42 protein-coding genes, 2 tRNA genes and 2 pseudogenes (2 of these 46 cut by a window edge) are annotated in these 57,671 nt (G+C 69.6%); 28 read left to right on the top strand and 18 right to left on the bottom strand.

Annotation, left to right across the window (positions count from 1 at the left end; genetic code table 11):
- A protein-coding gene (locus tag JSY14_RS07585; protein ID WP_259558154.1) for an IS3 family transposase occupies positions 1–764 on the bottom strand; the annotation gives its coding sequence in 2 pieces (ribosomal slippage) (positions 1–473 and positions 473–764; 1,308 coding nt in all) (it extends 543 nt beyond the left edge of the window).
- Positions 765–878: 114 nt separating this feature from the next.
- Here JSY14_RS07585 and JSY14_RS07580 point away from each other — a divergent pair.
- The 3 genes from JSY14_RS07580 to JSY14_RS07570 all read left to right on the top strand — a co-directional run bounded on the left by JSY14_RS07580 (position 879) and on the right by JSY14_RS07570 (position 4,441).
- A complete protein-coding gene (locus tag JSY14_RS07580; RefSeq protein WP_432803623.1) occupies positions 879–1,766 on the top strand; it encodes an oxidoreductase in 888 nt (295 codons plus the stop codon).
- Positions 1,767–1,873: 107 nt separating this feature from the next.
- Positions 1,874–3,415: an IS1634 family transposase gene (locus JSY14_RS07575; protein ID WP_259558153.1), complete on the top strand. Its 1,542-nt coding sequence runs from the start codon at positions 1,874–1,876 to the stop codon at positions 3,413–3,415.
- Positions 3,416–3,532: 117 nt separating this feature from the next.
- A complete protein-coding gene (locus tag JSY14_RS07570) occupies positions 3,533–4,441 on the top strand; it encodes an NAD(P)/FAD-dependent oxidoreductase (protein WP_259558152.1) in 909 nt (302 codons plus the stop codon).
- Positions 4,442–4,619: 178 nt separating this feature from the next.
- On the opposite strand, the gene rplI is transcribed toward JSY14_RS07570, so the two are convergent.
- From rplI to JSY14_RS07540, 6 genes are all read right to left on the bottom strand, one after another.
- On the bottom strand, positions 4,620–5,087 hold the full coding sequence (gene rplI / locus JSY14_RS07565) for a 50S ribosomal protein L9 (RefSeq protein WP_259558151.1): 468 nt from the start codon (positions 5,085–5,087) through the stop codon (positions 4,620–4,622).
- 22 nt (positions 5,088–5,109) lie between these two features.
- The gene (rpsR, locus tag JSY14_RS07560; RefSeq protein ID WP_259558150.1) at positions 5,110–5,346 is read right to left on the bottom strand and encodes a 30S ribosomal protein S18; all 237 of its coding nucleotides are present in this window, start codon (positions 5,344–5,346) and stop codon (positions 5,110–5,112) included.
- A 98-nt stretch (positions 5,347–5,444) separates the two neighbouring features.
- The gene (locus JSY14_RS07555) at positions 5,445–6,020 is read right to left on the bottom strand and encodes a single-stranded DNA-binding protein (protein WP_259558149.1); all 576 of its coding nucleotides are present in this window, start codon (positions 6,018–6,020) and stop codon (positions 5,445–5,447) included.
- A 119-nt stretch (positions 6,021–6,139) separates the two neighbouring features.
- Positions 6,140–6,430 (bottom strand): 30S ribosomal protein S6, encoded by a 291-nt coding sequence (rpsF, locus tag JSY14_RS07550; RefSeq protein WP_259559625.1) that lies wholly within the window; start codon positions 6,428–6,430, stop codon positions 6,140–6,142.
- A gap of 302 nt (positions 6,431–6,732) precedes the next feature.
- Positions 6,733–9,501 carry a transglycosylase domain-containing protein gene (locus JSY14_RS07545; RefSeq protein WP_259558148.1) on the bottom strand — a complete coding sequence of 923 codons (2,769 nt, stop codon included), beginning with the start codon at positions 9,499–9,501 and terminating at the stop codon, positions 6,733–6,735.
- A gap of 148 nt (positions 9,502–9,649) precedes the next feature.
- The gene (locus JSY14_RS07540) at positions 9,650–11,071 is read right to left on the bottom strand and encodes a CCA tRNA nucleotidyltransferase (RefSeq protein WP_259559622.1); all 1,422 of its coding nucleotides are present in this window, start codon (positions 11,069–11,071) and stop codon (positions 9,650–9,652) included.
- A 142-nt stretch (positions 11,072–11,213) separates the two neighbouring features.
- Between JSY14_RS07540 and JSY14_RS07535 the strand changes: the two genes are divergently transcribed.
- From JSY14_RS07535 to JSY14_RS07510, 6 genes and pseudogenes are all read left to right on the top strand, one after another.
- The gene (locus JSY14_RS07535; RefSeq protein ID WP_259558144.1) at positions 11,214–13,640 is read left to right on the top strand and encodes a DUF6049 family protein; all 2,427 of its coding nucleotides are present in this window, start codon (positions 11,214–11,216) and stop codon (positions 13,638–13,640) included.
- A gap of 33 nt (positions 13,641–13,673) precedes the next feature.
- Positions 13,674–15,461: a murein biosynthesis integral membrane protein MurJ gene (gene murJ / locus JSY14_RS07530; protein WP_259558143.1), complete on the top strand. Its 1,788-nt coding sequence runs from the start codon at positions 13,674–13,676 to the stop codon at positions 15,459–15,461.
- A gap of 103 nt (positions 15,462–15,564) precedes the next feature.
- Positions 15,565–17,892, top strand: a complete 2,328-nt coding sequence (locus tag JSY14_RS07525) for a hypothetical protein (protein WP_259558142.1) — start codon at positions 15,565–15,567, stop codon at positions 17,890–17,892.
- A complete protein-coding gene (locus JSY14_RS07520) occupies positions 17,889–18,431 on the top strand; it encodes a hypothetical protein (RefSeq protein WP_259558141.1) in 543 nt (180 codons plus the stop codon). Before JSY14_RS07525 ends, JSY14_RS07520 begins: the two co-directional genes overlap by 4 nt.
- A 153-nt stretch (positions 18,432–18,584) precedes the next feature.
- Positions 18,585–19,616, top strand: a pseudogene (gene trxB / locus JSY14_RS07515) (thioredoxin-disulfide reductase); the annotation flags it as partial.
- A 283-nt stretch (positions 19,617–19,899) separates the two neighbouring features.
- Positions 19,900–20,385, top strand: a complete 486-nt coding sequence (locus JSY14_RS07510) for a thioredoxin family protein (protein WP_259558140.1) — start codon at positions 19,900–19,902, stop codon at positions 20,383–20,385.
- 2,858 nt (positions 20,386–23,243) lie between these two features.
- Here JSY14_RS07510 and JSY14_RS07505 read toward each other — a convergent pair.
- The 8 genes from JSY14_RS07505 to rpmH form a co-directional block, all read right to left on the bottom strand.
- The gene (locus JSY14_RS07505; RefSeq protein WP_259558139.1) at positions 23,244–25,091 is read right to left on the bottom strand and encodes a ParB/RepB/Spo0J family partition protein; all 1,848 of its coding nucleotides are present in this window, start codon (positions 25,089–25,091) and stop codon (positions 23,244–23,246) included.
- A gap of 74 nt (positions 25,092–25,165) precedes the next feature.
- Positions 25,166–26,026, bottom strand: coding sequence for a ParA family protein (locus JSY14_RS07500; protein ID WP_259559620.1), 861 nt, complete (start codon positions 26,024–26,026; stop codon positions 25,166–25,168).
- A gap of 61 nt (positions 26,027–26,087) precedes the next feature.
- On the bottom strand, positions 26,088–26,759 hold the full coding sequence (gene rsmG, locus JSY14_RS07495; protein WP_259558138.1) for a 16S rRNA (guanine(527)-N(7))-methyltransferase RsmG: 672 nt from the start codon (positions 26,757–26,759) through the stop codon (positions 26,088–26,090).
- Positions 26,760–26,763: 4 nt separating this feature from the next.
- Positions 26,764–27,444: a Jag family protein gene (locus JSY14_RS07490; protein ID WP_432803622.1), complete on the bottom strand. Its 681-nt coding sequence runs from the start codon at positions 27,442–27,444 to the stop codon at positions 26,764–26,766.
- 59 nt (positions 27,445–27,503) lie between these two features.
- A complete protein-coding gene (gene yidC, locus JSY14_RS07485) occupies positions 27,504–28,631 on the bottom strand; it encodes a membrane protein insertase YidC (protein WP_259558137.1) in 1,128 nt (375 codons plus the stop codon).
- A 37-nt stretch (positions 28,632–28,668) separates the two neighbouring features.
- Entirely contained in the window at positions 28,669–29,001 is a 333-nt protein-coding gene (gene yidD, locus JSY14_RS07480; RefSeq protein WP_259558136.1) for a membrane protein insertion efficiency factor YidD, read from the bottom strand.
- A complete protein-coding gene (gene rnpA / locus JSY14_RS07475) occupies positions 28,998–29,351 on the bottom strand; it encodes a ribonuclease P protein component (RefSeq protein WP_259558135.1) in 354 nt (117 codons plus the stop codon). The genes yidD and rnpA overlap by 4 nt, the downstream gene beginning before the upstream one ends.
- Before the next feature lie 28 nt (positions 29,352–29,379).
- Positions 29,380–29,517 (bottom strand): 50S ribosomal protein L34, encoded by a 138-nt coding sequence (gene rpmH / locus JSY14_RS07470; protein ID WP_259558134.1) that lies wholly within the window; start codon positions 29,515–29,517, stop codon positions 29,380–29,382.
- 366 nt (positions 29,518–29,883) lie between these two features.
- On the opposite strand from rpmH, the gene dnaA reads away from it, so the two are divergent.
- The 13 genes from dnaA (at position 29,884) to JSY14_RS07405 (ending at position 48,199) form a co-directional block, all read left to right on the top strand.
- The gene (dnaA, locus tag JSY14_RS07465; protein WP_259558133.1) at positions 29,884–31,581 is read left to right on the top strand and encodes a chromosomal replication initiator protein DnaA; all 1,698 of its coding nucleotides are present in this window, start codon (positions 29,884–29,886) and stop codon (positions 31,579–31,581) included.
- Positions 31,582–32,167: 586 nt separating this feature from the next.
- On the top strand, positions 32,168–33,292 hold the full coding sequence (gene dnaN / locus JSY14_RS07460) for a DNA polymerase III subunit beta (RefSeq protein WP_259558132.1): 1,125 nt from the start codon (positions 32,168–32,170) through the stop codon (positions 33,290–33,292).
- Between the two features lie 14 nt (positions 33,293–33,306).
- Positions 33,307–34,605 carry a DNA replication/repair protein RecF gene (gene recF / locus JSY14_RS07455; RefSeq protein WP_259558131.1) on the top strand — a complete coding sequence of 433 codons (1,299 nt, stop codon included), beginning with the start codon at positions 33,307–33,309 and terminating at the stop codon, positions 34,603–34,605.
- A gap of 245 nt (positions 34,606–34,850) precedes the next feature.
- On the top strand, positions 34,851–35,492 hold the full coding sequence (locus tag JSY14_RS07450; RefSeq protein WP_259558130.1) for a DciA family protein: 642 nt from the start codon (positions 34,851–34,853) through the stop codon (positions 35,490–35,492).
- Positions 35,493–35,952: 460 nt separating this feature from the next.
- Positions 35,953–38,097: a DNA topoisomerase (ATP-hydrolyzing) subunit B gene (gyrB, locus tag JSY14_RS07445; protein ID WP_432803621.1), complete on the top strand. Its 2,145-nt coding sequence runs from the start codon at positions 35,953–35,955 to the stop codon at positions 38,095–38,097.
- Between the two features lie 106 nt (positions 38,098–38,203).
- Positions 38,204–40,984 carry a DNA gyrase subunit A gene (gene gyrA / locus JSY14_RS07440; RefSeq protein WP_259558129.1) on the top strand — a complete coding sequence of 927 codons (2,781 nt, stop codon included), beginning with the start codon at positions 38,204–38,206 and terminating at the stop codon, positions 40,982–40,984.
- A gap of 3 nt (positions 40,985–40,987) precedes the next feature.
- The gene (locus JSY14_RS07435) at positions 40,988–41,551 is read left to right on the top strand and encodes a DUF3566 domain-containing protein (RefSeq protein WP_259558128.1); all 564 of its coding nucleotides are present in this window, start codon (positions 40,988–40,990) and stop codon (positions 41,549–41,551) included.
- A 194-nt stretch (positions 41,552–41,745) separates the two neighbouring features.
- Positions 41,746–41,819 (top strand) — tRNA-Ile (locus JSY14_RS07430).
- A 21-nt stretch (positions 41,820–41,840) separates the two neighbouring features.
- Positions 41,841–42,020, top strand: coding sequence for a DLW-39 family protein (locus tag JSY14_RS07425; RefSeq protein WP_259558126.1), 180 nt, complete (start codon positions 41,841–41,843; stop codon positions 42,018–42,020).
- A gap of 58 nt (positions 42,021–42,078) precedes the next feature.
- Positions 42,079–42,154 (top strand) — tRNA-Ala (locus JSY14_RS07420).
- A 591-nt stretch (positions 42,155–42,745) separates the two neighbouring features.
- Positions 42,746–44,887: a site-specific DNA-methyltransferase gene (locus JSY14_RS07415; RefSeq protein WP_259558125.1), complete on the top strand. Its 2,142-nt coding sequence runs from the start codon at positions 42,746–42,748 to the stop codon at positions 44,885–44,887.
- The gene (locus tag JSY14_RS07410; RefSeq protein ID WP_259558124.1) at positions 44,884–47,469 is read left to right on the top strand and encodes a DEAD/DEAH box helicase; all 2,586 of its coding nucleotides are present in this window, start codon (positions 44,884–44,886) and stop codon (positions 47,467–47,469) included. The genes JSY14_RS07415 and JSY14_RS07410 overlap by 4 nt, the downstream gene beginning before the upstream one ends.
- 1 nt (position 47,470) lies before the next feature.
- Positions 47,471–48,199, top strand: coding sequence for a DUF8453 domain-containing protein (locus tag JSY14_RS07405; protein ID WP_259558123.1), 729 nt, complete (start codon positions 47,471–47,473; stop codon positions 48,197–48,199).
- Here the strand turns inward: JSY14_RS07405 and JSY14_RS12555 are convergent.
- Together JSY14_RS12555 and JSY14_RS07400 are read right to left on the bottom strand one after the other, a co-directional pair.
- The gene (locus JSY14_RS12555; protein ID WP_432803653.1) at positions 48,171–48,647 is read right to left on the bottom strand and encodes a DUF1643 domain-containing protein; all 477 of its coding nucleotides are present in this window, start codon (positions 48,645–48,647) and stop codon (positions 48,171–48,173) included. The genes JSY14_RS07405 and JSY14_RS12555 overlap by 29 nt on opposite strands.
- A gap of 614 nt (positions 48,648–49,261) precedes the next feature.
- Entirely contained in the window at positions 49,262–50,344 is a 1,083-nt protein-coding gene (locus tag JSY14_RS07400; protein ID WP_259558122.1) for an ImmA/IrrE family metallo-endopeptidase, read from the bottom strand.
- A gap of 189 nt (positions 50,345–50,533) precedes the next feature.
- Between JSY14_RS07400 and JSY14_RS07395 the strand changes: the two genes are divergently transcribed.
- From JSY14_RS07395 to JSY14_RS07380, 4 genes are all read left to right on the top strand, one after another.
- Positions 50,534–50,743 (top strand): hypothetical protein, encoded by a 210-nt coding sequence (locus tag JSY14_RS07395; protein WP_259558121.1) that lies wholly within the window; start codon positions 50,534–50,536, stop codon positions 50,741–50,743.
- A gap of 2 nt (positions 50,744–50,745) precedes the next feature.
- Positions 50,746–51,006 (top strand): hypothetical protein, encoded by a 261-nt coding sequence (locus tag JSY14_RS07390; protein WP_259558119.1) that lies wholly within the window; start codon positions 50,746–50,748, stop codon positions 51,004–51,006.
- Positions 51,007–51,556: 550 nt separating this feature from the next.
- On the top strand, positions 51,557–52,618 hold the full coding sequence (locus JSY14_RS07385) for a hypothetical protein (protein WP_259558118.1): 1,062 nt from the start codon (positions 51,557–51,559) through the stop codon (positions 52,616–52,618).
- 83 nt (positions 52,619–52,701) lie between these two features.
- Positions 52,702–53,481, top strand: coding sequence for a hypothetical protein (locus JSY14_RS07380; RefSeq protein ID WP_259558117.1), 780 nt, complete (start codon positions 52,702–52,704; stop codon positions 53,479–53,481).
- Between the two features lie 755 nt (positions 53,482–54,236).
- Here JSY14_RS07380 and JSY14_RS07375 read toward each other — a convergent pair.
- Complete coding sequence (locus JSY14_RS07375; protein ID WP_259558116.1) at positions 54,237–55,295, bottom strand: DUF4352 domain-containing protein; 1,059 nt, start codon at positions 55,293–55,295, stop codon at positions 54,237–54,239.
- A 322-nt stretch (positions 55,296–55,617) separates the two neighbouring features.
- Here JSY14_RS07375 and JSY14_RS07370 point away from each other — a divergent pair, with 322 nt between their 5' ends.
- Complete coding sequence (locus JSY14_RS07370; protein WP_259558115.1) at positions 55,618–56,139, top strand: ferritin; 522 nt, start codon at positions 55,618–55,620, stop codon at positions 56,137–56,139.
- A 121-nt stretch (positions 56,140–56,260) separates the two neighbouring features.
- Positions 56,261–57,671 (top strand): annotated as a pseudogene (gene poxB / locus JSY14_RS07365) (ubiquinone-dependent pyruvate dehydrogenase) (it continues 323 nt past the right edge of the window).

Genomic DNA, 57,671 nt, shown 5'->3' with positions numbered 1-57,671 from the left:
CAGCTGGTTCGGTGCCTCGGCGACGAACCGCCGCTCGACCAAGTCGGCCGGCCGTGGCGTCTCGGCGCCCTCGCTCAGGGTGGTGCGGCGGGTCTTCTCCCGCGCGATCCCGCGCAACCCGTGAGCGCGCATGAGCCGCTCAACGGTGCACCGGGCCACGGCGATGCCCTTGCGGACCAGCTCGGCGTGGACCTTCCGAGCCCCGTAGACGCCCAGGTTGTCGGTGTGCACGGTCTTGATCTCCTCGATCAGCTCAGCGTCCCGCACGGCGCGCGCCGACGGGAGACGGTTCTTCGCGGCGTAGTAGGTGCTCGGGGCGATCTGCACGCCGGCGTCCTTGAGCACGGCGCAGATCGGCTCGACCCCGAGCCGGCGACCCTCAACGACCCGATCGCGGTGGGTGTCGATGTACTCGACCACCACCTCGGTCGGCACTTCGCGGGCTACTTGATCTTGCGGTCGAGCTCCGCGGCCGCGAAAAAAGCCGCGGACGTCTTCAGGATCTCGTTCGCCCGCCGCAGCTCGCGGACCTCGCGCTCGAGCTGGGCGATCCGCGTCGCGTCATCCGTCGTCGTGCCGGGCCGGACCCCACCATCGATCTCGGCCTGGCGGACCCAGGTCCGCAACGCCTCGGGATGAATCCCAAGCTGATCGGCGATCCGCTTGATCGCTCCCGTGGCCGTCGCAGGGTCCTTCCGCGCGTCCATCGCCATCCGCGTCGCGCGGTCCCTCAACTCCTCGCTGTACTTCCGCGGTGCTGCCATGACTCTCATCCTTCCGTGGAATGAGAGCCTCCATCAGACCCGGGCGATTCATCCGTCACCCCCGCGCTGCTGCAGTACTGGCTGGCCCGTGCCGAAGGCGGCTGCGGTCTGATCATGAGCGAGTTCACCCGGGTCAACGACGCCCACGGGAAGGGCGGCAAGGAGCAGCTGGGCCTCAGCCGCGACGACCTGGTGCCCGGGCTGCGGGATGCGATCGAGGCGGTCCACGCGCGCGGGGCGAAGTTCTTCGTGCAGTTGCACCACGCCGGCGTGCAGGGCGTCGCGGAGCTAGACCAGGAGGGCGTCGTCGTCGGCCCTTCGGAGTTCGACAACCCGCTCACCCATGCCCCGTCGCGCGCCCTGACCACGGATGAGGTCATCGCACTGGTGCAGGACTTCATCGCCGCCACCCGCCGCGCCCGCGAGGCGGGCGCTGACGGCATCGAGCTGCACGGTGCCCACGGCTACCTGATCAACGAGTTCCTCTCCCCGCGCACGAACCACCGCACCGATCAGTACGGTGGCGGCTTCGAGGGCCGCACCCGCTTCCTGCGGGAGATCCTCGAGCGCATCCGCGCGGAGGTCGGGCCGGACTATCCGATCACGGTGCGGCTGTCGATCACCGAGTCCTACGACCTGCTGGGCATGCCGGGTGTCGGCATCGAGCAGGAGGAGGGGGTGCGGATCGCCCAGATGTGCGAGCAGGCCGGGGCGGACCTCATCTCCGTCTCCACCGGCACCTACGAGACCGGCATCACCACCATCGAACCGGTGAACACCCCGCGCAACTGGCGCGACCCGCTGATCCGCGCGGTGAAGGACGCCGTCTCGATCCCGGTGATGGGCACCTCCATCGTGCGGGAGGCCGACCAGGCCGAGACCATGCTGCGCGACGGTCTGGTGGACCTGGTCGCGATGGGCCGCTCCTGGCTGGCCGACCCCGCCTGGGGTCGCAAGGCGATCGAGGGCCGCGACGCCGACATCGTCCGCTGCATCGCCTGAGTTGGACCTCTCGGGCCTGGTTTGAGAGATTTCAGTAGCGTTTCTGCTGGTCGTGGGGTTTCCAGGGTGGCTGGATGGGTCACTAATTGGGGGTAGGGTCGGGGGTTGTGAGCCCGTTTTTGAGGAAGGTGACCACGGCGTCTGGCGCGACTGCCGTGCAGGTGGTCGTTAAGGAGGGTCGGCGGAACAAGATCCTTGAGCACCTCGGGTCCGCGCATACCGAGGCTGAGCTCGCTGTTTTGATGAGGGCCGGCCGGGACAAGCTCAATGCTGGTCAGGAGACTCTCGACCTCGGCTTGGAGCAGGATCCCCAGGCAGCTGTGGTGCGGTCCATGCGGTCGCGCTTGCTGCTGGACGTGCTCCAGGCGACCTGGAGAGGGCTTGGTTTCGATGCGCTCGAGGACGAGGCGTTCTTCCAGCTCGTCGCCGCGCGTTTGATCTTCCCGACCTCGATGCTCGACTCCGCTCGCGTGCTGAGCGAGGTGGGGATCGATCCGGTGCATCGTTCAACGATGAAGCGCTGCCTGACCCGGATCCAGCAGTGCAAGTACCGCGACCAGATAGCGAAGAACTGCTTTGAACATGCCTCGACCAGCGGCGATATCTCTCTGGTGCTCTATGACGTCACCACGCTCTACTTCGAGGCCGAGCACGAGGACGAACTGCGGAAGGTCGGCTACTCGAAGGAGCGCCGAGTGGATCCGCAGATCGTGGTCGGGCTGCTGGTGGATCGGGGCGGGTTCCCGCTCGAGATCGGTTGCTTCGAGGGCAACAAGGCCGAGACCACGACGATCGTGCCGATCATCCAGCAGTTCCAGGCCCGCCACGGTCTGGCGGACATGGTCGTCGTCGCTGACGCCGGGATGCTCTCCACCGCGAACCTGACCGCCCTTAACGAAGCGGGACTGCGGTTCATCGTCGGGTCGCGGCAGGTCAAAGCCCCTGGTGACCTTGCACATCACTTCCACTGGAACGGTGACGCGTTCACCGACGGGCAGCTGATCGACACCATCACCCCACGTCACGGCAACACGAAAACCGACACGAAGCAGCACCGCTGGGAGCCGGTCTGGGACCCGACGGAGCATCCCGGGCACTGGCGGGCGGTCTGGGCGTTCTCGAAGAAACGCGCCATCCGGGATGGGCACACGCTGACCGCGCAGGAGAACCGAGCCCGCGCTGTGATCGACGGGGACGTGACCGTGAAGTCGACGCGGTTCGTGAAGACCACAGCGGCCGGTCGCAGCCTCGACGAAGCCTCCCTCAAGCGGGCACGGAGCCTCGTGGGGCTGAAGGGCTACGTCACCAACATCCCCGCGACGGTGATGTCCGCGGCGGAGGTGCTCTCCAGCTATCACGACCTGTGGCAGGTCGAGCAGTCCTTCCGGATGAGCAAGACGGACCTACAGGCCAGGCCCATGTTTCATCGGCAGCGGGACGCGATCGAAGCTCACCTCACGATCGTGTTCACCGCCCTGGCAATGGCCCGTCTCCTGCAGGCCCAGACGGGGTTCAGCATCCGCAAGATCATCCGGACCCTACGGCCGTTGCAGGACGTGACCATCACCCTGGCCGGCCAGGACATCACGGCCAAGGCCGAGCTCACTGACGATGCCCGCACCATCCTCAAGGCCCTCAAGATGACTTGACGCATGGGTCACTAAAGAGGTCCAACTCAGGCCTGGCTGGCCGACCCCGCCTGGGGTCGCAAGGCGATCGAGGGCCGCGACGCCGACATCGTCCGCTGCATCGGCTGCATGTACTGCGTGGAGCAGGTCAGCGGCGGCCGCCCGATCCGCTGCGCGGTCAACCCCCGCTGCGGGCTGGAGACCGAGTTCCCCGCCGACATCCCCACCCGGGATGCGGAGGGCCGGACGGCGATCGTCGTCGGGGGTGGCCCCGCCGGTGCGGAGGCCGCGGAGACCCTCGCCCTGCGCGGCATGACCGTGGACCTGTACGAGGCGACCGACTCACTGGGTGGGCAGATCGTGCCCGGATCGAACCCGCCCGGGAAGGGCGCGATGCGCTGGGTGATCGAGAACTACGAGGTGCGCCTGCGCACCGCGGGCGTCGAGGTGCATCTGAACACCGAGGCCACCGTGGATTCGGTGCGGGAATCCGGCGCCGATGCGGTGGTGCTGGCCACCGGGGCGCTGCCGTCGGCGCCGCGCTCGATCCCCGGCATCGACGGGCCGACGGTCGTCGATGCCGTCGACGTGCTGGAGGGGCGCGTGGAGGTGGGGCCGACCTGTGTGGTCGTCGGCTCCGGCATGACGGGCCTGGAGACGGCCGAGCTGCTGATGACCCAGGGCCACACGGTGTCGGTGCACGAGATGGCCGAGGCGATCGGTGCGGGCGCGTTCCGTGGGAACATCCAATCGGTGGCGATGAAGCTCGAGGCGGGCGGGGTGCCGATGCGCACCGGTCATCGCCTCACCGCGATCACCCCCAGCGAGGCGGTGTTCGACACCGCCGAGGGGGAGGTGCACGAGAACGCCGACACGGTGGTGCTCGCGATGGGGATGCGGCCTCGCCGCGACCTGGCCGAGGCTCTCGACGCGGCCGGGGTGCCGTGCACCGTGGTCGGGGACGCCGCGCAGGTCGGAAAGGTCGCTACCGCTGTGCTCGACGGCTTCCGCACCGGACGGTCCCTGGAGCTGGCGGACGCGCACTGACGGAGGCGCACTGACGGGCGCGGTCGCACAGGACTGAGGAGTCCCCGCGCCCCGCCCCTGCCTCGACGCCGAAGGCCCCGCACCGATGCTCATCGGTGCGGGGCCTTCCGCGATCAGTCGGCGGCGGGGCGACCCGCCGTCCGCGAACCCGGGAGGGTCCGCGAGCTCAGGCCGGGTCTCAGGCCTTGGAGCCCTTGGCCGCGACGACCTGCAGCAGCACATGGGCCACCACGTCCTCGTGCAGGCGCACGGTGATCTTGTGCTCGCCGAGCGCCTTCACCGGGGCGGTGAACTCGACGGTGCGGCGGTCGATGTCCTTGCCGTGCAGCTCCTTGACGCTCTCGGCGATCTCGGCGGTGGTCACGGCGCCGAACAGGCGGCCGTTCTCACCGGCGCGCTCGGAGACGACGACCGGCTTGGACTGCAGCAGGTCGCGCAGGGCCTGCGCCTCCTCCAGGGAGGCGATGGCGCGCTTGGCGCGGGCCGCGACGATCTGGTCGAGCTGACGCTGACCGCCCTTGGTCCACGGGGTGGCCAGGTTGCGGGGCAGCAGGAAGTTGCGGGCGTAGCCGTCCTTGACCTCGACGACATCGCCGGCGGTGCCGAGGCCGGAGACCTCACTGGTGAGGATGAGCTTGGTGGTCATCTGGTGTGGTTCCCTTCCCTGCTCAGCGACCGGAGGTCGAGTAGGGCAGCAGGGCGATCTCGCGGGCGTTCTTCACGGCCTTCGCGATCTGACGCTGCTCCTGGACGGTGACGCCGGTGACGCGGCGCGCACGGATCTTGCCGCGGTCGGAGATGAACTTCCGCAGCAGGGCGGCGTCCTTGTAGTCGACCTTCTCGACACCCGCCGCCTTCAGCGGGTTCTGCTTCTTCTTCGGCTTGCGAAGAACAGGCTTGGCCATCGTGGTGCTCCTGTGTTCTCTCGTGGAGCCCGGGGTTCCAGCCCGGGATGGAATGGATGAGTGGTGTGCGGGTCAGTCCGCGTTCGGATCGAGGCCGATCAGAACGGGGGCTCGTCGTACCCGCCCTGGTTGCCGCCACCGGCCCACGGGTCGGCGTCGGCGGGGTTGCCGCCGTAACCGCCGCCCTGGTTGCCGTAGCCCCCCTGGTTGCCGTAGCCGCCGTTGCCGCCGCCCTGGTTGCCGTAGCCACCCTGGCCGCCACCCTGGCCGCCTCCGCGGGGACCGCCACCGAATCCGCCACCGCCGCCGCGCTGCACCTTGGCGGGCTTCGCGGTCGCGTAGCGGAGGGAGGGGCCGACCTCGTCGACGTCCATCTCGATGACGGTGCGGTTGTTGCCGTCACGATCGGTGAAGGACCGCTGCTTGAGGCGGCCCTGGACGATCACGCGGGCGCCCTTCTCCAGCGACTCGGCCACGTTCTCCGCGGCGTCGCGCCAGATCGAGCAGCGCATGAAGAGGGCCTCGCCGTCCTTCCATTCGTTCGCCTGACGGTCGAACGTGCGGGGGGTGGAGGCGACGGTGAACGACGCCACCGCGACGCCGGACTGCGTGAAACGAAGCTCCGGGTCAGCGGTGAGGTTGCCGACCACGGTGATGACGGTGTCTCCGGCCATGGGTGCTCCTGGTTCGTGCGGAACGGGTGGGTGGGGTCGCGTGCGGTGTCGCAGGCCGACCTCAGGGTCGGCGGGCGACGGGAGGCGCCGTACCGCTCAGCGGCGCGGCGCCGACGGGGTCACTTCTCGTCGACCCGCATCAGCTTGGTGCGCAGGACCGACTCGTTCAGACCGAGCTGACGATCGAGCTCCTGGGCGGTCTCCGGCTTGGAGGTGAAGGTGAGGACGATGTAGACGCCCTCCTGCTTCTTGTCGATCTCGTAGGCGAACTTCCGCTTGCCCCACACGTCGACGCCGTCCACGGTGCCGCCTTCGGCGGGGATCACCTGGACGAGCTTCTCGAAGGTCCCGCCGACAGTCCGCTCGTCGATCGACGGGTCGAGGATCACGACCATCTCGTACTTGCGCATGCTCGAGTACCCACCTCCTGTGGTCTTCGCGGCCACGGTCCATCCGTGGCAGGAGGGCTCATGCGAGGTCCGGCCCCTCACCCGCGGGTGCGGCGTGCGGGCACGGACCGACTCAGCCTACCCGGCGGGGCGGGCACCGGCCAGGGCCGGTGGGCGGCTGCGCGGGGGATCACAGGCACGGCCGGGCGGTACGGCACCCGTACGACACCCCGGACCGGAACCACCTCCGGCCCGACTCCCAGGGGGAGTCGGGCCGGAGAGTGAGGAGAGGGAGGAGGGGTGGTCGGACCATCCCGGGTCGATCAGCCGCCCGGGGTCACCGGACCCGGGCTGGCGTCACCGCCGCCGTTTCCACCGCCGTTGCCACCACCATTGCCGGGCTCGGGCTGCGGCGCAGGCTGCTGCTCGGCCGGCTGGTCCTGGGCCGGGGGCTCAGACGCCGGCGGCTCCGGGGCCGGCGGCTGCGAGGATGGAGGCTCCGGCGCCGGCGGCTCCGGCGCAGGCGGCTCCGGCGCAGGCGGCTGGGGAGCGGGCTGCTGCTCGGCCGGCGGCTCCGGCGCGGACGGCTGGGGGGCGGGCTGCTGTTCGGCGGGCTGATCCTGCTGCTGCTCCCGCTCGCGCTGGCGCTCCCGCTCACGTTCGCGCTCTCGCTGACGCTGACGCTCGCGCTGACGTTCGCGGTCCCGCTGGCGCTCCCGTTGCTCCTGACGGTCCTCCTGACGCTGGCGCTCTCGGTCGGTGTTGCTGGTGCGCTGCCGCTCCAGACGCACGGCCTCCGGGAACTCCAGCTCCTCCTGCCCCTCGAGGCTCGGCTGCATGACGGCCACCCACAGGCGCACCGGCCAGTAGCCACCGGTCATGTTCTCCGCGCCGCCGAACGGGGTCAGCGGCATCTCCGTCTTCCCGTCCTCACTGGGCTGGAACATGCCGACCGCGGTCACCAGCTGCGGGGTGTACCCCACGAACCAGGCCGAGCGGAACGAGGAGGAGGTACCGGTCTTGCCCGCCACCTCGCGGTCCATCTCCCGGCCCACATACGAGGCGGAACCCTCGGAGGGCGGGCCCAACAGGGCCTGCGTGGCGTTGATCGCCACCCCCTCGTCGAGCACCCGCTCGCCGTCGTCCTTCCACTCGTACTGCACGGACCCGTCGGGCCGCGTCATCTTCAGCACGGTGTGGGGGGTGCGGTGCACACCCTGCGCGGCGAGGGTCGCGTACACCTCGGCCATCTCGGCGACCGTCGGGCTGGCCGAACCCAGCACGTTGGAGGGCTCGTCGGTCAGACCGGGGGTCTTCTCCGGCAGGCCCAGCTTCACGGCGGTCTCGCGGGTGCGCTGCGGGCCGATCTCGAGGTTCAACTCCGCGTAGGCGGTGTTCACCGAGTCGGTGGTGGCGCCGCGCAGGCTCACCCGCCCGTAGGAGCGGTCACCGAAGTTGTTCACGGTCCAGCCGTTGAACTCGGCGGGACTGTTGCCGTCCCAGGTGGAGTTCAGCGAGTACCCCTCCTCGAGGGCTGCGATCAGCGTGAAGGTCTTGAAGATCGAGCCGGCCTGCATGCGCGACTGGGTGGCGTCGTTGCGGGCCTGCTCGACGTAGTCGGGTCCGCCGTACACGCCCTTGATCGCCCCCGTGGCGGGCTCGATCGTCATGATGCCGACCTTGTTGAGCGCGGGCCGGTCGTCGGGCAGGCCGGCGACCGCGTCGAGGATGTTCTTCTGGATGGCGGGGTCGAAGGACGACACGATGGTGAAGCCGCCCTGGTTGACCTCGTCCTCCGACAGGCCCATGCCCGTCAGCTCGCCGCGGACCATCTGCAGCAGGTAGCCGTTGGTGCCGCCCAGCACGTTGCGGCTGTTGGGCGGGATGGTCTCGGGGAACTGCAGCTGGTCGGCCTCCGCGGCGGTGAGGGTGCCGGTGCTGTTGACCTGTCGCTCGACCACGCGGTCCCACAGGGACGCGGCCCGCTCGGGGTTCTTCGCCGGGTCGTAGGCGGAGGGCGCCGGGATCACCGCGACCAGCAGTGCGGCCTCGGCATCGGTGAGGTCCTTGGCATCCTTCCCGAAGTACGCCTGGGAGGCAGCCTGCACGCCGTACGCGCCGCGGCCGAAGTAGATCGTGTTCAGGTAGCGGGAGAGGATCTCGTCCTTCTCGAGCTCCTGGTCGATCTTCAGCGCCATCACCATCTCCTTCACCTTCCCGCTGTAGGAGGTGGTGGTGCCGGTGTAGTAGCGCTCCACGTACTGCTGGGTGATGGTCGAACCGCCCTGTCGGGCGCCGCCGCTCAGGTTGTTCACCAGGGCGCGGAGGATGCCGCGCGGGGACACGCCGCGGTTCTCGTAGAAGCTGGCGTCCTCGCTGGCGACGACGGCCTGCTTGATGTTCTCGGGGATCTGGTCGTTCGGGAGGATCGTGCGGTTGACCTCGCTGAAACTCCCGATCTTGGTCTTGCCATCCGCGTAGTAGACGGTCGTGCTCTGCGCCAGGGCGATCTGGTCCGGCTCGGGCACATCGGTGGTGGAGTACAGCCACCAGGCGCCACCGAGACCGGCGAGCACGAAGAGGGCCATCGCGCCGAACACCATCTGCCAGGACGGCAGCCACCGCCAGAATCCGGTCTTCCCGGCCCGCGGGTAGTTGAGGATGTTCGTCGCCCTGGCCCGTCCACCGGCGGCCGAGGCGGCTGCGCCCGTGCGGGCGGCTCGGCCGCGCTGCTCGGCCCGACGACGGGAGGCGGTCCCGGCCGCGGCGGCGCCCGCCGGCGCACCCGCGGTCGCGGCACCGGTCCCGGCCGCCACGGCGGCTCGCCGACCACCCGTCCGGCTGCTGCCGCGCTCGGACCCGGTGGCCCCGGCCTCCGCGCCGGCGGCGCGCCGCCTGGCGGGCCGTGGCTGCTCCGGCGAGGTGCGGGAACGGTCAGAACCGGCCCGGGAGACACTCGCCGCGAGGCCGCTCAGTCGGCCAGACGTCGAGGACGCGGCGGCATGCACTCCGGCCGCTCGGCGGCCCCGGGAGCCGCGAGAGCGGGGGGCGCCGGGCTGGGAGCCCTGGTCGGGCCGACCGGCTTCGTTCACGAGGAGCTCCTGTCGCTCGGAGAGGGCGCGGGGGCGCCCGGACAGCGCGGACCGGGGTCCACGACCGTCCAGTATCCCGCGTGACCACGCGCGGGTGGAACGGCGGCGCGTCGACTTTCACAGTCTCCCCACGCGCCGGCCCCGGCCGTCACGGGTTGTCCACGCTCCGGGCCGCCCACCACGCACGCAGTTCCTGCTCGGCGCGCTCCTCACCGAGGGGACCGTGCTCCATCCGCAGGTCCAGCAGGAATCGGTACGCCTCACCGACCGTCCGGCCCGCCGGGATGCCGAGGATCTCCATGATCCGGTTGCCGTCGAGGTCGGGCCGGATGCGGTCGATCTCCTCCTGCGCCGCGAGCTGCGCGATGCGCTCCTCCAGCTCGTCGTAGGCCCGCGAGAGCGTGCGGGCCTTGCGCTTGTTCCGGGTGGTCACATCGGCCCGGGTGAGTCGATGCAGGTGCTGCAGCAGCGGCCCGGCGTCGGTCACGTACCGGCGCACCGCAGAATCCGTCCACGGGGCATCGGCATACCCGTGGAAGCGCAGGTGCAACTCCACCAGACGCGCCACCTTCTTGGTGGTGTCCTTGTCGAAGGCCAGGGCCTTCATCCGGGTGGCGGTCATCTTCGCACCCACCACCTCATGGAAACGGAAGGTGACGGTGCCGCCGTCCTCGAAGCGGCGCGTGGCGGGCTTGCCCACGTCATGCATCAGCGCCGCCAGGCGCAGCACCAGGTCGGGTCGCTCGCAGGGACCGCCGGACCCGGGAGCGCTCTCCAGGTCGATCGCCTGCTCCAGCACGGTCAGGGTGTGGTCGTAGACGTCCTTGTGGCGGTGGTGCTCATCGATCGTCAGCCGCAGCGCGGGCAGTTCCGGCAGCACCGTGTCCGCCAGACCCAGCTCGACCATGAGCTCGAGCCCCGCCCGGGGATGCTCCCCGAGCAGCAGTTTCACCAGTTCATCGCGCAGACGCTCCGCGGAGACGATCCCGAGCCGGTCGGCGAGCGCCCGGGCCGCCGCCGCGGTGCCGGCCTCGGCCGAGAAGCCGAGCTGGGAGACGAACCGCACCAGCCGCAGCATGCGCAGCGGGTCATCGGAGAACGACTGCTCCGGGGCGACGGGAGTGCGCAGCAGCTGCGCGGCGAGGTCTCCGAGGCCGCCGAAGGGGTCCACGAGCTCCAGGGACGGCAGCCGCACCGCCATCGCGTTGACGGTGAAGTCGCGACGGGAGAGGTCCCCCTCGAGGGTGTCGCCATACGAGACCTGGGGTTTGCGGCTGTCGGGGTCGTAGGCCTCGGTGCGGTAGGTGGTGACCTCTACCCGCACACCGTCCCGCACTGCGCCGAGGGTGCCGAAGTCGCGGCCCATGTCCCATAGGCCCCCGCCGCGGCTCCAGCGGCGCAGCAGCTCCTCGGTCTGCTCGGGGCGGGCGGAGGTGGTGAAGTCGAGGTCGGCACTGGAGCGGCCCAGCACCGCGTCGCGCACGGGTCCGCCGACGAGGGCGAGCTCGTGACCGGCCTCGTCGAAGAGGCGGCCGAGTTCGTGGACCTCCGGCGGAAGGGCGTGGAACATCCCTGCGGCGCGCCGGCGGGCGAGGTCCAGACGGGCGGCCGCCTCGTCCTGCGATGCGCTCTCGACCACGTGACCTCCTGTTCGTCTCTGCCGCCTCGCGGCCTCCCGCACTGCAGCGGGACACGCCCCCTACAGTGTCACCATGCCGTCCTGCGCTTCGTCCGGACCCGTCGCGGATCCCCCGCGTCGGGCGGTGCGCGCACGGTGGGCGCGCGCACTGTGGGCATCGCTCGCCCTGCTGCTGGCGCTGGTGGCCGTGCTGGGGCCGACAGGGCCGGGACAGTCTAGCCCGCGGGCCCACGCCGCCCCGGTGTCGGCGCCTGCGATGGCAGGCGGCCCGTCAGCCCCGGCGCGTCCGGGTGATCCGACACCAGCCGCCCCCGGCGCGCCGGTGCGCATGGACCTGGTCTCCCTCGGACCAGTGGCCCTCGCCCCGGGGGACAGCCTGGCGGTGACACTGCGGGTTACGAACACGTCGGAGGAGCCGCTGGTCGATCCCCGCCTGGAGCTGCGGGCCCGCACCGCACGCGTCACCTCCCGGGCGGATCTCGAACGCTGGCAGTCGGATCCGACACCCGAGGAACCCGGCACGGCCCGGGCGACGGCCGACCCCACGGGGGTCCTCGCGCCGGGGGAGTCTCTGGATCTCACGCTGAGCGTTCCTGCCGATGACCTCGGCTGGTCCTCCGACCCTGATCTGTGGGGCACTCGGCGCGTGGCGCTGACCGTCGCCGACGCCTCGGGGGCGCTGGCGACGGTGCGCACGTTCGTGGTGTGGCGGCCCGACGGGACCACCGCCCGCGTGGACCAGTCGGTGCTGCTGCCGCTGACCGCGCAGGACCCGGGCACCGCCGCCCTGGATCCCGCGGCCCATGCGCAGGACCTCCGAGAGGGCCGGCTGGGGGCCATGCTCGCCCTGGCCCGACGCGACGATGTCGACTGGTTGCTGGACCCCGCGCTGCTGGACCCGCCGTTCCGCCCCACGGCGCCCGGTGCCCCCTCCGGTGATCCGTCCGATGCTGCCCCCGCCGAGGGCCCACCGCCCGCAGCATCCGATGCAGGCGGTGCCGTCCCACCCGGCCCCGACGCATCCTCCGGGCCACCGCAGGACACCCCGGCGAATCCGCCGCCGGTCGGCACGGGAGTCGACCCGATCACCGCGGAACCGCAGGCCGCTGCCACGGTGCAGGCGCTCACCGACGCCGCGGGCAACCGCACCGTGCTCGCGTTGCCGTACGGCCGCGCCGACGTCCAGGCCCTGCGCTCCGCCGGCGCCGAGGGGCTTCGCACCGTCGCGGAGGATCGGTCACGGGAGGCCTTCGCCCGCACCGGTATCACCCCGGCGGCGACGGTCGCGGTGGTCCCCGGGGAACGGGCCGACCCGACGCAGGTCGGGTCCGCTCTGGATTCGGGGCTGTCGGCGCTGATGATCCCCTCCGCCTCCCTGCGGGAGGACCTCGAGTCCACCGTCACCCCGTCGGGGCCTGCGTCGATCGCGGCGGGCCCCGACCGGGGGTCGGTCCCGGTGCTCGCCCCCGATTCGACGCTCTCGGCGGAGTTCGCGCTGCTGGACGGTTCCGCGGATCCGGAGCAGATCAGGCAGCGGATCCTCGCCGAGACCGCGGTGATCGCAGCGGAACCGACCTCCGCACCCCGCCATGTGCTCATCGCCCCGCCGCTGACGGTGACACTGTCGGAGCCGGCCGCGAGCGCCACCCTGGATGCCCTCGGGCAGGCGCCATGGCTGCGCCGCACCCCGGCCCAGCAGCTGCTGGAGCAGACCCCTGACCAGACCGGCACGGACGGTGGCGGGGAGGGTGCCGGGGTCCTCGGCACGGTGCCGCTGGAGGACGTGCGCCCGACGGGTTTCGAGGCCGACGGACGGGCGACGGTGCTGCCCTCCGCCGACGCGCCGGAACCGGCCGCGGGGCATGACCTGCGGGACCTGCAGAGCGCGCTGGCACCGCTGGCGGGACTGTCCGACGCGGTGCAGGATCCGCACCTGCTGGATGTGCCGGTGGTGACGGCGCTGTCGGGCGCCTCGGAACAGTGGCGCGGCGGGTCCCCGGAGCCACGGCGGCGGGCGGAGCTGGCGGCGCAGGACGCTGCCCGGCTCACCGCCGGGGTGAGCGTCCGGACACCCAGCAGTGTGAACCTGGTGGCCGACGCCTCCAATGTGCCGGTGACGGTGCGCAACGACCTCGACTCACCCGTGCGTCTGCAGGCGAGGGTCTCCGCCGACAAGCCGCTGGTGCGGTTGGGCCAGCCGCCGGTGGTGGAGGTGCCGGCCCGCAGCAGCACCCAGGTGTCGGTGCCGGTGGAGGCCATCGCCAACGGGCAGGTGACCCTGTCGGTCGAGCTGCGCAGCCCCGATGGCACGCGGCTCACGCAGGCCGAGCACGCCTCTTTGACGGTGAATCCGGCGTGGGAGAACTGGACAACGCTGCTGGTGGGCATCGCCATGGGGTTGCTGGTGATCGTGGGGGTGCTGCGAGCGCGGCGCACCGGGTCGGACCGTCGAGCCCCCGCCGAACGCGGACCGGAACCACCCCCCACCGCCGACTCCTGACCCGTCGCCCCCCGATCGAGAAGAGACCCCCGCATGTCGTCGACACCCCCCTCGGATCACCGGCCCGCAGAGGACCCTGCGCCTGAGCCCGACTCCGGGCCGGGCCCGGACCCGTCGCCGGCCACCGAACCGCGGGACGTGCCCGCCCGCACCGCACCCCGCGGGCGGCTGCTGCGCGCGAGCGCCCTCATGGCCTCCGGGTCGATCGTCTCCCGCCTGCTCGGGTTCGTGCGCAACTTCCTGTTCGGCCTGATCACCGCCGGGTCCATGACGGCCGTGGGCAATGCGGTGAGCGCCGCGAACTTCCTGCCCAACCAGATCTGGATCCTCGTCGGCGGGGGCGTGCTCAACGCCATCCTGGTGCCGGCGATCGTGCGCGCCAGCCGCCAGGACGATCGCGGGGCCGACTACGTCTCCCGTCTCATGACGCTGGTGGTGCTGCTGACCGGCGGCCTCACCGTGCTGTGCATCGCCCTGGTGCCGGTGCTGCTGACCGTCACCAGCGGCCGCCTGGCCCCGGGCACCTTCGCGTTCGCGGTGCAGATGGGCTACTGGATGATGCCGCAGATCATGCTGTCGGCCCTGTACGTGATGTGCGGGCAGCTGCTGAACGCCCACGACTCCTTCGGTCCGTACCAGTGGGCGCCGGTGATGAACAACGTGGTGGGCATCCTCGGGGCCCTGGCGTTCCTGGCGATGTGGGGGTCGACCCCCCGGGTGGAGGACTGGACGCTGACGATGATCATCGCGCTGGCGGCGATCAACATCGGCGGGTCGGCCGCCCAGGTGCTGTTCCTGTGGGTGTTCGTGCGGCGTCTGGGTCTGCGTCTGCGGCCGCGTTTCGGGTTCCGCGGCCTGGGGCTGCGCAAGCTGGGGCGGATCGGCACCTGGACCCTGGCGATGCTGCTGGTCTCGCAGGTGGGCATCTCCGCCACCCGCTGGGCCACCGGGGGCGCCAGTGCCCGCGCGGAGGAGCTGATCCGTGCCGGGCGCGCCGGCGAGGCCGCGGTCTACCCGGCGCTGGCCTCGATCGACTGGTCCTACATGGCGTTCATGATCCCGCAGGGGATCATCGCGGTGACGCTGGTGACGGCCGCCTTCCCGACGATCTCCCGCCGCGCCGCGGCGGACGACCATGCCGGGGCCTTCGCCCAGTACGCGCAGACCTCGCGGATGCTGGCAGTGCCGATGGTGCTGTGCACCGCGGTGTTCATCGCCCTGGCCGGGCCGATCATGTGGGTGATCGGCGGTGGCACCGGTCCCGTCGCGGCTCGCGCCAACGGCTGGGTGCTGGTGGCGTACATGCTCGGGCTCGTGCCGTTCGCGGCGACCTACCTGGTCAAGCGGGTGTTCTACGCGTATGAGCAGGCCCGTGCCCCGTTCCTGATGCAGCTGCCGAACACCCTGGTGTCGGTCCTCGCGGTCGCGCCGATCCTCGCGTTCGTGGATCCCCGCTGGGCCACCGCCACGGCGGCGGCCGTCAGCTCCCTGGGGAACCTGCTGGGGTGGGTGCTGGGGTTGTGGCTGCTGCGTCGGATCGGCCGCCGTCTGGGAGTGCGCTCCGGGGCGTCGCGGGAGAGCGCCGTGGTGATGGGGAAGCTGCTCCTGGCCGGGGCGGTGGCGCTGCTGGTCGGCTGGGGCCTGCTGGCTCTCGTCGGTGACCTGGTGTGGATCGGGCGTCTGGCGGCCATCGCCGTCGGGGCGGTGATCGCGGCGGTGATGACGGTGGTGTTCCTGGGTCTGGCGTGGCTGCTGCGGGTGCGGGAGCTGCGCGACCTGGTGGACGTGCTGCGTCGACGGCGGCGGCGCTCCCGGTCCTGAGACCGCGGGTTCCGTAGCATGGGGGGACATGTCGCGGCCGACCCCAGCGGTCGCGGGCGCGGCGACGACTCGGGGATGGCAGCGGGGAAGGCAGAGACAGACGGTGGCTCCACGACCTCATGAGGACGCGCTCCGCGCGCGCTGGACGCTCGAGGCGGAGATCCCCTTGTCGGGGACCGCGCCGGGGGCGTCGTGGCATCGCGCCCGGACGGTGCCGGACGGTCAGCCGGTGACGCTGCTGCTGGTCGAGGGACCGACCGCGCTGGAGGCCGCCGACGCCGCCCGCCGCGCCTACCTGGTGCAGAGCCCCCGCCTGATGGAGGTCCTGGACGTCACCGTGCTGGGGGACCCGCGCGGTCGCGCAGACGACCCCGACGGGGAGGATCCCCTCACGGTGGTCAGCTACCCGGTCCCCTCGGCCCCGCCGCTGGCGGCGCTGCTGAAGCAGGGCAGGCTGCGGCCGGAGACCGCCCGCTCGATCATCGGGGAGGCCGCGGAGGCCCTGGAGACCGCCCGCCGACGGGGAGTGCGGCACCGGGTGCTGGATTCGAACCGCATCTTCGTCGACACCGGCGCAGGGACCGTGCAGGTGCTCGGTGTGGGGGTGGAGGCCGCCGCCCACGGGTATCACTCCCGCTCCGGCCAGGCCGGTTTCGAGGACACGACGGCGCTGGTCACCCTGCTGTACCGCGCGGTGACCGGCAGTGCACCCCACCGCGGGGAGGACGGTACGGTGCCGCGTCCCTCGCAGCTGGTGGCGCGCAGCATCCCGCCGGAGCTCGACCTGCTGTGCGACCTCGTGCTCAATGAGTCCCAGAACCCGGGGGCGCAGGTCCCGGCGTCATCCCGCGATGTGATCGACGCGCTGGAGCCGTGGCAGTCGATCCCGGTGACCCTCGAGGCCTACGACCCGGAGGATCGGCCGGAGGAGGAACCGGACCCGGCGCCGAGGCCCGACGCCTCGACCCCCGCCGCCGCACCGTTGCCGGACGAGGGCCCGCTGCCGACCGAGAACACGCTGCCGACCGAGGACCCGCTGGCGACCGACCCATCCGAGACGGTGTCCGAGGAACCGGCCACCGAGACCCTCCCCGCGATGGGTTCCGCCGCCCCCGATCCTGACCCCGCTGTCCCCGATTCCCCCGAGCCGGGCCATCTCTCGCCCTTCCCGGGGGCGGCCGCTCAGGACGCGCAGCAGCTCATCCGCGAGCTGCACCTGGATGAACCGCGATCCCGTGCCCCGTTCCCGGCGGTGCTGCCCATCGCGCGTCCGGCGGATGCCCCACCGGTGCCGCAGCTGCCCGACGCCCCGCCGGGCTCGTCGGTCGGCCGGGCCCTGCACGCCCCGGGATCGCCCATGACCCAGCGCGCGGCTGTCCTGGGACGCGGGGCGGTGGAGAGCGCCGGGGCCGCTGCCGGAGCGATCGTCGCCGCCGGCTCCACCGCCGCCGGCACCACCCGCCGGGTGGTCACCGAGCGGGTGGGGGCCTGGCGAGAGCGTCGCAGCTCGGAGGGGTCCCGCCGGGTCGACGCCCCTGTCGACACCCCGATGGATACCCCGGACGGCGCCGCGACGGACGTGACGGACGGGCCCCGCGCCACCCCGGACCGGGACATGGCCGCCGCACCGTTCGCGGTGCCGACGGGTCCGATCGTGGTCAAGGGCCGCAGTGCCTCCGAATCCGCCGACGCCTCGCGCGGGGCCCTGTTCCGTGAGGTCCTGGACATCGCCGCCGATCGTGATGACGGTGCCCACCTGCAGTCCTATGAGGGGTCCGACCGGTCGCGCCACGCCCAGTGGATCCTCCTGGGTGCCGCCGTGCTGGTGGTGTTGGCGATGGTCCTGGCGATCACCTCGATCACCTCGGGTTCGCGGGAGAGCCTCACGAATCCTCTGGCCACGCAGGCGCCGCCCTCGAGCCCGGCGGCGTCCGCATCACCGGCGCCGTCCGCAGCCGCCTCGTCCTCGCCCGCGGCCTCGCCCAGCGCGGCCCCGGCCGCGCCGCCGCGCGTGACGGGTGCGGAGATCGTCGGGGATCGGCCGGATCACCCGGAGTGGACCGACCGGCTCACCGACGGTGATCTCAGTGGACGGTGGTCCACGAAGCTCTACGGCAGCGCCGAGTTCGGGAGTGTGAAGGACGGTGTCGGCATCCGCCTTGATCTGGAGGGCCCGGCGCAGGTGACGGCCGTGGTGGTCACCAGCGCCGCGAACTCCGGCGGCACCCTGGAGCTGCGGTCGGTGGCCCCGGACGGCGCTCCCGGGGAGGTGCTCGCCTCCGCCCCGTTCGCCGGTGACGGCGAGGTGCGACTGGCGCCGCCGGCCCCTGTCACCGCCGAGCGGGTGATGGTCTGGATCCCCCAACTGCCGGCCGATGCCGACCGGGACGGTCGGTTCCGTGCACACATCACGGAGATCCGCGCCGAATGACCTCCGAGGACGAGCGTCGACCGCTGTCGCGGCGCCCTGCGGCCCTCCGGAACGAGCCGTCACTGCTGGGTGTGCCGCTGCGCGCCGTCGTGGCGATCTTCGCGGCCGCCGCCCTGGTCGGGCTCGTCCTCGCATTCGCCCTGAACCGTGCCACCAGCTCGGATGATTCCGTCGGCACGGGAACCAGTCTGCCCATGACCGGGCTCCCGGTGATCACCGAACGGAACCTCGGCACCGAGGTGCAGCGGATCGTCGACACCGGCACCACCGAGGCCGTGACGGTGTTCGACCTGGACCAGTGCCTGCAGCAGCAGTCGGTGTCGGCGCGGGTGCTGGTGATGGAACAGGTGCAGTGGGGGCCTAAGGGCTCCGCCGCCTGGGTGATCGTGCACGGCCCGACCGACCGGGAGACCCTGCGGGAGAACGGCGGAACGGTGGACGTGACAGTGGTGACGCCGGACTGTGGGGTGGGCGGCCCCGAGGCGGCCGCCGAGACCCTGGTGTGGGCGGGGTCCACGAAGCTCGGCACCTCCCCCTGAGGTCGGTGTCGGTGTCGCACCGGGGTCGGCACAGCGTGACGGGTGGCGCAGAAGGGACCCGCCGGGTCTCGTCCGTCAGCCGTACGCCGTAGCCTGGTGCGGTGACCTCGCGCGAGCGCGCGAGCCGATGGCCCACCCCCGAAGGACGAACCCATGACCTCTGCGATCCCCACCTTCAATCTGCTCGGCGGCGGCACCGCGCCGGCCGCGGAGGCGCAGGCCCCGCAGGAGACGGAGGGCCCTGTGCGCGAGGTGATCATCGTCGGTTCCGGACCGGCCGGGTACACGGCCGCGATCTACACGGCCCGGGCCGCGATGGAGCCACTGGTCGTGGCCGGTGCACTGGCGGCCGGTGGCGCGCTGATGACCACGACCGAGGTGGAGAACTTCCCCGGGTTCGCCGAGGGTGTGCAGGGCCCCGAGCTGATGGCGGCCATGCAGGAGCAGGCGGAGCGTTTCGGCGCCGAGATCCTGTTCGAGGACGCGGTGGACGTGGAGCTCGACGGTCCGATCAAGACCGTCACCCTCGATGACGGCTCCGTGCACCGGGCCCGCGCGATCATCATCGCGACCGGGTCGGCGTACCGGGAGCTCGGTGTGGAGGGTGAGAAGCGGCTGTCCGGCAAGGGTGTGAGCTGGTGCGCCACCTGCGACGGCTTCTTCTTCAAGGACAAGGACATCGTCGTGATCGGCGGCGGTGACAGCGCCGTGGAGGAGGCCACCTTCCTCACCCGCTACGCCACGAAGGTGACGCTGGTGCACCGCCGCGACGAGCTGCGGGCCTCGAAGATCATGGCCCGCCGCGCCGAGACCGACGAGAAGCTCGGCTTCGCCTGGAACTCCGAGGTGGTCAGCATCAACGGGGATGACGCCGTGGAGAGCGTGACCCTGCGGGACACCCTCACCGGCGAGGAGCGGACCCTGCCGACCTCCGCCGTGTTCGAGGCCATCGGGCACGTGCCGCGGTCGGATCTGTTCCGCGGGAAGCTGGAGCTCGACGATCAGGGCTACATCGTGTGCCGTGGCCGCTCCACCTACACCTCGGTGGACGGCGTGTTCGCCGCCGGCGACGTCGTGGACCACACCTATCGCCAGGCGATCACCGCGGCCGGGTCCGGGTGCCAGGCGGCGCTCGACGCCGAGCGGTGGCTGGCCGACCGGGCCGCGATGGAGTCCGAGACCGAGGGGGATGTGCAGCCGGTGCCGGTGACTCCCGCCGAGGACACTCCCGGTAGCTCCGATCTCGCGGCGTGCGCCCCGGAGCTCGATGGGCAGCGGCCCTCGACCGAGGGCGGGGAGACGTTCCTCGCGCAGAATGCCCAGCCGGTGGACCAGGCGCAGCCGCTCGACGACGCGCAGCGCGCGGAGGAGGCGCAGCCGACGCAGGAGGCCGACGTCCCCTCTGCCGAGGCGTGGGTGCAGGAGGGCGCCGATTCCGAGCACGACGAGCGCTGACACGCCTCACGACGTGACGACCCAGGGCGCCGCACCGGCACTGATCGTGCTGGTGACGGCGCCCTGGTGCGTACCGTGCCGCCCCGCCGCCACCGTGATGCGTGAGCTGGCCCGGCGTCACCCCGAGGTGCAGGGCGTGGTGATCTCCGATCCTCCTGAGGATCTTGCTGACGCTCTGGGGGTCGAGGTGATCCCCACGTGGCTGCGGCTGGAACTCCGTGCAGGCGGCGACGGCCCGGCGGGCGAGCACGACGTGGCGGGCGGCGATAGCGTCGATCACCTCCCGCAGCTGTGGGACCGGTTCTGTGAGGCCAAGGCGACCGACCCCACGGGTGCACCGCTCCGGAGACTGGCAGGTGCCCCAGGTGGTGCAGTGGGTGCCACGAGTGCAGGAGCCACCCCCTCGACGGACGGCCCCTCGTGGTGGTGTCGCACGCGGAGCCTTCGCGGTGCCCATCCCAAACACGTGGTCGAGCGGGCGATCTTCCGGGGCCTGTGACCCCAAGTCATACTCGCCCGGGCTTGACCACGCCGCCGTGCCTGCGCGGCACCGTGGATTCCTGGCGCATTCACCGGTCCTGCGCACGGGCAGCCCCCGTGACCAGGCGTTCTGTGGTGCCGTTGCGCGCCGTCCCGACCGACGGGGACTTTGTCCCCCACGAGGCGGCGGTCATCCACCACTTGTCCACAGCAGACGGACGTCTCTCCACAAGCTTATCCCCAGAGTTATCCACAGTGTGTGAACTGCCTGATGTAGCTATGCCGCCGGGGGGCACCAACTACCTATTCCTCGTCTGACCTGCATTAACGCGGACGCGCACCGGATGACCACCCCCGGCGTGCTCACGGTGTTTCGTGTGAAACGAGGGGCGTGCGGGGAGAGCTGACTCTGCTGTCCACAGACTTTCGCACACTGTGACCTCGGGGACGCGGGGGCCCCACGAGGGTCCGCGGGCCGGGTGACGAGGCGTCGCGCAGGCGCCACGCGGCAGCCGCGCAGCCTCTCCTGCCTGCGCCCGACGCGACGGGCGAGTGTGGGGCTCTCGTGACTCGGGCTCGGACAACTCAGCCGCGTGCCCAATCGCTGCCACTCATCCTCGACGCCGAACGTGCTCTGGCCCGGTGGTTTCGCGTGAAACGTCCACGTCGCGGTGACCCGAGGGAGCTGATTCCCTGCAGTGCGTTTCACGGGAGACCCCGTGACGCGGCCCCTCATCTCGGGGCGGCGGATCAGCTCGCGATTCCCCCGGCCATGGCCGATCGTGGCTTCGACGATGACTCAGGACCAGACGGGGCGTGACCACGGGCCGGGAGTGAGGAGGGAAAAATGACTGACGCACGCGACATCGCACCACAGCCCCACTGTCGTGAGCGCGGGCGCCCGAGCGCCGGGTGACGACGGATCCCAGGGGCCCCCAGACACTGATCGGCGGAGGACGCGTCCTGTCACCTGCTCGGCGGCGTTTCCCGTGAAACGTCCGTCCTCACTGACCCACCGGGGCGATCTATCCACCGCAGAATCCGCGATCGCCAGATAGAGCGAGAGGCCGACAGCGCGCTCCCCGCCCCGCGCATTGCTCGGTGTCGCTCCCTTTGACCACACAGTCGGGCGTGTGAATCCCACGTGCGTCCATGGCGACCTCGGGTCGTGGCGGGATGTTGGTCAGTCCGCGGCGGCTCACGGGATGACCTGGGGCCATGAGGTCATCACTGTTGAAGACCTGCGTGAGCTGAGGGACATCGCTGGGGATATTTCGCGGGAAACCCTCTTCAGATCCGCCACTACCGTTCATTCACGTAGTCGCGCGCGACATTGGCGGGAGCCGTGCACATGCTCCTTGTGCGTGTGTTTCACGCGAAACATCGATCGCACACCCTTCGGTCCCGATGCTGCGGGCCCAACCCCCCGACCTCGCCGCACGACACGTCGGGGGGTTTCACGGGAAACACCACCGAAGGCCAACGCTCGGCACGTCGCTCACTGGACCCGCGGGGTCGCAGTGATACCCGGTCATCCCCTCGGGGAGTCGCCCCCGATCTCCCCACAACACCTGTGGGGCGAGCGCAGCTCTCGCCGTCTCGTAGCGGTTCACCACGTCACGCCGTGGATCCTCAAGTTCGCCCCACCTCAGCTACGGGCGCGCTTGGGTGATTGACCAGTGTTTCACGGGAAACGGCGGCGAACCGCGCTGTCGTCACATGCACGTCGACGACGTCGGCCCGCACCACCTCCGCCTCGGCCCTGGGGCTGCAGTGTTCATTGGGGGAGGGTCGTGGCGAGCAGTTGGGCGAGGCCTATCGGGGTCGCCCAGGGTGAGAGACAAGGCGTCCCACGGGGTGAGGATGAGGTTGTCCTGCAGGGCGAGGATCGGTCAGCAACTCAGACTTATATCTCCGCGCTGTGCCGCGCCGATGCCGCCCTGTCCCGCACCGCATCGAGAAGGGTCGTTTCCCGTGAAACTCCTCGCGGTGGGCAGTTTTCCTGTGCCCCGGTATCCGTGGCGTCTCGCATCCTGCCTTGCGGGTGCCCTATCGACCACCCCACGGTGGGCCCACCGTGGTACCCCACCGACGCAAGAAACAGGGTGATGTGCTTCTGGGCACCCTTCCGGCACCCCGCACAGAGGCATCCCACTGTCGACGTCTCTGCCACATCCGACCGGGGCTCTCCACGAAGCGGCGCGTCACGGAGCGCGCACCACCAGGTTTCCCGTGAAACGCTCCGCTCTCCGTACCCCCGCATCCCTGTACGCCTCGACGCCCCTCGGCGTCATGCTGCGTCCCGTACCGTTCCACGTGGAACACCTGGAAATATACGTCGGTGGCGCGGGCAATCAGAGCCCACACCGCACACATGGAGGGCCATCGGGTTCGTACGGCCCGCGCAGACTAGCCCGGCCCCACACGGACCACACTCGTCACCGGTCCGGGGTCCGCAACGGAACCGACTCGTACGGGGTTTCACGGGAAACACTCCACGGCCAGGTCCACCACGCGCGCGCAACTCGGGAGACCGCACCACGCACTGATGCACAGGACAGCGAACGCACCGAATCGCGTCGTACGGCCGGTTCGTAATCCGCCATCGCTCACGAGACCGGAACGGTGGCCGAGCCCCCCCTCATGTTGGCAGGTTGCCGACGACGTTCCACTCTCTGCGGCACCCTCGGTGCAGGGGGACGCCGACCCTCTTCAACCCGGGGCGGCTTGGACGCGCACTGCTTGGGGCGGTGAGGCAATGCCGCCCCGCCTACCTGGTGTGATCCAGATCACCTATAGGCGGGGCGTGATCGAGGCTGGCCCGCCCTGCAGTGGTGCGCGGCCAGACTGCCCCGCCCCGGGGGAGGGGCGGGGATGTCAGTCCTCGGCCAGGCCGAGTCGGTCCACCAGTCGCTCGAGGTCCTCGAGATTGGTGAACTCCAAGGTGATCTTGCCCTTGCGCTTGCCCACATCGATCCGCACCGGTGCCTCCAGACGGTTCGAGAGGCGGCTGGTGATGTCCACGACGCGCGGGTTGTAGGTCGTGCGCGCAGGGGTCCGTCGGGCCGCCGGCTGCGTGCCACGGTTGATGAGTCGCTCCACCTCACGCACGGACAGGCCCTCGGCCACGATCCGCTGCGCCAGTTCCTCCATGAGGGACGGGTCATCCAGGGCCAGCAGCGCGCGGGCATGCCCAGCAGTCAACGCTCCGGAGGAGACGCGCCGCTGCACCAGCGGGGGGAGGCGCAGCAGACGCAGCGTATTGGAGATCTGCGGCCGGGAGCGTCCGATCCGCGAGGACAGTTCCTCCTGCGTGATGCCGAAGTCCTCCAGCAGCTGCTGATAGGCGGCAGCCTCCTCCAGGGCGTTCAGCTGCGAACGATGGAGGTTCTCCAGCAGGGCGTCGCGCAGCAGGTCGTCATCGCTGGTCTCACGGATGATCGCGGGGATGCTGGCGAGCCCGGCGCGACGGGCTGCCCGCCAGCGGCGCTCTCCCATGACCAGTTCGAAGGACTCCCCGGCGTCGGTGGCCGGGATGGGCCGCACCACGACAGGCTGCAGCACACCGACCTCGCGCAGCGAGAAGGCCAGCTCTTCGAGCTCCTCCTCGTCGAACACGGTGCGGGGGTTGCGGGGGTTCTCGCGGATCTCCTGGATCGGGATCTCCGCGAACTCCGCCCCGGGAACAGGCACCAGGTCGCTCTCCGGGGCCTCAGGGTCCGCGGCCGTATCGCCCTCGGAGTCATCCGGGGACGCTCCATCGGCCTCAGGCTCGACCGCCGTCTCGCGTCCGGCGCCCTCTACCGGCTCGACCGATTCGGCAACGGCGGGCTCCTCAGCAGGCACTTCCGTCGGGGCCTCCGCAGGATTCCCCGCGGTGGTCGTTGCCTCGGGTCGGCGAGCCGGGGTCAGCTCCACCGGCTCGACCTCCACCGCGGGTGACTCGTCCTCTTCCGGGGCACGCTTCGTGGCAGCCTTCGCGGCCTTCGAGGACGTCACCCCCGACGTCTTCGTCCCCGACGACTTCGTGCCCGACGTCTTCGTCCCCGACGACTTCGTGCCCGACGACTTGGTCGTCAACGACGTCGCCCCGGAGGTCGTGGTCCTCCCGGATCCCTTCGTGCCCGCGGACGTCTTCGACGCCCCCGTCGTACGCTTCCCGGACGTCCCCCGCCGCGTGCCGGAGGACTCTGCGGTGCTGTCCTCCCCCGTCGCGGTGCTCGTGCTGGACTCGGCCGCACCAGCGGTTCCCGCGGCGGTGCGACGGGAGGAACGTCCCTTGTGGGAGCGACGCTCCGCAGCGGCCCGGGCCATGTCCCCGGCGATGTCGGTGGAGGCGCTGCGTCCGGCACCCCGGCGGGTCTCTGTGCCCTCCTCGCCGACCGACCGGATCGGCTCACCCGAGAAGAACATGTCGGCCGGGCGTCCCGTCGCTCCGACCTCTCCCGGCTCGGGTGTGGTGCGCGGATGGGTGCGGGTGCGCAGAGGCGGCTCGTCGGCTCCGGCGCGGGTGTCACCGCCGCCGGCGACCACATCGCGCGCCTCCTCGGAGCGAGCGCCGGTCGTCGAGCGCGCGGCCGCCGGGTTCCGCGCGCCGGTGCCGTCACCCTCGGTCCGGGCCTCCGACGGCCCGGCACCCGTCTCCCGGGGTCCGGTCGCGCGCGGGGTGGAGCCCCCGGGGATCAGAGCGCCCAGGCCACGCCCGAGACCACGCTTCTGCGTCATGGATGTTCCTCGTCTGGATCAGGAGAACGGCCCGGCCCGCAGCGTCGCGGCCCTCACCGTCGTGGACGGATGGGTCAGGGGACGGGACGGCGCGTCAGCTCCAGCGCCGCGGCCCGGTACGCCAGCGCACCACTGCTGTTGGCATCGTAGGTGAGGACGCTCTGGCCGTAGCTCGGCGCCTCGGAGATCCGCACCGACCGCGGGATCGTCACCTCGAGGGTCTGCTCGGGGAAGTGTGCGCGCACGTCCTCCGCCACCTGTGCCGCGAGCCGCGTGCGGGCGTCGTACATGGTCAGCAGGATGGTGGAGACCACCAGGTCGGGGTTCAGGTGCTGGCGCATCAGCTCGATGTTCTTCAGCAGCAGCGTGAGGCCCTCGAGGGCGTAGTACTCCGCCTGGATCGGGATCAGCACTTCCCGCGCCGCGACCAGCGCGTTCACGGTCAGCAGCCCCAACGACGGGGGGCAGTCGATGATCACGTAGTCCAGTCGGGCGCCGGCCTTCTCCCGCTCGGCGAGGAGATCCCGGATCGCGCCGCGCAGCCGGTTCTCCCGCGCCACCATCGACACCAGTTCGATCTCCGCACCCGACAGGTCGATCGTCGCGGGCGCACACAGCAGGTTCTCCGACTCCGGGGAGGTCTGCACAACCTCCGCCATCGGCAGCGACTCCACCAGCACCTCGTACATGCTGGGGACGTCGGCGTGATGGTCGATCCCCAGCGCGGTGGAGGCATTGCCCTGCGGGTCCACATCCACCACCAGCACCTGCAGGCCACCCTGGGCGAGCGCCACTGCGAGGTTCACGGCCGTGGAGGTCTTCCCCACGCCGCCCTTCTGGTTGGCGACGGTCAGCACGCGGGTGCTCGCCGGGGCCTCGAACACCGCGTTCTCCAGTTCGCGCCGCCGCTGGTGATCCCGGGTGAGGTCGCGCATGAGGGGGGTGTCGGCCAGGGAGGACGACCCGGTGGTCGTCTGCTCGGCGGACCTCCTGCGGTCATCGGCCACGGGGGCCTCCTCTCCTCGTCGGTCGCACGCCTGCGCGCACCGTCACCACTGTAGTGGGGACCTCGACCTCGCCGTCCCCGTGGATGCTCACCCGGGGATCCTCCCCACCGAGGCGGCGCAGCACCGCGGCGGCATCGTCGATCTCCTGCTGTGCGGAGCTGCCCTTCATGACCACCAGATGACCGCCCTCACGCACCAGCGGCAGGCACCAGCGGGCCAGTTTGTCCAGCGCGGCGACGGCCCTCGCGGTGACGACATCGAACTCCCGCTGCCCGTGCAGGTCCTCCGCGCGGGCCCGCAGCACCTCCACGCCGAGGTCGAGGGTCTCGTCGACCTCCTGCAGCCAGGTGGCGCGACGCTGCATGGTCTCGATCAGCGTGATCTCCAGGCCGGGCCGAGCGATCGCGAGGACCACTCCGGGCAGGCCCGCCCCGGAGCCGACATCGGCGAGGCTGCGGGCGTCGCCGGGCAGGGCATCGACCATCAGGGCGCAGTTGATCAGGTGCCGCTCCCACAGCCGGTCGACCTCGCGAGGGCCGACGAGACCGCGGGTGACGCCCTGGTCGGCGAGCAGCCGGACGAACTCCTCCGCCAGCGGCAACCGCTCCCCGAACAGGCGCTGCGCGACGGGCCGCAGCTCAGGGCTGAGCTCGGGCGCCACGGGCTCAGGCGCCCGGGTAGATCACGACGTGACGGTTCTTCCCGTCACCGTGGGACTCCGACCGCAGACCCTCACGCTTGGCGACGTCGTGGACGACCTTGCGTTCGAACGGGTTCATCGGAGCGAGGGGGACCGGCTGGCCGGTCCGGCCGGCCTCGGCGATGGCGTCGGCCGCGAGGGCCTCCAGATCCGTGCGGTGCTTCTGGCGGAAGCCGCCGATGTCGAGCATCAGGCGGGAGCGCTCCCCGGTGCGGGTCTGGACCGCCAGGCGAGTCAGCTCCTGCAGGGCGTCGAGCAGCTCCCCGCGGGGCTCGTTCATGCGGGCCAGCTGCTGCGCACTGCGGATCTCCACGGAGGCGCGGTCGCCCTCGACGTCGATGTCGATGTCGCCATCGAGATCAGCGATGTCCAGCAGCTCCTCGAGGTAGTCGGCGGCGATGTCACCCTCCTCCTCGAGGCGGCTCACACGATCGGCATCCGACTCGCCCGCCCGGACATCCTCAGCCGGGTCGTCGTCGGCGACGTCGGTCTCGTCCGGGTCGACGGTCGCCGCGAGATCGGCCAGCGCCGCGGTCTCGGTCGACCCCGGGGTCTCGGCGGGCGCGACCCCGGAGGTCTCGGCGGCAGCGCCGGTCGGCTGCTGCACCGGGGTGTCGACCGGCGTCTCGGTCTGCGGATCGGTCATGGGGGAACCTCCTGGGCAGGGGCGCGGGGAGCACTCTCCCGCGACGGGATCAGCGTGGGTCAGCGACGGGCGGCACCGCTGCCGCCCCTCTTCCCACGACGAGCGGACGGGGAGCCGAGGGCCGACGAGCCCGAGGCGGCCTGGGCGGCGCGGCGTTCCTCGGCCGCGCGGGCGCGGACCTGGCGGGCCCGCTCGAGCTTCTCGGCGTCGGTGAGCTTCTTACCGGTCGCACGCTTCTTCCCGGTGGGCTGCACGCGGATCGGAGCGGCCACCTCGGTGCGGGCGGAGACGGAGCGGGCCTTCGCCCGGCGCTCGGCCTCGAAGTCGATGGGCTCCAGGCCCTTGCGCTCCCGCTTGCGGTTGATGCGCTCCTCGCGGTTGCGCTCGGCGGGCGAGCCCGGCGTCGGGGTGTTGCGGATGACGATCCACTGCTGCACCAGGGTCCACACGTTGGTGGTGAGCCAGTAGATGAGCACACCGATCGGCATACCGGGGCCGGTGAACACGTAGATGAACGGCAGCGTGTACAGCATCATCTTCTGCGTGCTCGCCATCGGGCCCTCCAGGGCCGACGGCGGCATGTTCCGCATCGTCAGTTCCTTCTGGGTCACGAAGGTGACGGCGCACATCAGCGCGATGATGATGCCGGAGAGCAACTTCGCCGAGAGATCACCGGACAGGAAGCTGTCGGAGATGGTGGTGGTGCCGAAGACGACGGCCTGGTGCGCACTGTCGGCCAGGGCCGGGGTGAGGGCACCGAAGGTCTCGCCGTACTGGGCGCCGCCGCGGGCGTGCGCCGGCAGCTGGGTGTACAGCACCCGGAACAGGGCCAGGAAGATCGGCAGCTGCAGCAGCACCGGCAGGCAGGAGGACAGCGGGTTCGCCCCGGCCTCCCTGTAGACCTCCATCGTTTCCTGCGCCATCGCCTGGCGGGACTCGGGATCGGTCTTGCCCTTGTACTTCTTCTGGATGGCCTGCAGCTCCGGCCCCACCATCTGCATCGCGCGGGAGGCACGGATCTGCCGCACGAACAGCGGGATGATCAGCGTGCGGATCACCGCGGTGAGGCCCACGATCGACAGCAGCCACGTCCAGCCGCTGTTGGGGTCCATGAACAGCGAGAGCAGCGCATGGAACTTCACCATGATCCAGGCGACGGCGAGCTCGATCGGAATCAGGGGATTCATCGGCCTGTTCTTCCTGCCGTCCGGAGGCGCATGACGGTCATGCGAGCGACGACGACGGGTCGGGGTCTGGGGTCAAGGGTAGGGCCTCAGGGGCCGTCGGGGCGCACCCCGCGGGGGTTCGCCACATGCCCGGGGCGGGCGGCAGATCCACCCCACCGCGGCTGAGGGGGTTGCAGCGCAGGATCCGCCAGGCGGCCAGCACTGCCCCCTTCATGGCGCCGTGCCGGTCGATCGCCTCCACCGCGTACTGGGAGCACACGGGGTAGAACCGGCACGCCGGCGGCATGAACGGCGACAGACCCCGCTGGTAGGCGAGGATCGGTGCCCGCAGCAGGCGTCGTCCCGGGGACCGGGTGCGAGGGGACGTCATGACGGCGGCAGCTTCCGGACAGCGCTGTCGAGGGCACCGACCACCTGTTCGCGCAGCTGCTCGAAGGGCAGGGCGTCGATGCCGGGCCGGGCCCGCAGTACCGCTGAGGATCCCGGTGGCAGCCGGTCCAGGTTGGCGCGGACGATCTCGCGCAGGCGGCGGGTGACCCGGTGCCGCACCACCGAGTTGCCGACCTTCGTGGACACGACGAATCCCACGCGCGGCCCGGCAGGGCTCCCCTCGAGGAGCGCCACGTGGGCCACCACGTGGGATCGTGCGCTGCGTGTCCCCCGGCGGGAGATCACGCGGAAGTCGGCGCTGGAGCGGAGCCGGTGGTCGGACCAGCTCATCGCAGGCTCCGGCGACCGCGCGGGCGGCTCAGGCCGAGAGCGCGGCGCGGCCCTTCGCCCGGCGGGCGTTGATGATGGCGCGGCCGGCGCGGGTGCGCATGCGGGCGCGGAAGCCGTGCTTCTTCGCGCGACGACGGTTGTTCGGCTGGAAGGTGCGCTTGGTCATGCTGTCTCCTCGAGGACGGACGCCCGGGTGGGCGTCCTGCGTCGGTGGCCGGCGGTCCGCCCCGCAGGGTCTCACCCGGTCGCGCGTCCGCCGGGGCCGAGGGCTCGGGTGACCCTGCAGCGCGCCGGGGCGCAGGCGTCCGGGGAAGTCGCCGCCCAGTTCGCGGCACGGACCGCACGAGTCTAGGCACCGGCCAGGAGGGCGGTCAACGGTCGTGACCGGCCCTTTCGCCGAGTGTGGCCGGATTCTCACCGGGGTTGCGGCGGCGCTCGGATCCCGCGTCGGGATCTCGCCTCGTGTCTCCCCGCCGGGGACGAGATGTGGAAAACTACGTGGACAAGTGCCCGCGCCCTGCTCGGAGAGATCATGGACCAGACCCCTGCTGACGTCGACGCGACCTGGGATGAGACCCTGCGCATCCTGCGCCGCGACGAGACGGTCTCCGAGCGCGTGATGGCGTTCCTGACGCTGTCCCGGTTGATGGCCGTCGTCGCCGACACCGCTCTGCTGGCCGTGCCCTCTGCCTGGGCGAAGGACGTGTTCGAGCAGCGTATCGCCGGTGCCCTGAAGGGTGCTCTCTCGGAGGCACTGGGCCGGGAGATGCGATTCGCCGTGACCATCGACGAATCCCTCCTGATGACCGATGACGACGAGCCCGACCGGCCCGGCCCCACCCCGTCAGCGGCCGCAGCCCGGCCGGTGCAGGACGTCGCCGAGGACGGTGGACGGACTGTGGATGACGCCGCCGACGATGTGGATGGGGAACAGCGGAGGTTCCTCCCCGACGGGGCCGTCGCAGCCTTCGGGATCTCCGGCGCGACCAGCTCCGGAACCGGCACCGACACGCGCACCGACAGCCCCTCCGACCCGGGCCCCGCGGACGGCGCGCCGTCGTGGATGCAGACCGTCGCCGAGGCCGGCCGGGCCGCCGCCCGCGACGAGCAGCCCGCTCCTGCCGCGCGGCCGCGCCGCCGCCCCACCGCGGAGGCCGAGCCGACCCTCGGGTCCGATTCGCGCCTGAACGGGAAGTACACCTTCGACAGCTTCGTCATCGGCTCCTCCAACCGCTTCGCCCAGGCCGCGGCCTCGGCCGTCGCGGAGGCCCCCGCCAAGGCGTACAACCCGCTGTTTATCTACGGCGGGTCGGGTCTGGGCAAGACCCACCTGCTGCACGCCGTCGGCCACTATGCGAAGTCTCTGTACCCGGGTATCGAGGTGCGGTACGTGAACTCGGAGGAGTTCACCAACGACTTCATCAACTCGGTGCAGTCCGGCCAGTTCGGCAAGGCGCAGGAGTTCCATCGCCGCTACCGCGACATCGACATCCTGCTGATCGACGACATCCAGTTCCTGCAGCGGGCGCCCGAGACGATGGAGGCCTTCTTCCATACCTTCAACACGCTGCACAACGCCGACAAGCAGATCGTCATCACCTCCGACCTGCCGCCCAAGCAGCTGGGAGGTTTCGAGGACCGCATGCGCTCCCGCTTCGAGATGGGCCTGATGACGGACGTGCAGCCGCCGGACCTGGAGACCCGCATCGCGATCTTGCGCAAGAAGGTCGAGAGCGAGGGCACCCAGGAGGTCCCGCGCGACGTCCTGGAGTACATCGCCTCCCGCATCTCCACCAACATCCGCGAGCTCGAGGGCGCCCTGATCCGCGTCCAGGCGCTGCACTCCCTGTCGCGCCAGCCAATGGACGTCTCCCTCGCGGAGAGCGTGCTGAAGGATCTGCTCTCTCACGACGACGGTCAGGAGATCACCGCGGCGACGATCATCGCCCAGACCGCCTCGTACTTCGGCCTGACCGTCGACCAGGTGACCGGCACCGCCCGCACCCGCTTGCTGGTGACGGCTCGGCAGATCGCCATGTACCTGTGCCGGGAGCTGACGGACATGCCGCTGATCCGCATCGGCGAGGAGTTCGGCGGCCGTGACCACACCACCGTGATGCACGCGAACAAGAAGATCTCGGAGCTCATGAAGGAACGCCGGGCGATCTTCAACCAGGTCACGGAGCTGACGGCCCGCATCAAGAGCTCCTCGGCGAAGGACGCCGGCTGACGCTGCGGACGTCTGCGCGGAAGGGCTCGACCCCTCGAAGGACCGCCGCTACGAGGGTCCCGCCGGTGAGTCAGGACGACCCTGCCGGTGATGTGACCCGGATCGCGGGGTCCGCATCGGTCGGCGGCTGGGCGAATCACGGTGCTGGTCAGAGGACCTTTGTCCCCAGTGTGAAGAACTCTGTGGACAATGTGGAGCGATCGACGTCCGCGCAGGAGCCGATGTGCACGACGAAACGTGTGATTCGACAGCGCGCGATGATTCCTCCACAGCGCGACCACAGGGGCACGGGGGGTCGTTCACGTTCCGTACACCTGGGGCTTGACGGCACTGACCTGCGACGATGGGCGTTGTCCACAGTATCGACAGCTGTGAAGAAGAGGTTTCTCTAGAAGAGCTCACGGGGGATGTGGAGAACCGCGGGCTGCGGGGTCGTGTCGCGGCGGGCGCGGATCGGAGCCGGGAAGTCAATGACCGCCGCCCGCGTGTCGCACCATGTGGGGGGTTGCGGCTAGGGTGAGTGTCCGCGGAGCGGGCCGGGAGAGCCGAGCCCGACGATCGACTGCGTGCGTAAGGAGTGGCTCCGGTGAAGTTCCACCTCGACAAGGGCGTTCTCGTGGACGCCGTCTCCTGGGCCACCCGCACGCTCCCCGTGCGCCCCGCCATGCCGATCCTGCAGGGTGTGCGGATCATCGCCGACGCCAGCGGCGAGCTGCAGCTGTCGACCTTCGACTACGAGGTCAGCGCCCAGATCACCACCGCCGCGGAGGTCGACACCCCCGGTGACGTGCTGGTCCAGGGCCGCATGCTCTCCGAGATCGTCCGCGCTCTGCCCAACCGCGATGTGTCCGTCGCCCTCGAGGGCACGAAACTGCGTGTGACGTGCGGCAACTCCCGCTTCCAGCTGGCGACGCTGCCGGTCGAGGAGTACCCGCAGCTGCCCGCGATGCCGCCGGTGCTCGGCTCCGTCGCGGCCGACGTCTTCGCCTCCGCCATCGCGCAGGTCACCGTCGCGGCCTCCAAGGACGACACCCTGCCGCTGCTGACCGGCGTCCGGATGGAGATCGAGGGCGAGAAGATGACCCTCATGGCCACCGACCGGTACCGGCTCGGTATGCGCGAGCTGACCTGGAACCCCGCGAACCCGTCGGTGTCCACCAGCGCCCTGGTTCGCAGCCGCACGCTCTCGGAGGTCGCCCGGTCCCTCACCGGCGGCGGCAGCGTCGAGATCGCGCTGGAGGAGGGCAGCTCCCACCAGCTGATCGGCTTCGAATCCGGCGGCCGCCGCACCACTTCCACCCTGGTCGACGGCGACTACCCGCCGGTGCGGCGCCTGTTCCCCGACTCGGTGCCCGTCACCGCCGTCGTCGCGACCCAGCCGCTGATCGAGGCCGTCAAGCGTGTGTCCCTGGTGGCCGAGCGCAACACCCCCGTGCGGCTCAGCTTCAGCGAGGGCCAGGTCGCCCTCGAGGCCGGCGCCGGGGACGACGCCCAGGCCAGCGAGGTGCTCGAGGCGCAGCTCGAGGGTGACGAGATCGTCGTCGGCTACAACTCCGGCTTCCTGCTCGACGGCCTCGGCGCCGTCGGCACCGACTTCGTGAAGCTCGCCTTCACCGACTCCGTCAAGCCGTCGGTGCTCACCGGACAGGACTGCCTCGAGGGCTCGGCCGACTCCTCGTACCGGTACCTCCTGATGCCGATGCGGATCTGAGCCGAGGGGGCAGCGTGGAGCTGACCACCCTCGAGCTCACCGACTTCCGCTCCTACCCGCGGCTGGAGCTGCCGCTCCACCCGGGGATCACCGTCTTCGTCGGCCCCAACGGGCAGGGCAAGACGAACATCGTCGAATCCCTCTGGTACCTGGCGACCCTCTCCAGCCACCGCGTCGCCCACGACGCCGCCCTCGTGCACCGCGGCTCCTCTACCGCGATCATCCGCGCGGGGTTCCGCCGCGCGGGGCGGCCCCTGCAGGTGGACCTGGAGATCACCCCGGGCAAGTCGAACCGCGCCCGGGTGCAGGGCCAGAACCTCTCCCGCCTGCGGGACCTGCTCGGCGAGGTGCGCTGCGTGCTGTTCGCGCCCGAGGACCTCGCCCTGGTCAAGGGCGACCCGGAGGGTCGGCGCCGTTTCCTCGATGAGATCCTGGTGCTCATCGCCCCTCGCTTCGCCGGCATCAAGGCCGACTACGACCGGGTGCTGAAACAGCGCTCCCACCTGCTCAAACAGATGCGGTCGATGCACCGCGGCGGTACGGGCCGGTCCGTGGGCGGGCTCGACCCGGCCGAGGCGGCCGACTCCACGCTCGCGGTGTGGGACCAGCAGATCGCCCGGCTGGGGGCCGAGCTGCTGCGCGGCCGCCTCCATCTGGTCAACCGCCTCCGCCCCCACGTCGGGTACGCGTATTTGCAGGTCGCCACGGATGCCGGGTCGGATGCCGCCCTTGCCCTGCCACCGCACGAACGCGGGTCCGTCGACTCCCCGGCCGGCATCGGGTACCGCTCCACGGTGCTGGACGAGCTCGGCACCGCCGACGGGGACCTGCCGACGACCGCGCAGCTGGTCGAGACCCTGCTGGCGCAGTACGCGGCGCGGCGTGAGGAGGAGATCGAGCGCGGCGTCACCCTCGTCGGCCCCCACCGGGATGACCTGGAGATCCGCCTGCACGACTTCCCCGCCAAGGGGTACGCGAGCCACGGCGAGTCGTGGTCGCTGGCCCTGGCCCTGCGGCTCGGCTCGTATGACCTGCTGCGGCTGGAGGAGGGCGACCTCGGGGATGGGGAGCCGATCCTGCTGCTGGATGACGTCTTCAGCGAGCTCGATGTGCACCGCCGGGAGCGGCTCGGCCGGATCGTCACCGGTGCCCACCAGGTGCTCATCACCACGGCGAACGACTCCGACATCCCCGAGTCGCTCGAGGGCGAGATCCACGTGGTCGATGTGACCCTCGGCTCGGCCGTGCCGCGGGAGGGCACCGTGCAGCGCGGCGGCGGCGCCCGCGGCGAGGAGCTCGGAGGCGGCTGGTGACCGGACCCGGATCCCGACGGGTCCCGAACCCATACGACCTGGGAACCTGGCGCGGCGCCGATGCGAGTGCCGGCGCCGCAGCCGAACCCATCACCCGCCGGGCGTCCGGGGTCTCGGAGGACGGCGTTACCGCGGAAACGTCTCTGCGTCCTGACGCCGGGGGCCGGGGACCGGGATCGGACCGACTCCCGGGGCGGGGGGCAGCTCCCGGGCACCACCCCGATCCCGCGCACCATGCCGATCCGGTGGGGGGTCCCGATCTCGTGGGGGATCCCGATCGCGCGGAGGAAGCGGGGGATCTCCCTCGCGCGCCCGACCCCGCCGAGGAGGAGGTCGTCTACGACCCGCCGGAGCTCCCCCGCGATCCCCATCGGGACCGCTTCGAGCTGGCGCGCCGGGTGGTGAACCAGTCGCGCGCCTCCGCCCGGGACCGCGGCATGTTCCCCATCTCCCGCACCACTCAGATGCGTGAGGCCCGCGACCGTTCCCGTGACGCCCCCGGCTTCTCCGGAGCCCGCCCCGATCCCCGCGACCCCCAGGGCATCGACGTGGTGCTCGCGCAGGTGCTCGGCAATCTCGGCTGGACCAGTGGGGTGAGCGCCGGCCGCGTGCTGGAGGAATGGGACGAGATCGTCGGCGATCAGCTCGCGGCGCACTGCACCCCGGTGAGCTTCGAGGAGGGGGTGTTGGTGCTGTCGGCCACGAGCTCCGCCTGGGCCACCCAGGTGCGGATGATCGCTCCGCAGCTGGTCACCCGCATCCACGAGCACATCGGCGCGAGCGTCGTCAGCGAGGTGAAGGTGACGGGACCCGCGGCCGCGCAGCGTTCCTGGACCCGCGGCAGGCGCACCGTGCACTGGCGCGGTGTTCGCGATACCTACGGGTGAGGGCCCGCGGGGCACGGAGAGCCGGTGAGCACGTGGGGTGGCGCCGGCCCGATGCCGGCCGCACCTCGTGCGGATCGCCCCGTCTCTCCCAGGCGCCTGCGCGCCCCGCAGGCGCGTCGGCGGCCCGTGACCCGTACCGGCCCTCGTCGCCCACCCCTCTGACGCGCCCCGACACCCTTCACGGAGCGCACAGGGGCATCTCGGCGTGGTTTGTCCCTGGTCGTATCGGCGCTGAACATGAAAACACCGCCCGCCTCCGGTAGAATCTAGAGGTCTCGGCCGCGGTGCGCCGCAGCTGTCGAGCCAGCATGGGGCGGAGCGCCACTCGAGCGCTGTGACCAGCCGAAACGGCCGTGATCCACCTGCCCTCCCGTGGCCTGCAGCGCGCGCGCCGCTCCCGGGGCCACCTCGGCCGGATCCCGCCGCCGAGGCCCGCAGCACCTGAGGAGCGGATTCCTTCGTGAGCGACAGCGCGCAGAGCCCGGAGCCGGCAGACACCCCCACCCCCGCCGAGGGCACGGCCCCCGACCTCCCCAGCGACGTCCCGAACAACGCCGTCGCCGAGGATCACGACGAGAACCTGCTGGCCAAGCACTACGACGCCTCCGACATCACCGTCCTGGAGGGTCTGGAGGCGGTGCGCAAGCGACCCGGCATGTACATCGGCTCCACCGGGGAACGCGGTCTGCACCACCTGGTGTACGAGATCGTCGACAACTCCGTGGATGAGGCTCTGGCCGGTCACGGCGACTCCATCGAGGTGACGATCCTCGAGGACAACGGCATCCGCGTGGTGGACCACGCCCGCGGCATCCCCGTGGAGATGCACCCCACCGAGAAGAAGCCGGCCGTGGAGCTGGTGCTCACCGTGCTGCACGCCGGCGGCAAGTTCGGCGGTGGCGGGTACGCCGTCTCCGGTGGTCTGCACGGCGTGGGCTCCTCGGTGGTGAACGCCCTGTCGACGCGGCTCGAGGTGGAGGTGCGCCGCGACGGCCACGTGTGGCGGCAGGCCTACCGCCGCGGGGTGCCGGAGGCGCCGCTGGAGAAGGGCGAGGAGACCTCGGAGACCGGCACCACCGTCACCTTCTGGGCGGATCCGGAGATCTTCGAGACGACGGTCTACGACTTCGAGACCCTCCGCAAGCGCTTCCAGCAGATGGCCTTCCTCAACAAGGGCCTGCAGATCACGCTCACCGACGAGCGGGTCGAGCATCACGAGGACGAACCCCTTGACGATGTCGCCGCCCCCGCCACCGACGGGAGTGAGGCGGAGGGTGAGGTCGAGGCCTCGCCCCGGAAGCCCCGCACTGTCACCTACCTGTACAAGCGGGGCCTGCAGGACTACGTCGAGTACCTCAACGGCACCAAGCGGGCCGAGGTGATCCACCCGGAGATCATCGGCATCGAGGCGGAGAACCAGGACCCCCTGATCAGCGTCGAGATCGCGATGCAGTGGACCACCTCGTACTCCGAGTCGGTCCACACCTACGCCAACACCATCAACACCCATGAGGGCGGCACCCACGAGGAGGGCTTCCGCAGTGCCCTCACCGGGGTGGTGAACCGGTACGGGCGCGCCCAGGGCCTGATGAAGGACAAGGACGCGAATCTCACCGGTGAGGACATCCGCGAGGGCCTCACCGCGGTGGTGTCGGTGAAGCTCGGTGAGCCGCAGTTCGAGGGCCAGACCAAGACGAAGCTCGGCAACACCATCGCCCGCACCTTCGTCTCGAAGGTGATGACGGAGAAGCTCGCCGACTGGTTCGACGCGCACCCCTCCGAGGCCCGCGACATCGTGAAGAAGTCGCAGAGCGCGGCGGCGGCCCGGGAGGCTGCCCGCAAGGCCCGCGACGCCACCCGCCGCAAGTCCCCGCTGGAGACCGGCGGGATGCCCGGCAAGTTGAAGGACTGCCAGTCCCGCAACCCCGCTGAGTCGGAGATCTTCATCGTGGAGGGTGACTCCGCCGGTGGCTCCGCGGTGCAGGGCCGCGACCCGAAGACCCAGGCGATCCTCCCGATCCGCGGCAAGATCCTGAACGTGGAGAAGGCGCGGCTGGATCGGGCCTTGGACAACGCCGAGGTCCGCTCGCTGATCACCGCCTTCGGCACCGGCATCGGGGAGGACTTCGACGCGCAGAAGCTGCGCTATCACAAGATCATCCTCATGGCCGACGCCGACGTCGACGGCCAGCACATCTGCACCCTGCTGTTGACGCTGCTGTTCCGCTACATGCGGCCGCTGATCGAACTGGGCCACGTGTTCATCGCCATGCCGCCGCTGTACCGGCTGAAGTGGTCGAACGCTCCGCATGAGTACGTGTTCAGCGACGAGGAGCGCGACCAGCACCTGGCGGAGGGTCGCGCGGCCGGCAAGCGCATCCCCAAGGACAACGGCATCCAGCGCTACAAGGGTCTGGGCGAGATGGACTGGCGGGAACTGCAGTCCACCACCATGGACCGCGCGGTGCGCACCCTGAAGCAGGTGACGGTGGATGAGGCCGCCGACGCCGACGCCATCTTCTCCGTGCTCATGGGTGATGACGTCGAATCCCGCCGCCGCTTCATCCAGGAGAACGCCAAGGACGTGCGCTTCCTCGACATCTGACCGCTGCCGGTCGGCACCGCCCCGCATGGGCGCGCCGACCGCGGGCGCGGAGCACCGCGCCGCCGACGACCCACCGACCTGACCTGCTCGCGAAAGAGGCATCCACATGAGCGAGACCCCCGGCTCCGGCGACGAGAGCGTCGACCCCACCGGCACCCCTGACCACGCCGACCCCTTCACCGAGGGCCACCACCCCACGGCCGACGGCCACGACCCGCTGGTGACCCTGGTCGATGCCGTCGACGAGGGCGACCACGTGCTGCCGGTGGATCTCAACCAGGAGATGCAGAAGTCGTTCCTCGACTACGCCATGAGCGTGATCGTGGACCGCGCCCTGCCCGATGTTCGCGACGGACTCAAGCCCGTGCACCGCCGCATCGTCTACGTGATGTACGACGGCGGCTATCGGCCCGACCGCTCCTTCTCCAAGTGCGCCAAGGTCGTCGGCGATGTGATGGGTGGGTACCACCCGCACGGCGACTCCGCGATCTACGACGCCATGGTGCGTCTGGTTCAGCCGTGGTCGATGCGCTATCCGCTGATCCTGGGTCAGGGGAACTTCGGGTCCGCCGGAGATGACGGCGCCGCCGCCCCCCGATACACCGAGTGCAAGATGGCGCCGCTGGCGATGGAGCTGGTGCGCGACATCGACCAGGACACCGTCGACATGCGCGACAACTACGACGGCACCCTGCAGGAGCCCGAGATCCTGCCGTCGCGTTTCCCGAACCTGCTGGTCAACGGCTCCGCCGGGATCGCCGTCGGTATGGCCACGAACATCCCCCCGCACAACCTGCGGGAGGTGGCCGATGCCGTGCAGTGGCTGCTGACGAACCCGGAGGCCACCAAGGAGGAGCTGCTGGAGGCGTGCCTGGCGCGCATCAAGGGCCCCGACTTCCCGACCGGCGCGACGATCCTCGGCACCAAGGGCATCGAGGACGCCTACCGCACCGGCCGCGGATCCATCACCCAGCGGGCGGTGGTCTCCACCGAGGAGATCGACGGCCGCATGTGCCTGGTCGTCACCGAGCTGCCGTACCAGGTGAACCCCGATTCGCTGGCCCGGAAGATCGCCGAGCAGGTGACGCTCGGGAAGCTGCAGGGCATCGCCGACATCCGTGATGAGACCTCCGGGCGGACCGGCCAGCGCCTGGTGCTGGTGCTCAAGCGCGACGCCGTTGCGAAGGTCGTGCTGAACAACCTGTACAAGCACACCCAGCTGCAGGAGAACTTCTCCGCCAACATGCTCGCGCTGGTCGGTGGGGTGCCGCGCACCCTCTCGATCGACGTGTTCGTGCGGGAGTGGACGAAGCACCAGATCGACGTGATCGTGCGTCGCACCCGCTTCCGCCTGCGCAAGGCCGAGGAGCAGATCCACGTCTACCGCGGCTACCTCAAGGCGCTCGACGCGCTGGATGAGGTCATCGCACTGATCCGCCGCTCCCCGGACGCCGACCAGGCCCGCGACGGCCTGATGCAGCTGCTGGACATCGACGAGGTGCAGGCCAATGCGATCCTCGCGATGCAGCTGCGCCGCCTGGCGGCCCTGGAACGGCAGAAGATCATCGAGGAGCACGATCGCCTCGCGGCCCTGATCGAGGAGTACCAGGCGATCCTGGCCTCCGAGCAGCGGCAGCGGGAGATCGTCTCCGAGGAGCTCGCGGAGATCGTCGAGAAGTACGGCGACGAGCGCCGCACCCGGATCCTGCCGCACGACGGCGACATGTCGATGGAGGACCTCATCCCCGAGGAGGATGTGGTCGTCACCATCACCCGCGGCGGGTACGCCAAGCGCACCCGCACCGACCAGTACCGGGCGCAGAAGCGCGGCGGGAAGGGTGTGCGCGGGGCGAGCCTGCGCACCGACGACGTGGTGGAGCACTTCTTCACCACCACCACCCACCAGTGGCTGCTGTTCTTCACCAACCTGGGTCGCGTGTACCGGGCGAAGGCCTACGAGCTGCCGGAGGCACCGCGCGACGCGAAGGGCCAGCACGTGGCGAACATGCTGGCGTTCCAGCCCGAGGAGCGGATCGCCTCGGTGCTCGCCATCAGCAGCTACGACGACGCCGAGTACCTGGTGCTCGCCACCAAGAGCGGCCTGGTGAAGAAGACGGCGCTGAGCGCCTTCGACTCCAACCGCGCCGGCGGCATCATCGCCGTGAACCTGCGCGAGATCGACGGCGACGAGAACGGTGTGGTCACCGACGAGCTGGTGGCCGCGCGGATCGTGAACTCCGACGACCACCTGCTGCTGGTCTCCCGCAACGGGCAGTCGGTGAGGTTCCCCGCCGCCGATGACGTGCTGCGCCCCATGGGCCGCGCCACCAGCGGCGTGACCGGCATGAAGTTCCGCGGCGATGATCAGCTGCTGGCAATGGACGTGGTGCGGCCCGACACCTACGTGGTGACGGTGACCGACGGCGGGTTCGCCAAGCGCTCGCCGATCGACGAGTACCGGGTGCAGGGCCGTGGCGGCCTCGGCATCCGGGTGGCGAAGCTGCCCGACGACCGCGGCCACCTGGTGGGTGCCGCCGTGGTCGAGGAGAGCGCCGAGCTGCTGGTCGTGATGGAGCGGGGCAAGGTCGTGCGCTCCAGGGTGGCGGAGGTGCCCGCGAAGGGCCGCACCACCATGGGCGTGGTGTTCGCCAAGCCCGACAAGGGCGACCGGATCGTGCTGGTGACGGCCTCCGCCGAGAGCGAGGAGGACGTCGAGGAGCAGGCCGAGGAGGACGACACCGACGCCACCGATGAGGCCGTCGGGCAGGTGTCGGCCGGGTCGTCGGCAGACGCTGAGGACGATGCCCTAGGCTCGTCCGACGAGGATGACCTGACGATCGACGAGAGCAGCGACGCGCCGGAGGACGGCGCGCCGAGCGAGGAGTGACCCGTGGCCCCCAGCGTGAACGGCACCGTGGGTCCCGGCCCTGACGGCACCGGGAACACCGCCGCCGGTGAGCCCCGCACGGAGGCCCTGCCGGCCGATCCCGGGGCGGAGCGCGCCCCGGTGCGGGTCGCCGGGACCTCGGCCGGGGCTACGGCATCGAGCACCGCCGGGGCTGCGGCATCGAGCACCGCCGGAACCGCGTCCCGCGGGCCGCGGCGCGTGCGCCTCACCCTGGCTCGGCTCGATCCGTTCTCGGTGATGAAGCTGAGCTTCCTCATCGCGATCGGCATCGGTCTGGCGACCGTGGTGGCGGTGGCACTGCTGTGGAACATCGTCGACGCGATCGGTCTGTGGGATCAGATGGACCAGCTGGGCCGCGACCTCAACGGCGGCCGGCCGCTGCCGTTCATGGAGTACTTCTCCTTCTCGAAGTTCCTCAGCTACGGCACCGTGGTGGCGGTCGCGAACATCGTGCTGCTCACCGCGCTCGGCACCCTGCTCGCGTTCCTGTACAACATCGTGGCGTCCCTGCTGGGCGGCCTGAAGCTCACCTTCACGGACGAGTGACGGGCGGGGCCTGGGCCGAGTGAGGGCCGAGGACCGGGCCGCCACCTCCCGGTCCTGTGACCTCGCGAACACTGCCCCGCCCGGGTTGGACGTCCGACCAGGCGGGACGGTAGAGTCGTCGGTCGGTAGTACGACGCCACAGTGTTTCGGAGGACCCCCTGGGGCACCGAACTGGTCGTGGATGCACCGCCCTCGGGCCTATAGCTCAGTCGGTTAGAGCGCTGTCCTGATAAGACAGAGGTCACTGGTTCAAGTCCAGTTAGGCCCACCCCGTGGATCGGAGGATCTGATGAAGCTCCTGAGGATCGCCCTGGTGGTTGCCGGTTCGACGCTCGGTGGACTCGCCGTGTGGCGCACCGTGGAGAAGTCCCGGCTGGAGAACGATCTGTGGGCCGAGGCCGAACGGGCCGACGCCACCGCCGCCGAGCGCACTCTCACCGCCAGCACCGAGCGGACCCCCACCTCCTGACCACTCCGGATCCCGACCCCCTCGGGATCCTCCCCCGTGCCGCCGAGCGGCGCACCCAGGGGCCTTGGCGCAATTGGTAGCGCACCTGCTTTGCAAGCAGGGGGTTACGGGTTCGAGTCCCGTAGGCTCCACCACACGTGGCTCAGTCGATGACACCATCTTCTCCAGGAAATGCCCTGGTCAGGGGCCGGTTGACCCCGTTGACGCGGTTTGACGAAATGTCAGGCTCCGGTTCGAGCGCTGGGTGCCACCTGCAACCCCGGGCTCGGCCCACAGGTCACCCGCAAGAACGACAATGACCCCTTCCCGGGGATTTTTGGGCAGGGGTCATGGTCTTTGGTCCTCCGGTTGACGCTCTTCTTCCTCGGGGGCTCCGCTATCCGCTTCGTCGTCACACTCGAGGTCGTGAACTGGCCGGTCTTGGGCGGCGGTGGCTACGTCCGGGGCGGTCGGCGGAAGGCACGCTGTCGGTGCAGGTCTGCCGCGAGCAGTACTCGGCGCGTAGGGAACTGCAGAAGCCATCCAAGGCGGAGGTCCGTCAGACGCAGCCGGGTCGTTCCTTCGGTCGGTTCATCGAAGGTCCGTGATGACGACGAAGTGGGAGAGATGGGTGGCCGGCCCGCCACCGTGTCGGCGCGCTCCCTCCAGGTCTGTCATACCTCCCGAATACGATGACTTTCGAGAGCATGGCCGCTCTGTGCAAGTCCCCCGAAGGAGACCCTTCCGTGTCACGTCTGACTGAACTGCTGCGCCAGGCGCGCAAGGCTGATCCGCAACTGGGAGCCGATCTCGAAGCCGAAGTGTCGGCTCTGCTGAAGAGGCGGCAGTTCGGCCTGGTCTTCGAGCGTCACCAGCCCGAGGCGGTGGAGTTGCCCGGACGCTCGATCCGACGCGGCGACAAGGTGCGCGTGCTCCCACCCCGAGGCGAGACCGCGAAGGGTGACCAGCGGCTGTGGCTCGTGGAGCGGATCGAGCGCGTCGACGGTCAGCGGGTGGCCCATCTGGTCGAGATCGACGCAGAGGAACCCGAGAAGCAGGTCGTGCTCTGCGACGACCTCGTGGTCGTGGCCGAGTTCAAGGACCGCATCTTCCCCGGTCTCGTGGAGACGGGACGGGTCGAGCGCGGTGGGCCGGACAAGCCCTTCCACACGGTCATCAACGCGGAAAACTACCACGCTCTGGAGATGCTGACCTACACCCATCGGGGCAAGGTCGACGCCATCTACATCGACCCGCCCTACAACACCGGAGCCAAGGACTGGAAGTACAACAACGATTACGTGGCGAGTGACGACGACTACCGGCACTCCAAGTGGCTCGCCTTCATGGAGCGACGGCTGGAGATTGCAAAGGAGTTGCTGAACCCGGACGATTCAGTTCTCATCGTCACGATTGACGAGAAGGAGTACGCTCGCCTTGCTCTGCTCCTGGAGCAGACTTTTCCCGCTGCACGAATCCAGATGGTAAGCACACTGATCAACCCCGCCGCTGTAGCGCGCGCTGGTTACTTCGGTAGGTCAGACGAGTATTACTTCTTCGTCATGCAAGGAACTGCGGGGGCTCGCCCCCTGCCTCTCCCTGGCGAGTGGGTCACGACTGCGGGCCGAACTCACAAGGGGGAGATTCGTTGGGACTTGTTGCGCAAGTCGGGATCAAGCCCGACTAGAGCCGGTCACCCTGAAACCTTCTACCCGTTCTTCATCAACTTGGATGGCAAGAGCATCCACAGCGTTGGTGAGCCAATCGGGGTAGGCGCTGATCGGCACGCCACCGTGGCTCCCGAGGGGACTTTCGCAGTCTGGCCCATCCGCCAGAACGGAACCGAGGGCCGCTGGCGGCTGAAACCAGCGACCGTGCGAAAAGTGCTAGAGGCTGGCTGCATCCGAATCGGAACGGTGAAGGGCGAAACAACCCCGATCTACTACCTGGCCGAAGGTGAGAGAGCCAAGATCGAGGCGGGGGTATACACGGTGATCGGGAGGAGGAGCGACGGCTCCGTCGAAACATCGACGCTGGCACTGGCCGAGAGAAACACCGTTCCGGGCACTCAGTGGAGGATCGGGTCGCACGACGCAACTCAGTATGGGACCCGACTGTTGCTCAACTTCATGCCGGACCGCAAGTTCCCATTCCCCAAGTCCTTGTATGCCGTTGAAGATGCACTCCGGTTCTTTGTCAAGGACAAGCCTTATGCCGTCGTACTCGACTTCTTCTCCGGCTCCGGCACCACAGCGCATGCCCTCATGCGGCTGAACAGGCAGGACGGCGGTCGCCGTCAGTGCATCTCGGTGACGAACAACGAGGTGAGTGCCGAGGAGCAGCAGGCGCTGCGCAAGCAGGGGCTGCGTCCGGGCGACGCCGATTGGGAAGCGTTGGGCATCTGCGACTACATCACCAAGCCGCGTATCACGGCGGCGATCACGGGCAAGACTCCTGAGGGGACGCCGGTCAAGGGTGACTACAAGTTCACCGACGAGTTCCCGATGTCGGACGGTTTCGAGGAGAACGCCGCGTTCTTAACGCTGACGTACGAGGACCCGCTGTCGGTGCGGCACCACCGCGCGTTCGAGCGGATCGCGCCGATGTTGTGGCTGAAGGCCGGGGCACGAGGCCGGGTCATCACCGACCTGGGCGAGCGCGGCTGGGACGTGGCCGAGGGATACGGCGTGGTGGAGAAGATCGACAACATGCCGGACTTCCTGGAGAGCATCGAACAGGTCGAGACGGTGGAGACGGTCTTCGTGGTGACGGACTCTGACGCTGCCTTCCAGAACGCTTGCCGGGACCTGCCGGAGCGGGTCACGGCGGTCAGGCTGTACGAGTCGTACCTGCACAACTTCGCGATCAACCGGAGGGCTGGGGCATGAGGTACACGCTGAAGCACTACCAGGCTGAGGCCGTCGCGGACGTTCTGAATCGGCTGACGCAGGCGCGGGACTTGTTCCACCGCTACGGGTCTCTGTCGCAGTTCTCGCTTGCGGCGACGACGGGTGCGGGCAAGACGGTGATGGCGGCGGCGGTGATCGAGGCGCTGTTCTTCGGGTCGGACGAGTTCGACTTTGAGGCCGACCCCGGCGCGACGGTGCTGTGGTTCTCCGACGACCCGTCGCTGAACGAGCAGTCCCGGGCACGGATTCAGGCGGCGGCGTCGGAGTTAGACTCCCGGCTGCGGGTGATCGAGAACACTTTCTCCCAGGCCACGTTCGCCCCGGGGATGGTCTACTTCCTCAACGCCCAGAAGTTGCGTGAGGGTGGACGGCTGGTGCGCGGGGCGGAGCCTGATAACCCGAACGAGCCGAGGCTGTTTAAGCCGGCGCCAGACATGGTGCAGCAGACGATCTATGACGTGATCCGCAACACCGTCGAGGCCGAGGGCCGGACGCTGTACTTCGTGCTCGATGAGGCCCACCGGGGCATGAAGGCGGGCAAGGACCGAGAGACCATCGTCCAGCGCCTGATCAACGGAGGGTCGGGGGCTCCGCCGATGCCGGTGGTGTTCGGTATCTCGGCGACGGTGGACCGCTTCACCCAAGCCATGAAGAAAGCCACCAACCGCACCGGGTTGCCTCCCGTGGAGGTGGACGCGGCGTTGGTGCAGGCGTCGGGGTTGTTGAAGGACGACATCGTGCTGACGATCCCGACCGAGGAGGGCTCGTTCGACACGACCCTGTTGCGGCGGGCGGTGCAGAAGGTGCGGGAGTCGTCGGCGGCATGGGCTGCTTATGCGGTCGAGCAGGAGGAGTCGGACCCGGTGGTGCCGCTGCTGGTGGTGCAGGTGGCCGACAGGCCGAACGAGGCCGACCTGGCCCGGGTGTTGGACGCGATCTACGACGAGTGGCCCGATCTGTCCTCGGACGCGGTGGCGCATGTGTTCGGCACGCACACCGACTTCAGCGTGGGTCAGCAGGTCATCCCCTACATCGCTCCGCAGCGGGTGCAGGACGCCAAGCACGTACGTGTCCTGCTGGCGATGGAGGCGATCTCGACGGGATGGGACTGCCCGCGGGCCGAGGTGTTGGTGTCGTTCCGGCCCCGCAGCGACTCGACCTACATCCACCAGTTGCTCGGGCGGATGATGCGCACCCCGCTGGCGCGACGCATCCCGGGCAACGAGGTGCTGAACTCGGTGGACTGCCTTCTGCCCCATTTCGACCGCAAGACCTCCACGGCCATCGCCCAGATGCTGATGAAGGGCAAGACGGCGGTGGACGACTCCGACCAGGGCGACGGGGAGGAGGAGACCCAGAAGGCGCGTCGTGTGCTGTTCGACCCGGTACGGCTGGAGCCGAACCCGGACGTCCCCAAGGAAGTCTGGGATCTGTTCGAGGTCCTCCCTTCGGTCACGATTCCGAAGAAAAACGTCAAACCGATCAAGCGCCTCGACGCCTTGGCCGTGGCTCTTTCCAAGGATGGGCTGGTCGAGAACGCGGTGGCAAAGGCCGAGAAGACTCTCTGCGAAGCGCTGGACGGGAGGGCCGTCCAGTACAAGGAGAAGGTCGCCAAGGCCCGCCAGGACGTCCTCATGATGTCGGCGGAGGAAGCCCGCGGCCGGCTCGGCAAGGAAGGCTTCTCCTACGAAGCATTTGACATGGCCGCCGACACCCGAGCCATTGAAGACGCCTATCAGTACGCGGCCCGCCTGCTCTCCAAGGGTCTCGCCGGGGCCTACGTGAACCACCTCGTCGGCCCGGACGAGGAAGACCTCGACCTGCTGGAGGCCAACATCATCGTCGCCTCCCTCGGACGAGTCCCCGAGATCGTCACCGCCATCGAAGCCGAAGCCGACGCGCTGGCCCGTCAGTGGCTGACGGACACCCGGGTCGCCCGCAAGGGACTCCCCGACGAACGGCAGGTGGAGTACGACCGCATCGAAGGCATGTCCACCCAGCCCGAACGCATCTCCCTCACCGCGCCCAAGGTGGGCCAGGCTGACCGCAAGGCCCGGGAGAAGGACGGAACCGAGCACGACCTGCCCCAGCGCGCCCATCACCTGCTGGCCGACCCTGAGGGCAACACCCCGGTTGACCTCAACGAGTGGGAGCGCAAGGTGCTCGACTCCGAGGCCAAGCAGCCGGGCTTCAAGGCGTGGTACCGCAACCCGGCCCGTGCCACCAAGGAGTCCCTGGCCATCGCCTACAAGGACGGCACAGGTGAGTGGAAAGCGATGCGCCCGGACTTCATCTTCTTCGGCTCCCAGCACGACGGAAAGATCGTGGTCGACCTCGTGGACCCCCACGGCCACCACTTCTCCGACGCCCTACCCAAGTTGCGCGGCCTAGCCGACTTCGCAGAGACGTACGGCTCCGAGTTCCGCCGCATCGAATCCGTGGCCGAGACCGGAGGGGTGCTGAAGGTCCTCGACCTCACCAAGCACCACGTCCGACAGGCCGTGCGGGACGCCACTGACGCCAAGGCGCTGTACGAGTCGGCGCTGGCGAGGAGGTACTGACATGGAGACGTTCTGGGGCCTCTCGTCCACGGGGTGGACTGCCTACTACACCTTGCTGACCTCAGGTCTCCTCCTTGTAGCCATCGCGGCAGCGCTGTATGCCCGCAAGCAAGTCCAGATCGCGCGCGCCAGTCAGCGTGAGGCTTCGCGGCCCTACGTCATTGTCACCGCTGAGTCGTCCCCCATCGGTTGGCGTGTCTTAGACCTGGTGATCAGGAACATCGGGCAGCGACCGGCGTACAACGTCAAGGTGATGCTGACCCCCGAACCACAACGCACAAAGGAGACTCCAGGGGCTCCCATAACCGAGGTGAAGTGGCTCAGCGAGGTGATCCCGATGCTGGCCCCTGGGCAGGAGTTGAGGACGTTCTACGACTCGATGGAAGATCGCCTCAACTCCGGGCGGGACGACCTGCCGATGGCCCATGACTACACCGTTGAGTACGACGAGGTTAGGCACCCATCGAAGAAGGGTAAGCGCGACCACCGCGACTCAGGCGTCGTTGATCTCAATGCCATGGGTGGTGCCATGCAGCCGGACGTGTACAACATCCATCACGTAGCACGGGCCCTCCGCGACATGAAGCAGGACATGGCCAAGATCAGCAACGTGCTCAGCCGCGCGGACAAGGATTCTCGTCCCAGCCTGTCAAGGCTGGTCAACGCCAAGATGGATGGTGCCCCAGGACCCCACGGCCACATCAAGGGCGCGCAGGTGGAGGATCAGTAGGTGACATCAGTGAAAGGGCCGTGCCTAGAGCCTCAGTGAAGGAGGCATTTGGGTACGCCCGCCACGTGTACCGCTGCCACCGAGACGGGTGTCGAGGAGCCCCACCGACCCACCACGTCGGGAGGTCTCGTTGGTCGATCTGCTCGTTGAGCCAGGCCACCTGCTCGCGGAAGTGCGCTCGGGCTGAGCCAGTGGGCTCTCCGATGCCGTAGGCCAGCAGCACCGCGCTGGCTTCACTCAACGCCTCCTCCATCTCGACCCGTGCCGCCAGCCACCCTTCCGGCGTCGCCCCGAGTTCGCTGAGTCCACCCGAGCGGTAGGAGGGCAGGGCGAAGAGGTTGGCCAACCTGACGCTCTCGAACCCCAGCACCTCCCGAGCCATCTCGACCCGGGCCGAGGTTCTCGCCCCCGAGGTCTGCGAGGGCGGATTGCTCCCGATGACGAGCAGTAAGGAGGTACTTCCTGTCTAACTCATGACGGACGAGTAATCCACACAGTGAACTTAGCCGGATCGCGAACGTCGTCCGGGCATCCTCGTTGGTGCTCCAACAGGACCCCCCGAATCTCCCAGAACCTCGCCTCACTGATGTGACCCTTCCAATAGGCCACCCGGAAGAAATGCCATGAGGTAGTTGCTTGAACTGTGGGGTGCAATTCCAAGTTCGCCAGTCGAAGGGGAACGGCCCCGTCATCTGATACCACCAGTGACTTGATGCGTCGCGCGGAGATAATCGCTAAAGTCTCAGATTCCCCAGCGTGCGTAGCCACGGGGTTGCTAGATGCCTGCCTGAAAAAGTCTTGATTTAGGTGGAAATCTACAAACTCCCGTTGGGTTTGCATCCGGAGAGGTTCCCCGAAGACTTGGTGCGCCTCGCGCATGCGGGGCAAACCTTGCTTCGAAGCCTGATCGTCACATTCGCTAGCGACCGTGCCACACCAACAACCGTTCTCCCCGACAAGAAGTGCCAAGAGCGACATCTCGTCCACGAGGGTGAAGTTGACCAGCACAGTGGTGTCCGGAAACACCAGCCTTGGAGTCTCGTCGGCCTGCACCTCGACAGGCTATCCGAGCAGGGACATCAGGTCGGAGTCACTCATGGTCGGCGCTGGCGGCTCGTCCACCTCCAAGGTTTCCGGGTCGACTCCCAGCATCCACGCGAGCGTGCCCTTCTGAATGCGCCCCTGAGTCACGCCTTCCACGTGCGTCTCGGTGAGCCAGGCAGGGAAACGCCGAGCGCTTGCCAGGGTCATCCGTTCGGTGATCGGGTCACCCAGACCGTCGTGCTTCCAGTGCCGCCGCAGCAGCCCCTGCGTGGTCAGGTCCAAGAGCGAGTGCGTGTCAGGCGATACCCGAATGCCGAGACTGTTCAAGCGAACCTTCACGGTGTGAGTCGACACGCCCCAACTCCAGATCAGCGCCGCAAGGTCTTCAGGAGAGACGGTCGACCAGTCCAGTGCTCGCATCTCCTCTTCGGGGAGAAGCAACTCTGCGGCGAACCTGTTCGCAGCAGCCTCCTCCCGGCTCACTTCACGCTCCATGGACGCCAACACGCCTTCGTGCCCCAGGACCAGGTGGGCCAACTCATGGGCCAGGTCAAAGTTCTCCTTGAACCAGTTTCCCGTCTCAGGGATAACCATCACGGCCCGGGCTCCGACATGCAGAGAGTAGGCGGTACTAAGCCCCGACAGCCGCACAGTGTCGATCTCCAGAGCGGCAAGGCGGTCGATGAACTCGGGGACGAAGCCGGTTCCAAGAGTCTCCCGCGCCTGGGGCAGGTCACGAGGGATGCGGCTGGGCTCCAGCGGGCGGACCGCCTCCGCCTGACGGTAGGCGAGCAGCACGTCAGACAGGATGGCCTTGTCCCCTTGCTCCCCGTCGATGCTGCGGCTCCAAGTCTCCCTGTCGAAGTTGTGGCGTCCCGACACCACAAGACGGTTCGGATCGGGCTCGCCCGTGATGAGCAGGTGGATGTCCTGGTTCAAGACCTCCGCCAGTCGTGCCAGTTCCAAGGCCGAGAAGCCCCGCTGCCCGCGCAGCGCGCGCGAGAAGGCGTCCTCGGTCATGCCGACCTGACGGGCGATCTCCTTCTGGGGGGTGCCTACGGGGAGCGCCCCGAGCACCCGCTCGCCAATGCTGGGGTTCATGTTTGCCATCCTATGGCACTCTTGGGATTTTCCCAAGATCCAGGTATGCTGAGTCTCAGAGCGAAGCCCCGGACACTCCGGGGCGGAGCGTTCGGGGCTGGCGTCTAGTCGGGCAACTAGGACACCAACTCTAGTCGCTCCCTGCGCAGTGCTCGCAACTGGGTCATGCCCAGATTGGAGCGAGTCACAATGGCACGCACTGTGAGTCGAAGCGCCCGCACGGGCCGCTTCGTGAAGGCGTCGACAGCACGCCGCAGCCCCAAGACGACCTCGACCGAGACCGTGGGTCGGGGCACGTCCAACAAGACCACGGTCAACCGTTCCACGATCACGGGACGGTTCGTCAAGGAGTCCACCGCTCAGCGCCACCCCGACACGACGATCAGTCAGCGGGTGTGACGATGAGCACCTTCAAGATGACTCCCGGCTGGGAGAAGGAACTGGAGAAGGCCATCCGGCCCGCGATGAAGGACATCGCCAACGACTACCAGACGATGTTCGACTCGCTCGGACGTCGCTACAAGGGTCGGCCCGTCTCTGAGATCAAGCCCATTCTGCGGCGCGAGTGGTCCCGGGTGGGTGGGTCGATCTCCGATCCCGAGTTGACCGAGTACGCGACTCTCATCAGCGAAGGCACTCGCATCGAGATGCGGCTGAAGTAGCCGATCCCCACGGTGGGGCATGAGGGGCAAGACCTTCTCATTCCCCACTCTGGTCTCGCCCGCCTTGTGCCCCTGTACGGAAACCGTGACTCACGGCGTACGGAACCCCAGTGGGCCTCCCGCATCGCCCCTGACCCGGGATTCTGTGGGATACTCACCACTCACAGCCCCTGACCTGGGATGATGGGTCAGGGGCTCAGTCGTTCAGGAGGGGGATGTCGAGGTCGTCGTCGGCTACCTCCCGGGCCCTATGGGGACTTCTCCCCATCGTCGTCGGGCGTGCTGTGACCTAGGGTCGGACGGGAACCGTCAGGTCACGACTGCGTGACCCGGGCCGACACGGTGAGGAGAGCAGCGATGACGGGCTTCTACGGCGCGGACACCGAGCAGCTGCGCTCCCTGGCCGACAGCTTCCGGGTGTCCGCCGACAGGTTGACCACCGCGGTGTCCCGCCCGGATGTGCGGATCCGGGACGTCTCTCTGTGGCAAGGGGTCGGATGCCGAGGCCCTCCGCACGTCCTGGGATGGTCTGCGCTCCCGTGTCGACGGGATGACGCAACGGATAGAGGCCGCCGGTGGAGCGCTCACTCTGCAGGCGGAGGAGCAGGACGGCGTCTCGGCGGTCAACGGCGGCGTCGGCACGCCGGCGCAGGCGCCCGGCGGTGGGACCGGTGCATCTGGACCCGGCGGCGCAGGATCGTTCCCTTGGGGCATGGTCAAGGACGCCTGGATCCTGGGGTGGAAGATCCCCGGTCTGCTCTCGGCGACGGGGAAGGCCGTGGACGGGATCACCGATCTGCGTCACCTCCGCTCGATGCTGCGGGGACCGGGGACCATGGTCGAGGACCTCACCCGTTTCAAAGAGCTGATGGATCTGCGGCGGAGCATGATGGCGACCGCGGAAGCGGCACGGATCGACGATTTCGCTCGGGCCGTGGACTGGGCCCAGCATGTCAAGGGCCTCGACCAGCTGATCGCCTCCGACAGCTACGGGAAGCTCACCAGCAAATCGACGGGGATGCTCTCGCGCCTCCTCGACCAGGTCCCCGGGATGGCCGACTCCGCTCTGGGGCAGGCCAAGGCGCTGATTCCGTCGAAGGCGTGGGAGAAGCTCGGCGGGGTGGTGGACCGGCTCCCCAGTCAGCTCTACAACAGCGAGAAACTCCTCGGCACTCTGGCGGAGAAGATCGGGCCCGACGCTCTCAAGGGCCTCGGCTCGGCGGGCATCAAGATGGGCAAGTTCCTGCCCGGGCTCGACATCGTGGCCGGCGGGATACAGATCGCCACAGCAGACACCGGATACGACAAGGTCTCGGGTGGCCTGGCCGTGGCAGGTGGTGCCCTGATGTTGGCCGGTCTTGCGTTCCCGCCGGCGGCGGCTGTCGGCGTCGTCCTCGCGGGAAGCAGTGTGGCGATGGATGTCGGCAAGTACGCCGGGAACTTCATTGGCAAGCACCTCATGGGTAACGAGAACTTCGACCTGGCGAAGTCGGTGGACCACGCCGTGTCCGACGCCGCGCACAAGGTGGGTGAGGGTGTCGCCCAGGTGGGCGAGGCCCTGAAAGATCTCGGCGGCGCAGCCAGGAAGAGGCTCGGTAGCCTCTTCGGGTGAACGGCCGCCTTCGCGGTCACAGGAGGCATGAGCCCACCGGCGCCAGCCAGCCCCCGCTCGGGCAGAGCAGAAGGAGACCGTGCATGAGTGACCATTCCTCTTCCGAGGATGCGGCGTCGGCAGCCCCCAGGGATGTCGACCTCGACCCCCGTGCACTCGATTGCGCCATGGGTGTGCTCGTCGAGGGCAGTACGCAACCAGCCCTGGTGGCTGTGCTCAGCGACGAGGAGATCCTCGCGCTGGACGGGCCGGAGCGTGAACAGTTCGCCGCGATGCCGTTCCTGGAGAGCACCGTTCCAGATCCGGCTGAGCGCCAGCTGCTCACGCGCACCGTGCTGAGGATCCTCGCTGCGCGCCGGGACATCGCCTCCGAGGTGGAGGCGGCAGACGCCGAGGGTCGCCCCCTGCGGGAGGACAACCTGCTGTCGATGGTCCCGTCCCCGACGCTCACGGGAGTCTTGACCCTGCGCCGGTGGACCGCGTCAGTGACGTGGTTCGAACGCCGCGTCGAGGGCCAGACCCATCGCCTCTACTACTACCCCCAGGACGGCGGAGTGATGCTCGAGGAGGAGGTCACGGCCGACGGTCTGCACTTCTTCACCGTGATGCCGCAGGAGTACGCGGCGCCGCGGGCACATCACCTCGTGGACCAGAACCAGGTCGGCGGCGCCGATGGCGCAGCCCGCACGGTGAGCACCGCACAGGTCGAGACGGACCCGGAGCTCGGCCCGCTCCTCGCGGACACCCGCGTGCTCGTCGGTCGGCCCTCTCCCGACGGAGCCGAGGTGACGATCATCCCCGTCTCCCCAGAGCACGTCGACGGGTTGCTCGAGGAACTCCTGGTCGGGGCGGCTCCGGAATGATCCCCCTGCGCGCCCGGCCGGTGCTGCGCCGCCACCACGGCCTCGTGGGACGGCCGGTACGGTCCTGGCGGTTGCAGTGGGGCTGGGGACCGCTGGCGTTCTGGGTGGCCCTGACGCTGATCCTCGAGGTCTCCCTGACGCTGAACTCCCAACACAACTGGGGATGGGCGCTCGCGGCCCTGCTGTTCAGCGCTGCCGTCGTGGTCCCGTTGTATCTGTTCTTCACCATGCCGCGTCTGGTGGTGTTTGAGCACGGGGTGGTGCTGAGCTGGTTCCTCGGGCGGTCGGTGCTGCTGCCGACGTTCGTGCTGCGGGCTGACGAGATCGATCCGGCGACGGTGTGCGTGGTCGATAGCGGCGTGAAGGCGGCTCGTGAGCTCGGGTTCCCGGTGAGGCCGGGGATGATGCTGGTGATGCCCGCGACGTACGGGGTGCCCGCGGTGGCGCTGCGGGGGCCGGATGGTGCGAGCGTCCTGCCTGGTCGGAGCCCCAACCGCCAGGCCCTCCACCCCCGGGCGTACTACGTTTTCAGCCACCGGCGGGCGCGACAGATCGCGGAGGGCATCCTCGGGATGTTGGCGGAGACGGGACAGCTGCCGGAGGGCTTCCGACCTGCCGCCGACCTCGAACCGCTCGAGCTGACCGGCCGGCCAGAGGACGCCGTGCGGCAGATTCCCGGGGCGCCCGACGCCACCACTGGCGGTTCCCCGCACACCACCGGCGGAGGCCCCACGGCCTGCCCGGCCACCCGTCGGTCACCCGTTGACGGCAGCCTCAGCGATCTCGCCGCCGAACAGGCTCTCCTCAAGGACGAGCTTGGTGAAGCGCGTCCCCTCGGGGACGTCGAACACCACGACCCCCGTCAGGGTGGAACCCGGATTCACGGTCTCCATGATGATCGGGTCGGGCTCCGACACCGCGAGGGCGCCGTCGGAGCTGTCGGAGAACTCGCGCCCCTCGGTGTCGACCAAGGTGAAAGAGGAGCTGAACAGTTCGAGCGCTTCGGCACCGGTATTCGACACCTGCACCTCGACCAGCACGAACTCACCCTGGGCGGTGGCCTCGAAAACGCTGTCCTGGAGGACTTTGGTTCGCGACACGTCGGTGATGGTCAGAGTGAACTTCTCGTTGGTGGCGAGGTCCACCGGAGCGCTCGCCGCGGGAGAGGACGCCGACGGAGTGGCGCTGGCCGAGCTGCTCGGTGACGGGGACTCGGACGGGGTGGCACTGGGCGCCGACGAGGTCGTGGAGGTCCCCGTCACCGACTCGCTGTCGTCCGATCCGCCGCTGAGGAGCGCTGCGCAGCTTCCGAGAAGGAACAACAGCACCAGCGACAGGCAACAGCCGCCGAGGATCCACCACAGCGGGTTGCGCTTCTTTTTGGGCGGGGTGGCCGCGATGCTCCCCTGACCAGCGGGGCCCGTACCCGGCTGGGAGGAATCTGGCGCACCGTAACCTGGCTGACCGGTTCCGTACGCGGCCTGACCGGCGGCACCCTGCCATGCCCCCTGCTGCGGCGCCCCGTACGGGGACTGCTGACCGTAGGGCGACTGCTGGCCGTACTGCCCCTGCACGCCGGAAGGCGCGGAGTTCGCGGAGGGCGCCGACCCGTACGCGGGAGACTGCCCGTACGGCGACTGCTGGCCGTAGGGGGACTGCTGCTCGTACTGTCCCTGCTGGCCGTAGGGCGCGGTGTTCGCGGAGGGCGCCGACCCGTAGGCGGGTGACTGGCCGTACGGGGACTGCTGGCCGTAGGGGGACTGCTCGGACGGCGCGCCGTTGGCGGACGGCGCGGAGGAGACAGACCCGGACACCGACTGCTCACCCGGCTGCGGGGGCTTCGGCGCCCAGCCGCCACCGGCGGAATCTGCGTTCGGGGAGAAACCGGAGTGATCGCCGGAAGGCGGAGGGGTGGGTGAGGACATGAAGGCTCCAGGAATGTGAGAGACAAACCGCGATGACCGGCGTCGGGACTTCCATCCTAGTCTTTCCCTAACAGAACCTCGAGGTGTCCGGAAGGTCCGAAACACCTGGTCAAGGGGCGTCGTGGCCGGTCCTGTGGTCGCCCCCGACCTCTCTTCCCGCCCTCACCCCCGCATTGCGCTCCCGCCCAGCCTCGGGGCCTACAGTCGAGGCATGAAGCTCAACGACACCCTTCAGGCCGCGTTCAACGACCAGATCACCCTCGAGTTCGCCGCGTCGATCACGTACCGCCAGCTGGCGATCGAGGCCGACCAGCAGGACCTCTCCGGCATGGCCCAGTGGCTGCGCGCCCAGGCCGACGAGGAGATCGTCCACGCCAACAAGTTCATCGACCACGTGGTGGACCGCGACGGTGAGGCCCGCATCGGCACCATCGAGAAGCCGGATGTCCCCACGGGCCTGTCGCCCCTGCAGATCTTCGAGGCGGCCCTCGCCCACGAGCAGAAGGTCTCTGAGGCGATCCGCAACCTGTACCGCGCGGCGGAGCAGGCTGGCGACCTCGACTCCCGCCCGCTCCTGAACTGGTTCCTCGACGAGCAGATCGAGGAGGAGGCCACGGTCTCCGAGATCATCGGCCGCATCCGCCTCATCGGTGACGACGGCTCCGGTCTGCTGCGCCTGGATGCCGAGCTCGGCAGCCGCGTTCCCGCCGGCACCGAGAACACCGAGGACTGACCCGGCTTGCGCCGACGGGGGCCGCGCGTCCGGAGATCACCGGGCCCGGCCCCCGTCGTGCCGCAGCACGCCCCGGCCAGCCCTCTCCACCCGTCCGCACTCCGACCCCGGGAGGAGCCCCATGCCCACCGTCGCCGACCTGTTCGTCTCCACCCTCGAGGACGCCGGTGTCCAGCGCGTCTACGGCCTGCCCGGGGACTCCCTCAACGGCCTGACCGACGCCCTGCGTCGCCGCGGCACCATCTCCTGGTAGCACGTGCGCCACGAGGAGGCCGCCGCCTTCGCCGCCACCGCCGAAGCCACCCTCACCGGGGAACTCGCCGTGTGCGTCGGCAGCTGCGGGCCCGGCAACCTCCACCTGATCAACGGCCTGTTCGATGCCACCCGCAGCGGCGCACCCGTGCTCGACATCGCCGCGCAGATCCCCGGCGCCGAGATCGGCGGCACCTACTTCCAGGAGACCCACCCGCAGGACATGTTCCGCGAGGCCGCGGTCTACACCGAGCTGGTCAGCTACCCCGAGCAGCTGCCGTACGTGCTGGAGACCGCCATGCGCACCGCCCTGGAGCGGCGCGGCGCCGCCGTCGTAGTGGTGCCCGGCGAGGCGTTCCTCCAGGACGCCCCGGACACCCCGCGCTCCGCGCCGATCCGTCGCCCGGATCGGATCATCCGCCCCGCCGACGGGGAACTGGCGCTGGCCGCGCAGATCCTCAACGACGCCTCCGCCGTGACGATCCTCGGCGGCGCCGGCACCGAGGGTGCCCGCGAGGAGGTCCTGGCCCTCGCCGAGGCACTGCAGGCGCCGATCGTCCACGCCCTGCGCGGCAAGGAGTTCCTCGAGTACGACAACCCGTACGACGTCGGGATGACCGGCCTGCTCGGCTTCTCCTCCGGGTACCGGGCGATGGAGAAGGCCGACGCGCTGCTGGTGCTCGGCTCCGACTTCCCGTACCGGCAGTTCTACCCGTCGAAGGCACGGATCATCCAGGTCGACGTGCGCGGCGAACACCTCGGCCGCCGCACCCACCTCGACCTGGGGCTCGTCGGCACCGTCAAGGACACCGCCGCGGCGCTGCTGCCGCTGATCGATGCCGGGCGCTCCTCCAAGCACCTGAAGGACGCGCTGAAGCACTACCGCCGCGCCCGCAAGGACCTCGACGAGCTCGCCACCAACGACCACAACCGCACGCCCATCCACCCGCAGTACCTGGCGAAGCTGATCAGCGAGCTCGCCGACGACGACGCGGTGATGATCCCCGACGTCGGCTCCCCGGTGGTGTGGGCCGCCCGCTACCTCGAGATGACCCCGCAGCGGCGGCTCATCGGTTCCTTCAACCACGGGACGATGGCCAATGCTCTGCCGCATGCGATCGGGGCCCAGTCGGCGTTCCCCGACCGGCAGGTGATCGCCCTGTGCGGTGACGGGGGTCTGGCGATGCTGCTGGGCGAGCTGTTGACGCTCACCCAGCTGGAGCTGCCGGTGAAGCTGGTGGTGTTCAACAACTCCTCGCTGAACTTCGTGGAGCTGGAGA

This window comes from Brachybacterium sillae (assembly GCF_025028335.1).
Lineage (GTDB): Bacteria > Actinomycetota > Actinomycetes > Actinomycetales > Dermabacteraceae > Brachybacterium > Brachybacterium sillae.
Note: the sequence above shows the minus strand (reverse complement) of the source record. Positions and strands in the feature narration are given on the sequence as shown.

Bases quoted from the DNA above. Each gene is read 5' to 3' on its own strand.
- JSY14_RS07580 (WP_432803623.1), top strand. From the start codon at position 879: ATGAGCGAGTTCACCCGGGTCAACGACGCCCACGGGAAGGGCGGCAAG.
- rplI (WP_259558151.1), bottom strand. From the start codon at position 5,087: ATGACCACCAAGCTCATCCTCACCAGTGAGGTCTCCGGCCTCGGCACC.
- rpsR (WP_259558150.1), bottom strand. From the start codon at position 5,346: ATGGCCAAGCCTGTTCTTCGCAAGCCGAAGAAGAAGCAGAACCCGCTG.
- JSY14_RS07555 (WP_259558149.1), bottom strand. From the start codon at position 6,020: ATGGCCGGAGACACCGTCATCACCGTGGTCGGCAACCTCACCGCTGAC.
- rpsF (WP_259559625.1), bottom strand. From the start codon at position 6,430: ATGCGCAAGTACGAGATGGTCGTGATCCTCGACCCGTCGATCGACGAG.
- JSY14_RS07540 (WP_259559622.1), bottom strand. From the start codon at position 11,071: ATGTTCCACGCCCTTCCGCCGGAGGTCCACGAACTCGGCCGCCTCTTC.
- JSY14_RS07535 (WP_259558144.1), top strand. From the start codon at position 11,214: ATGCCGTCCTGCGCTTCGTCCGGACCCGTCGCGGATCCCCCGCGTCGG.
- murJ (WP_259558143.1), top strand. From the start codon at position 13,674: ATGTCGTCGACACCCCCCTCGGATCACCGGCCCGCAGAGGACCCTGCG.
- JSY14_RS07520 (WP_259558141.1), top strand. From the start codon at position 17,889: ATGACCTCCGAGGACGAGCGTCGACCGCTGTCGCGGCGCCCTGCGGCC.
- JSY14_RS07505 (WP_259558139.1), bottom strand. From the start codon at position 25,091: ATGACGCAGAAGCGTGGTCTCGGGCGTGGCCTGGGCGCTCTGATCCCC.
- JSY14_RS07500 (WP_259559620.1), bottom strand. From the start codon at position 26,026: ATGCGCGACCTCACCCGGGATCACCAGCGGCGGCGCGAACTGGAGAAC.
- JSY14_RS07490 (WP_432803622.1), bottom strand. From the start codon at position 27,444: ATGACCGATCCGCAGACCGAGACGCCGGTCGACACCCCGGTGCAGCAG.
- yidC (WP_259558137.1), bottom strand. From the start codon at position 28,631: ATGAATCCCCTGATTCCGATCGAGCTCGCCGTCGCCTGGATCATGGTG.
- yidD (WP_259558136.1), bottom strand. From the start codon at position 29,001: ATGACGTCCCCTCGCACCCGGTCCCCGGGACGACGCCTGCTGCGGGCA.
- rnpA (WP_259558135.1), bottom strand. From the start codon at position 29,351: ATGAGCTGGTCCGACCACCGGCTCCGCTCCAGCGCCGACTTCCGCGTG.
- rpmH (WP_259558134.1), bottom strand. From the start codon at position 29,517: ATGACCAAGCGCACCTTCCAGCCGAACAACCGTCGTCGCGCGAAGAAG.
- dnaA (WP_259558133.1), top strand. From the start codon at position 29,884: ATGGACCAGACCCCTGCTGACGTCGACGCGACCTGGGATGAGACCCTG.
- gyrA (WP_259558129.1), top strand. From the start codon at position 38,204: ATGAGCGAGACCCCCGGCTCCGGCGACGAGAGCGTCGACCCCACCGGC.
- JSY14_RS07425 (WP_259558126.1), top strand. From the start codon at position 41,841: ATGAAGCTCCTGAGGATCGCCCTGGTGGTTGCCGGTTCGACGCTCGGT.
- JSY14_RS07410 (WP_259558124.1), top strand. From the start codon at position 44,884: ATGAGGTACACGCTGAAGCACTACCAGGCTGAGGCCGTCGCGGACGTT.
- JSY14_RS07405 (WP_259558123.1), top strand. From the start codon at position 47,471: ATGGAGACGTTCTGGGGCCTCTCGTCCACGGGGTGGACTGCCTACTAC.
- JSY14_RS07400 (WP_259558122.1), bottom strand. From the start codon at position 50,344: ATGAACCCCAGCATTGGCGAGCGGGTGCTCGGGGCGCTCCCCGTAGGC.
- JSY14_RS07395 (WP_259558121.1), top strand. From the start codon at position 50,534: ATGGCACGCACTGTGAGTCGAAGCGCCCGCACGGGCCGCTTCGTGAAG.
- JSY14_RS07390 (WP_259558119.1), top strand. From the start codon at position 50,746: ATGAGCACCTTCAAGATGACTCCCGGCTGGGAGAAGGAACTGGAGAAG.
- JSY14_RS07385 (WP_259558118.1), top strand. From the start codon at position 51,557: ATGACGCAACGGATAGAGGCCGCCGGTGGAGCGCTCACTCTGCAGGCG.
- JSY14_RS07380 (WP_259558117.1), top strand. From the start codon at position 52,702: ATGAGTGACCATTCCTCTTCCGAGGATGCGGCGTCGGCAGCCCCCAGG.
- JSY14_RS07370 (WP_259558115.1), top strand. From the start codon at position 55,618: ATGAAGCTCAACGACACCCTTCAGGCCGCGTTCAACGACCAGATCACC.